This is a genomic window from Pseudoflavonifractor sp. An187, from assembly GCF_002160275.1.
In the GTDB taxonomy this organism is placed as follows: Bacteria; Bacillota; Clostridia; order Oscillospirales; family Oscillospiraceae; genus Enterenecus; species Enterenecus faecium.
The window spans coordinates 1-40,985 of sequence record NZ_NFKG01000020.1 but is presented as its reverse complement, the minus strand read 5'-3'; the positions used below and the strand labels follow the sequence as shown (position 1 = coordinate 40,985).

At 59.4% G+C, this 40,985-nt stretch carries 32 protein-coding genes; 11 read left to right on the top strand and 21 right to left on the bottom strand.

Going from position 1 to position 40,985, the window contains the following annotated elements:
- Positions 1–116: 116 nt before the first annotated feature.
- The 18 genes from B5F22_RS08920 to pyrH all read right to left on the bottom strand — a co-directional run bounded on the left by B5F22_RS08920 (position 117) and on the right by pyrH (position 17,873).
- Positions 117–842: a Bax inhibitor-1/YccA family protein gene (locus B5F22_RS08920; RefSeq protein ID WP_087392296.1), complete on the bottom strand. Its 726-nt coding sequence runs from the start codon at positions 840–842 to the stop codon at positions 117–119.
- Between the two features lies 1 nt (position 843).
- Entirely contained in the window at positions 844–1,170 is a 327-nt protein-coding gene (gene hisE, locus B5F22_RS08915; protein ID WP_087392295.1) for a phosphoribosyl-ATP diphosphatase, read from the bottom strand.
- A gap of 39 nt (positions 1,171–1,209) precedes the next feature.
- Positions 1,210–1,530, bottom strand: coding sequence for a phosphoribosyl-AMP cyclohydrolase (hisI, locus tag B5F22_RS08910; RefSeq protein ID WP_087392294.1), 321 nt, complete (start codon positions 1,528–1,530; stop codon positions 1,210–1,212).
- Positions 1,523–2,299: an imidazole glycerol phosphate synthase subunit HisF gene (hisF, locus tag B5F22_RS08905; protein ID WP_087392293.1), complete on the bottom strand. Its 777-nt coding sequence runs from the start codon at positions 2,297–2,299 to the stop codon at positions 1,523–1,525. The genes hisI and hisF overlap by 8 nt, the downstream gene beginning before the upstream one ends.
- Positions 2,293–3,015 (bottom strand): 1-(5-phosphoribosyl)-5-[(5-phosphoribosylamino)methylideneamino]imidazole-4-carboxamide isomerase, encoded by a 723-nt coding sequence (hisA, locus tag B5F22_RS08900; RefSeq protein ID WP_087392292.1) that lies wholly within the window; start codon positions 3,013–3,015, stop codon positions 2,293–2,295. Before hisA ends, hisF begins: the two co-directional genes overlap by 7 nt.
- Positions 3,012–3,620, bottom strand: coding sequence for an imidazole glycerol phosphate synthase subunit HisH (gene hisH, locus B5F22_RS08895; RefSeq protein ID WP_087392291.1), 609 nt, complete (start codon positions 3,618–3,620; stop codon positions 3,012–3,014). The genes hisA and hisH overlap by 4 nt, the downstream gene beginning before the upstream one ends.
- Before the next feature lie 17 nt (positions 3,621–3,637).
- Positions 3,638–4,213, bottom strand: a complete 576-nt coding sequence (gene hisB, locus B5F22_RS08890; RefSeq protein WP_087371391.1) for an imidazoleglycerol-phosphate dehydratase HisB — start codon at positions 4,211–4,213, stop codon at positions 3,638–3,640.
- 2 nt (positions 4,214–4,215) lie between these two features.
- The gene (gene hisD / locus B5F22_RS08885) at positions 4,216–5,511 is read right to left on the bottom strand and encodes a histidinol dehydrogenase (protein WP_087392290.1); all 1,296 of its coding nucleotides are present in this window, start codon (positions 5,509–5,511) and stop codon (positions 4,216–4,218) included.
- 19 nt (positions 5,512–5,530) lie between these two features.
- Complete coding sequence (gene hisG, locus B5F22_RS08880; protein ID WP_087392289.1) at positions 5,531–6,169, bottom strand: ATP phosphoribosyltransferase; 639 nt, start codon at positions 6,167–6,169, stop codon at positions 5,531–5,533.
- Complete coding sequence (gene hisZ, locus B5F22_RS08875) at positions 6,166–7,332, bottom strand: ATP phosphoribosyltransferase regulatory subunit (protein ID WP_087231782.1); 1,167 nt, start codon at positions 7,330–7,332, stop codon at positions 6,166–6,168. The genes hisG and hisZ overlap by 4 nt, the downstream gene beginning before the upstream one ends.
- 113 nt (positions 7,333–7,445) lie before the next feature.
- Positions 7,446–11,564 carry a PolC-type DNA polymerase III gene (locus tag B5F22_RS08870; RefSeq protein ID WP_087392288.1) on the bottom strand — a complete coding sequence of 1,373 codons (4,119 nt, stop codon included), beginning with the start codon at positions 11,562–11,564 and terminating at the stop codon, positions 7,446–7,448.
- Between the two features lie 15 nt (positions 11,565–11,579).
- The gene (gene ispG / locus B5F22_RS08865) at positions 11,580–12,617 is read right to left on the bottom strand and encodes a flavodoxin-dependent (E)-4-hydroxy-3-methylbut-2-enyl-diphosphate synthase (RefSeq protein ID WP_087392287.1); all 1,038 of its coding nucleotides are present in this window, start codon (positions 12,615–12,617) and stop codon (positions 11,580–11,582) included.
- A gap of 24 nt (positions 12,618–12,641) precedes the next feature.
- Positions 12,642–13,688 carry a M50 family metallopeptidase gene (locus B5F22_RS08860; RefSeq protein WP_242955093.1) on the bottom strand — a complete coding sequence of 349 codons (1,047 nt, stop codon included), beginning with the start codon at positions 13,686–13,688 and terminating at the stop codon, positions 12,642–12,644.
- Between the two features lie 35 nt (positions 13,689–13,723).
- A complete protein-coding gene (locus B5F22_RS08855; protein WP_087392286.1) occupies positions 13,724–14,872 on the bottom strand; it encodes a 1-deoxy-D-xylulose-5-phosphate reductoisomerase in 1,149 nt (382 codons plus the stop codon).
- Positions 14,873–14,909: 37 nt separating this feature from the next.
- Positions 14,910–15,734 carry a phosphatidate cytidylyltransferase gene (locus B5F22_RS08850; RefSeq protein WP_087392285.1) on the bottom strand — a complete coding sequence of 275 codons (825 nt, stop codon included), beginning with the start codon at positions 15,732–15,734 and terminating at the stop codon, positions 14,910–14,912.
- A 3-nt stretch (positions 15,735–15,737) separates the two neighbouring features.
- Positions 15,738–16,481 carry an isoprenyl transferase gene (locus tag B5F22_RS08845; RefSeq protein WP_087392284.1) on the bottom strand — a complete coding sequence of 248 codons (744 nt, stop codon included), beginning with the start codon at positions 16,479–16,481 and terminating at the stop codon, positions 15,738–15,740.
- A 108-nt stretch (positions 16,482–16,589) separates the two neighbouring features.
- A complete protein-coding gene (gene frr / locus B5F22_RS08840) occupies positions 16,590–17,144 on the bottom strand; it encodes a ribosome recycling factor (RefSeq protein WP_087231801.1) in 555 nt (184 codons plus the stop codon).
- Between the two features lie 12 nt (positions 17,145–17,156).
- Positions 17,157–17,873: a UMP kinase gene (gene pyrH, locus B5F22_RS08835; RefSeq protein WP_087231804.1), complete on the bottom strand. Its 717-nt coding sequence runs from the start codon at positions 17,871–17,873 to the stop codon at positions 17,157–17,159.
- 155 nt (positions 17,874–18,028) lie between these two features.
- Here pyrH and B5F22_RS08830 point away from each other — a divergent pair, with 155 nt between their 5' ends.
- From B5F22_RS08830 to B5F22_RS08785, 10 genes are all read left to right on the top strand, one after another.
- Positions 18,029–18,310: a YlmC/YmxH family sporulation protein gene (locus B5F22_RS08830; protein ID WP_087392283.1), complete on the top strand. Its 282-nt coding sequence runs from the start codon at positions 18,029–18,031 to the stop codon at positions 18,308–18,310.
- Positions 18,311–18,480: 170 nt separating this feature from the next.
- On the top strand, positions 18,481–19,212 hold the full coding sequence (gene rpsB / locus B5F22_RS08825) for a 30S ribosomal protein S2 (protein WP_087231810.1): 732 nt from the start codon (positions 18,481–18,483) through the stop codon (positions 19,210–19,212).
- Between the two features lie 74 nt (positions 19,213–19,286).
- Entirely contained in the window at positions 19,287–20,201 is a 915-nt protein-coding gene (gene tsf, locus B5F22_RS08820; RefSeq protein WP_087231813.1) for a translation elongation factor Ts, read from the top strand.
- 131 nt (positions 20,202–20,332) lie between these two features.
- A complete protein-coding gene (locus B5F22_RS08815; protein WP_087392282.1) occupies positions 20,333–21,934 on the top strand; it encodes an MBL fold metallo-hydrolase in 1,602 nt (533 codons plus the stop codon).
- 33 nt (positions 21,935–21,967) lie between these two features.
- On the top strand, positions 21,968–23,308 hold the full coding sequence (locus tag B5F22_RS08810) for a DUF1576 domain-containing protein (RefSeq protein WP_087392281.1): 1,341 nt from the start codon (positions 21,968–21,970) through the stop codon (positions 23,306–23,308).
- A gap of 185 nt (positions 23,309–23,493) precedes the next feature.
- Positions 23,494–25,059 carry an ABC transporter substrate-binding protein gene (locus B5F22_RS08805; RefSeq protein WP_087392280.1) on the top strand — a complete coding sequence of 522 codons (1,566 nt, stop codon included), beginning with the start codon at positions 23,494–23,496 and terminating at the stop codon, positions 25,057–25,059.
- On the top strand, positions 24,996–26,033 hold the full coding sequence (locus B5F22_RS08800) for an ABC transporter permease (protein WP_242955092.1): 1,038 nt from the start codon (positions 24,996–24,998) through the stop codon (positions 26,031–26,033). The genes B5F22_RS08805 and B5F22_RS08800 overlap by 64 nt, the downstream gene beginning before the upstream one ends.
- The gene (locus B5F22_RS08795) at positions 26,030–26,827 is read left to right on the top strand and encodes an ABC transporter permease (protein WP_087392279.1); all 798 of its coding nucleotides are present in this window, start codon (positions 26,030–26,032) and stop codon (positions 26,825–26,827) included. The genes B5F22_RS08800 and B5F22_RS08795 overlap by 4 nt, the downstream gene beginning before the upstream one ends.
- A gap of 10 nt (positions 26,828–26,837) precedes the next feature.
- On the top strand, positions 26,838–28,493 hold the full coding sequence (locus B5F22_RS08790; RefSeq protein ID WP_087392278.1) for an oligopeptide/dipeptide ABC transporter ATP-binding protein: 1,656 nt from the start codon (positions 26,838–26,840) through the stop codon (positions 28,491–28,493).
- Positions 28,486–29,016 (top strand): FmdE family protein, encoded by a 531-nt coding sequence (locus B5F22_RS08785; RefSeq protein ID WP_087392277.1) that lies wholly within the window; start codon positions 28,486–28,488, stop codon positions 29,014–29,016. The genes B5F22_RS08790 and B5F22_RS08785 overlap by 8 nt, the downstream gene beginning before the upstream one ends.
- A 3-nt stretch (positions 29,017–29,019) precedes the next feature.
- Here the strand turns inward: B5F22_RS08785 and B5F22_RS08780 are convergent, their stop codons facing one another.
- The 3 genes from B5F22_RS08780 to B5F22_RS08770 form a co-directional block, all read right to left on the bottom strand.
- Positions 29,020–29,244: a DUF1653 domain-containing protein gene (locus B5F22_RS08780; RefSeq protein ID WP_087392276.1), complete on the bottom strand. Its 225-nt coding sequence runs from the start codon at positions 29,242–29,244 to the stop codon at positions 29,020–29,022.
- 123 nt (positions 29,245–29,367) lie between these two features.
- Positions 29,368–34,299 (bottom strand): discoidin domain-containing protein, encoded by a 4,932-nt coding sequence (locus tag B5F22_RS08775; protein WP_158096669.1) that lies wholly within the window; start codon positions 34,297–34,299, stop codon positions 29,368–29,370.
- A gap of 201 nt (positions 34,300–34,500) precedes the next feature.
- Positions 34,501–39,411, bottom strand: coding sequence for a beta-N-acetylglucosaminidase domain-containing protein (locus B5F22_RS08770; RefSeq protein ID WP_087392274.1), 4,911 nt, complete (start codon positions 39,409–39,411; stop codon positions 34,501–34,503).
- A 472-nt stretch (positions 39,412–39,883) separates the two neighbouring features.
- On the opposite strand from B5F22_RS08770, the gene B5F22_RS08765 reads away from it, so the two are divergent.
- Positions 39,884–40,762, top strand: coding sequence for a LysR family transcriptional regulator (locus B5F22_RS08765; protein ID WP_087392273.1), 879 nt, complete (start codon positions 39,884–39,886; stop codon positions 40,760–40,762).
- Positions 40,763–40,985: the final 223 nt, after the last annotated feature.

The window sequence follows — 40,985 nt, the reverse complement described above, 5'->3', positions numbered from 1 at the left end:
CTGGCTTTTGCATGCCCAAAACGCTGCGGAAGTTCCACATACTGGATTCGTTTTTGCTGTTGAGAGTAAAAAAGGATGTGCCACAAAACTTACGTTTTGCGACACATCCTTTTGAATTACCGTCGGCTTCTGGAACCCAGAAAGCGCAGGAGATACAAAAACAGGTTGATGAAATCCAAATACAGCTGGAGAGCGGAGTAAATCGAGGCCCGCTCCAGCAGCGCCACATCATGGCTGAAATACTCGTAGTTCTTCTTGATCTTCTGGGTGTCATAGGCGGTGGCACACAGGAAAATCACAAGCCCCACCATACACACCAGTCGATCCATCGCACGGATATCAAAGAGCATCAGCACCAAACCGCTGATGACCAGGAAGATCAGCCCGCCGAAAATCAAAGGACGCAGACGAGCTAAGTCCGTGTGGGTGAATCGGCCATACAGGGCAAAGCCGCCGAAAAAGAGGGCGGTCAACCCAAAGACCAAAATCAGCGCCGCCACATCAAAGGCCACAAAATAGACGGAGAATACCACGCCATTGAGGATGGAGTAGATGAAAAACAGGCCTCGGCTCACAAGCACCGACTGCTTATGCAGGCGGGCGGAGAAGACCAAAACCACGGCGATTTCCGCCACCAGCAGTATCATCAAAATGGAGGGCGTGGTCATCAGCAGCCGTATCACCAGGCCGCTGGCAGCCATGTACCAGGCCAGCGCAAAGGTGACCATAAGGCCCAGGAACATCCAGCCAAAGGTGCGGGAAATATAGCGGTTGAGGGTCAGCCCTCCGGCCGCATAGCTGCTGTCAAACTCACTGGGGTTAAAAGAACCATACTGTTGCATATCAGGTCTCCCGATCCACTTGTTTCATGGTTTTCAAATTTCCAATTTTCAAACTGCGGCGGTCCAGCTCGGCCATCACATCCTCCAGAGGGATGTTCTGCTGGGCCATCATCACCATCAGGTGATAGATGAGGTCGGAAATCTCGCCCACGGTGTCCTCTTTCACGCCATTTTTAGCGGCGATGATGGTCTCCGCACACTCCTCCCCCACCTTTTTAAGGATCTTATCCAGCCCCTTGTCAAACAGGTAGCAGGTATAGGAGCCCTCCTGGTGATTGGCCTTGCGGTCCAGAACCACCGAGTACAGGCTCTGCATGGTATCATTCATGGGAATCCTCTCCTTATCGTATTCCATGGTACAGGTTGATTATACTTCGATTTCCCGGAAAAAACAACTGGTGGCCCCGGTGTGACAGGTGGGGCCTTTGGGGGTACACAGATACAACAGGGTATCGGTATCGCAGTCGGTAAAAATCTCGTTGACATAGAGGAAGTGCCCGCTGCTCTCCCCCTTGTTCCACAGCTTCTGGCGGCTGCGGCTCCAGAACCAGGCGGTTTTGGTCTCCAGGGTCTTCTCCACCGCCTCCCGGTTGGTAAAGCCCAGCATCAGCACCTGGCGGGTATCCGAATCCTGGATGATCACCGGGATGAGGTCTGACTTTTGAAAGAGCAAATCCAGATCAAACATGGCCCTCTCCCCTCTCTCGTACCGGGATCTTCTGCTCCCGGAGGTATTCTTTCACCTGGGGAACCGTGAGCTCCCCAAAGTGGAACAGGCTGGCCGCCAGAGCAGCGTCGCACCCAGTCTCCTCAAAGACCTGGGCGAAGTGGCTCAACTCCCCACAGCCCCCCGAGGCAATCACCGGGATGGTCACAGCGCTGGTCACCGCCCGGGTCAACTCCAGGTCAAACCCCGCCTTGGTGCCGTCGGCGTCCATGGAGGTGAGGAGGATTTCTCCCGCCCCCAGCTCCTGGCCCCGCTCGGCCCACTCCACGGCGTCCAGCCCGGTGGGAATCCGGCCACCCGCCACCACCACCTCAAACCAGCCCTCTTCCCGTCGCTTGGCGTCAATGGCCAGCACCACGCACTGAGAGCCGAAGAGCTGGGCGGCGTCGGCTATGAGCTGAGGATTTTTCACCGCCGAGGAGTTGACGGAAATCTTGTCCGCCCCGGCACGCAGCAGGCGGCGGAAATCCTCCACCGTGCGGATGCCGCCTCCCACGGTGAGGGGGACAAACACCTGGCTGGCGGTGCGCTCCACCACGTCCTCCACGGTGTCCCGGGCGTCGCTGGTGGCGGTGATGTCCAGAAAGACAATCTCATCCGCCCCCTGGTCGGAGTAGTATCGGGCCAGCTCCACCGGGTCCCCGGCGTCCCGGATATTGACGAAGTTGACCCCCTTCACCACCCGTCCGTCCCGCACGTCAAGGCAGGGGATGATGCGTTTGGCTAGCATTGGGCTCCACCGTCCTTCACCGCCTGGGCCAGATCGATGGCCCCGGCGTAGTAGGCCTTGCCAATGATGGCCCCGTATACCCCCAGGCGCTCCAGGTCCACGATATCCTGGTTGCAGGACACGCCACCGGAGGCAATGAGCTGGCAAGACACCGCTTTCTGTAGCTGTTGCAGGCGGCCAAAGGATGGGCCAGACAGCATACCATCCGTCTCAATGTCCGTAAAGATGATTCTCTTTACACCAAGTTTCTCCATCTGCTTTGCAAAGTCCAGATAGTCCAGCCCGGAGTCCACCTCCCAGCCGGCGGTCTTCACCTTGCCGTCCCGGGCGTCAATGCCCACGGCGATGCGGTCGGCCCCATAGGTGGCGATGGCCTGGGCCACCAGCTCTGGGTTGGAGACGGCAGCGGACCCAATCACCGCCCGGGTTACCCCCAGGGCAAACACGGCGTCCAGGTCTTCCATGGAGCGGATGCCGCCCCCCAGCTCCACCTGGAGCCCCAGGGCTGCCACCGCCTGCACCAGCTGGCCATTGCGGCGCACGCCGTCCCGGGCCCCGTCCAGGTCAACCATGTGAATCCAGGTTGCCCCGGCCTCCTGAAAGGCCCGGGCCACGGTCACCGGGTCGGTGGCCACCTGGTGCACCGTGTCAAAGCTACCTTTGTAGAGCCGTACCACGGCCCCATCCTTCAAATCAATGGCTGGTAATATGATCATGGGTTCATCGCTCCAAAATTCTTTAGGATTTCCAGGCCCACATCCCCGCTCTTCTCCGGGTGGAACTGGGTGCCGAAAAAGTTGCCGTTTTGCACGGCGGCCACCACCTCCATGCCGTAGTCCGTGGAGGCGATCACCTGGCTGGGATCGGCTGCCCGTCCAGAAAAGGAGTGGACAAAGTACACCCACGCCCCTTCCCTCAGCCCTCGGAACAGGGGCGAGGGGTTGGGAAAGGACAGACTGTTCCAGCCGATGTGGGGCAGCTTGTAGTCGGTTTCCATGCGCTGGACCGTGCCGGGGATGACCCCCAGTCCGGAACAGGTCTCCCCTTCCTCTCCCTGGGCAAAGAGCAGCTGCATGCCCAGGCAGATGCCCAGCACCGGCTTGTCCTGTCCCATGCGGACAATGGCCTGATCCAGACCAGTCTGGCGCAGTTTGCGGGCGGCGTCCGGGAATGCCCCCACGCCGGGAAGCAGAATGGAATTGGCCCGCTCCAGCTCCTGGGGCTCTCCAGTGATGCGGTTGTCAAGACCCACGTAGGTCAGGGCGTTGGAGACGCTTTTCAGGTTCCCCACCCCGTAGTCTACAATGGCGGTATAGCTCATAGCGCTTCCTCGTTTCTTTAGAGTACCCCTTTGGTGGAGGTCACACCGCTGCCCACCACCTGGGCGGCCTCCTTCAGGGCCATGCCCAGGGATTTGTACAAGGCCTCGGTGATGTGGTGGGCGTTGTCCCCGTACTCGCAGGTCTGGTGGAGGGTAATGCCGCCGTGGACGGCGAAGGCCTGCATAAATTCCTTGGTCAAACAGCTGTCATAACCCCCGATCATGGGCTGAGGCATGTTTGCCTGGAACACCAGATAGGGGCGGTTGGAGCAGTCCAGCACCGTGCGGCACAGGGCCTCGTCCATGGGCACATAGGCGGTGCCGAACCGGCGGATGCCCATCTTATCCCCCAGGGCCTGGCGAAAGGCCTGACCCAACACAATGCCCGTGTCCTCCACGGTGTGGTGGCCGTCCACATACAGGTCCCCCTCCACCCGGAGGGTGAGCCCCCACCCGGCGTAAAAGGCCAGGGCAGTGAGCATATGGTCAAAAAATCCGATGCCCGTGGACACGGACACCGCTCCCCCCTCCAGGCAGAGGGAGAGGGAAATATCCGTCTCCTTGGTCTTACGGCTGATTTCTGCGCATCTCATGGTCAGTCCTCCTCTGCAAAGCGCACCTGGATGGAGTTGGCGTGGGCGGTGAGGTGCTCGGACTGGGCCAGGGTGATGATCTCATCCTTCACCCGCTCTAAGTCCTCTCGGCCATACTCCAGTACACTGGTCTTTTTCACAAAAGAGTCCACCGACAAAGGGGAGAAAAACCGGGCGGTGCCACTTGTGGGTAGCACGTGGTCCGGCCCTGCCATGTAATCCCCCAGAGGCTCCGGGGTATTGCCCCCCAGGAAGATAGCTCCAGCGTTGTGTACCAGCTCCAGCACTTGACGGGGATTCTCCGTAACAATCTCCATGTGCTCCGGGGCCACCTGATCGGCCAGTTTTGCACAGGTCTCCAAGTCGGGGCAGACAATGGCGCAGCCGAAGTCCCGCAGGGACTGCTCCATGATCTCCCGGCGGCTTAAATAGCCCAGCTGGCGGGTGATCTCTTTCTGTACCGCCTGGGCCAGCTCCATGCTGTCGGTGAGGAGCACTGCCGAGGCCAGGGGGTCGTGCTCGGCCTGGCTAAGCAGGTCAGCGGCCATGTGGCAGGGGTTGGCGGTCTTGTCGGCAATGACCAGCACCTCGGAGGGACCCGCCACCATGTCAATGTCCAGGTTGCCGTAGGCCATGCGTTTGGCCTCCGCCACAAATGCGTTGCCCGGTCCCACCAGCTTGTCCACCTGAGGGATAAAGCCCGCCCCATAGGTGAGGGCGGCCACGGCCTGGGCGCCGCCCACGGCGATGCAGCGGTCCACCCCCGCCACCCACGCGGCGGCCAGTACCACATCGCTGAGGTTCTCGGTGGGGGGCGTGACCATAATGACCTCTTCCACCCCCGCCACCTTGGCAGGAATCACATTCATGAGCACCGAGCTGGGGTAGGCAGCACGGCCACCGGGGACGTACACCCCCACCCGCTGCAAGGGGCGGACCAGCCGCCCCACCTTGCCCCCGCTGGGGCTGTCCCACAGACGAAGGCCCATCTGCACCTCGCTCAACAGCTCCTGCTGATAGGCCCGGATGTGCTGGGCGCTGCGCTGGAGGGCAGCCAGCAGGTCCGGGGCAATCCGCCCCGCCGCCTGCTCCAGCTCCTCCATGGACACCTCTCGGGGCGGGTTTTGGTCAAATTTCACGGAGTACTCCTCCACCGCTTCGTAGCCCCGGGCCCGCACATCTTCCATGATGGCCGCCACACTGCGCTGAATCTCCGCCCCAGTCTGGGCGGCACGGGAGCGCATGGACGCCAATTTCTCCTGTTCTCGGCCCTCTCCGGCCACCACCAATTCCAACATATCCGTCTCCCCTTTTCTCTCAAGTGCCGGACAGGTTGGCCTGGCACTGCTGGATGAAGTCTAAAATCTCCTGTTTGTGCAGCTTCATGCTGGCGGTATTCACAATAAGCCGGGCAGACACCTGGGCCACATCCTCGATGGGGGTGAGGCCATTCTCTTTCAGGGTGGCCCCCGTCTCCACGATATCCACGATGCCGTCAGCCAGCCCCAAGATGGGAGCCAGCTCCACGCTGCCCTCAATCTTGATAATGTCCACGTCCATTCCCTTGCGCTCAAAGAACGCCCGGGTGACAGCGGGGTACTTGGAGGCCACTCGGCGGGTCTTATAGGTGGCGTAGAAGTCGGTGCCCTCTTTCACGGCCAGGGCAAACCGACACCGCCCAAAGCCCAAATCCAGAACCTCGTAGAAGGCGCCCCCCTTTTCCAGAATGGTGTCCTTGCCCACAATACCCAAATCACACACCCCGTGCTCCACATAGGTGATGACATCGGGGGCCTTGGCCAGCACCGCATCCAAGGGGTAGTTGGGTACCGAGTGGATGAGCCGCCGTCCGGGATGCCGGATGGGGGTGCAGTCCAGCCCTATCTTCTCAAACAGCTCCACCGATTTGTCTTGCAGACGCCCCTTGGTCAGGGCGATTCTCAGTCGCTGACTCATACCTCCAACCACCTCTCTCCGGAATTGTCCAGGCACAGCACTTGCAAGGCACCCTTCTCACTGGCCAAATTCATGGTGCTGGACAGGGTGCGGCAGGGGGACAGCTCACAGGTGCCGGCGGGCAGGCGGTCCATGACCTCCAGCGCCCGTCCCAGCATGCCGCTCTCATAGTGGATGACGGTGCGCAGTTGGGGCACCTCTACCTCCAGGCAGCCGCCCACAGCGTCCACGTCCACGGCAAAGCCCGTGGCCTCTGCCCGTCTGCCGAACAACTCCACCAGGTTGTCATATCGGCCACCGGACAGCACCGGGGCCCCTGCCCCGTTGGCGTAGCCTCGGAACACCACGCCCGTATAGTAGTCAATCTGATGGACCAGACCCAGATCAAATTGCACCCAGTCGCCATACCCCGCCTGGCACAGCTCCCGGTACAAAAGCTCCAGATAGTCCAGGCTGGTACACGCCCCGGCCAGCGTCCGGGCCTCCTCCAGCACCTCTGCCCCGCCGAACAAGTAGGGCAGGCGGCGGAGGGCGGCACAATCGGGTTGGGCGGAATAGGGCTCCAGGAAGTCGTTGAGGACGGCGTAGTTCTTGCCCTCAATGAGCAGCCGCATCCGCTCCTGCTCCTCCTGGGGCATGTTCATGCGGCTGGCCAGGTCCTGATAAAAGCCCACATGGCCCACCTCGATGTGGAATCCGCTGAGGCCACAGGCCCGCAGGGCGTCCACCGCCAGGGTAATCATCTCCAGGTCCGCTTTCATCCCCGTGGCACCCAGCATCTCCACGCCACACTGGGCAATCTCGCTGCTGCCACCCTCGTGGGCATTCCCAGAGCGGAACACGGTCTGATCGTAGTACAGCCGCTGGGGCAGCGGCAAAGTCTTCAGCTTGGTGGCCGCCAGCCGTGCAATGGGGGTGGTGGTGTCCGGGCGCATGACCATGATCTTGCCCGATCGGTCAATGATTTTCAGCATGGTCTCCTGGGGCAACGGACTCCCCGAGTGGACAAACAGGTCATAAAACTCCACCTCGGGAGTGATAACCTCTGCATAGCCCCGGCGGCGGAACAAGTCCACCAGGGCACTCTGCACCTGACGCCGCTCCAGGCACTCGGCAAAGAGCCGGTCCCGGGTCCCCTCTGGGGTATTGAAGTGTATGTTCATGGTGTTTCCAGCCTTTCTTTAGCTCGCTAGTGTAGTGAATATACCACAGAATCGACCGATTGTCAACGGGGGGTATGACAAGGCCCCCTACATAAGGGGGCTTTGTCATAGGATTAAAAGAAAGAAAACTGGCTGCTGTCCGGCAGGTCGCCAAAGGCCCCCGCCTCTTTCAACTGTTGCAGATGGGTGTTGGACACCTTGGTACAGGCCAGGGAGAACTCCTCAATGGAGATGAAGGTCTTCCCCTTTCGCTTCTCCATGATGTCCCAGCCCACGGTTTCACCCAGGCCAGCCACCGAAGTAAAGGGCGGGATGAGGGCGTTGCGCTCCTCGTCCACCAGGAAGTTGATGGCGTGGGAGCGAGAGATATCCATGCGGGCGAAGGTGAGGCCACGGAGATAGAACTCGTAGCACACTTCCAAGGTCACCAGCATGTCCTCTTCCACCGCAGAGGGGCGGTCCGCCTTATCCTTGGCGTTTTTCTTGGCCTGAATCTCCTTCATCTTCTGCTTGACCACCTCAATGCCTCGGCACATGTACTTCTCATCAAAGGCCTTGGCCCGGATGGAGAAGTAGGCGGCGTAGAACGCCAGGGGCCGATGCACCTTATACCAGGCGATGCGGAAGGCCATCATCACGTAGGCCACGGCGTGGGCCTTGGGGAACAGGTAGGCAATCTTCTTACAGGAGTCAATGTACCACTGGGGTACCCCATGCTCCTTCATCTCGTCCTCGGCCCCCTCGGGCAGACCTCTGCCCTTTCGCACCGACTCCATGATCTTAAAGGCCCGGGTGTCTTTGAAGCCCTTGGAGATAAGGAAGATCATAATATCGTCACGACAGCCGATGGCCTCGTTAACCTGGGCAGTGCCCGAAGTGATGAGGTCCTTGGCGTTGCCCAGCCACACGTCGGTGCCGTGGGAGAAGCCAGACAGACGCACCAGAATGTCGAACTGGTTGGGGTGGGTGTCCTCCAGCATGCCACGCACGAAGGAGGTACCGAACTCGGGGATGGCCACCGCTCCGGTGGGGCCCAGGATGGGGTCATCCATGAATCCTAGCTTCTCAGAAGTAGTAAACAGACTCATGGTGTCCGGGTCGTCCAAGGGAATTTTCTGAGGGTCCACCTTGGTGATGTCCTGGAGCATACGAATCATGGAAGGGTCATCGTGGCCCAGCATGTCCAGCTTCAAGAGGTTGGACTCCATGGAGTGATATTCGAAATGGGTGGTAATGATGTCCGAGTCCTTGTCGTCGGCCGGGTGCTGCACCGGGCAGAAGTCGTAGATCTCCTTGTCCTGTGGGATAACCACCATGCCGCCGGGGTGTTGTCCGGTGGTGCGCTTGACCCCCATACATCCACGGGCCAGGCGCAGCACCTCGGCAAAGGGCACGTTGTAGCGGCCCACCCGCTCCAGGTACTTGCGCACGTAGCCAATGGCGGTCTTCTCCGCCACCGTGCCGATGGTGCCGGCTCGGAACACGTGATTGCTGCCGAAGAGCTCAAAGGTGTACTTGTGGGCGCTGGATTGGTATTCACCGGAGAAGTTCAAGTCGATATCCGGCACCTTGTCGCCGCCGAAGCCCAGGAAGGTCTCAAAGGGGATGTTGAAGCCGTCCTTGGCGTAGTCCGCCCCGCACACCGGGCACTTCATGTCCGGCATATCAGCGCCGCAGCCATAGCCGTGCTCTACGGCGTAGTCGAAGTCAGAGTGCTTGCAGTTGGGGCAGCGGTAATGGGCGGGCAGCGAGTTTACCTCGGTGATGCCAGACATGAAGGCCACCAGGGAGGACCCCACCGAACCACGTGAGCCCACCAGGTAGCCGTGCTCCAGGGAGTTCTGCACCAACTTCTGGGCGGACATGTAGATGACGTCGTAGTGACAGCCGATGATATCTTTCAGCTCAGCGTTGATGCGGTCCACCACGATCTGGGGCGGGTTCTCTCCATACAGGGCGTGAGCCTTACCCCACACCAGGTCCTTCAGCTCGCCCTCGGAGTTTTCCAGCTTGGGGGTAAACAGGCCGTCGGGCAGAGGCCGCACGTTGTCGCACCAGGAGGCCACCAGAGCCGGGCTCTCTATAACCACCTCATGGGCGGTCTCTGCCCCCAGATAGGCAAACTCTTTCAGCATCTCGTCAGTGGTGCGGAAATACAGGGGGTTCTCGCTGTCGGCGTCGTCAAACTCCTTGGCAGCCAGAAGGATGTGGCGGTAAATCTCCTCCTCCGGGTCGGTAAAGTGGACGTCGCCCGTGGCGCACACTGGCTTGCCCAGCTTGTGGCCCAGCTCCACGATCTTCCGGTTAAAGTTGCGCAGGTCCTCCAGGGACTGGGCAATGCGCCGCCCCTCCTTGTCCGGCCGGAGCATGTAGGCGTTGTTGGACAGGGGCTGAATCTCCAAATAGTCATACCAGGAGGCAATGCGCTCCAACTCCCGGTCGTCCTTGCCGTCCACCACCGCCCGGAACAGCTCTCCCGCCTCACAGGCAGAGCCCACAATGAGCCCTTCCCGGTTCTCGTTGATGATGGACTTGGGCATGATGGGGAAGCGGTTGAAGTGCTCCAGGTGGGACAGGGACACCAGCTTGTAGAGGTTGCGCAGGCCTGTCTGGTTCTTGGCCAGCAATATGAGGTGGTTGGCGCTGCGGCGGCCCCGTCCGCCCCGCTTCTTCCCAGCCAAGGCTCCGTTGATCTGGGATACCCGCTCCACCCCCAGCTCTTTCAGCATGGGAATCATGGCGGCAAAAATCTGGCCGCAGATGGCGGCGTCGTCGTCTGCCCGGTGGTGGTGGAAGGGAGGCAGTCCCAGGTGGGTGGACACGGTGTCCAGCTTGTGGTTGTTCAGCTGAGGGCACAGGTACTGGGTCAAAATGAGGGTATCAAAATAGAGGGGGTCAAACTCCCGGCCCGCTCTCTGGCAGTAGGCCCGGACAAAGCCGGTATCAAACTCCGCATTGTGGGCCACCAGGGGGGTATCCCCAGCCCAAGCCAGGAAATCCGCCACCGCCTGGGCGGGCTTGGGGGCGCCCCGCACCATCTCGTCGGTGATGCTGGTCAGGGACACCGTCTTGGGGCTCAAGGGGTGGCCGGGGTCTGCAAAGGTGGAGTAGTGCTCCAGAACCTCCGCCCCCCGCATACGCACAGCGCCAATTTCAATGATGGCATCCGTGTTGGGGTCCAGTCCGGTGGTCTCCAGGTCAAAGGCGATAAACTCTCCATCCAGAGGCATGTCCCCGGGGCCGTGCACCGACACCCGCTCGTCCACGTCGTTTTGATAGTAGGCCTCCACGCCGTAGAGCACCTTAATTTTCTCCCCTCGGCCCGAGGCGTTGTAGGCATCGGGGAAGGACTGCACCACTCCGTGGTCGGTGATGGCGATGGCGGGATGTCCCCACTCGATGGCCCGCTTGACAATGGCTTTGCCGTCACACAGAGCGTCCATCATGGACATCTTGGTGTGGAGGTGGAGCTCGATGCGCTTCTCCTCGGCGGTGTCCTTGCGCCCCTCGGGCATGGGCACCTCATTGATGCCGTAGGGCTCCAGCACCATGTCGTTTTCAAAGCGGCTCACGTTCAGCCGCCCCTGGACCTGGACCCGCTGGCCCTTTTTGATGCCCTTGACGATGGGGTTGGCCACCTCTCCCTCCAGGAACTGATTGACCCGGATGGAGCCGGTGTTGTCGGTGATGTCAAAGCAGATCACCCACGCCTTGCGCTTGGGCAGTTCCCGGTGCTCTACGTTGAACACGGTGCCCTCCACCAGCACGCTGCCCATATCCAATTGCAGCTCTCCCAAGGGCACCGGCTTTTTCTTGCCATTGATCTTGCCGTAGAGCTGCTTGACCTTGGGCTTGCCGTGTCCGCCGCCGGGTATGCTCTGATTGAGCACCTTGCGGCGCATGGCCTCCAGCTGGGCGTACAGGTCCCCACCAGGGGCGGGCTGAGATGCCGCTGGGGGCGTCTCCACCGCCACCGGGGCAGGCTGAGCCTCTGCCTGGGCGGCATGGAACTCCACCGACGCCTGGTGCAGGTGGAACGCCCGGGCCAGGCTCTGCTGGACCTGATCCACCAGGTTGGGGGCCAATTGCTCCCCCTCCAGCTCCACCGTCATGGTGCGGGCCTGGCGATTCACCTTCACCCGGGTGGGGTAGGCTGCAAAAGAAGTCAATACCCCTTCGGGGAAGGGGTATTGACCAAAGGTCTCTTGAAATGTCACTTGCTTGTCTGACATGAAATGTACTCCTTGTCACAGGGTATCAATAAGGGCCATGAGACGGGGAATGAGCTGGTCCTCCGGGACCTTGTCCACAATCTCCCCATGGAGGAAGAGCACGCCCTCCCCCTTGCCTCCGGCGATGCCCACGTCGGCGTGGCGGGCCTCTCCAGGTCCGTTGACCACACACCCCATCACAGCCACGGTGATGGGCTTGTCCACGCCCTTCAAAAGCTCCTCCACCTTGTGGGCCATGGGGATAAGATCGATCTGGGTCCGGCCACAGGTAGGACAGGAGATGAGCTCCGGGCCGTCCTTACGCAGGCCCACCGCCTTGAGAATCTTCTTGGCCAACACGATCTCCTCCACCGGGTCGGCGGTGAGGGTGACCCGGAAGGTGTCACCGATGCCCAGGCCCAACAGGCCGCCGATGCCAGCGGCGGACTTGATGGAGCCAATCTCGGCAGTGCCCGCCTCGGTGACGCCCAGGTGCAGGGGGAAGTCATACTTCTGGGCCATGAGCTGATAGGCCCGCATGGTGGTGGGCACCGAGGAGGACTTCATGGAGATGCAGATGTCCTCAAAGCCGTACTTCTCCAGCAGGGCCACGTGGCCCAGGGCACTCTCCACCAGGGCCTCTGGGGTGGGGCCGCCGTACTTCTCCAACAGGGGTTTCTCCAGAGAGCCGCCGTTGACGCCGATGCGGATGGGGATGCCCCGCTCCTTGCAGGCTTTGGCCACCGCTTCCACCCGGTCCTCCGAGCCAATGTTGCCGGGGTTGATGCGGATTTTATCAATGCCCCCCTCCACAGCGGTGAGGGCCAGCCGATAGTCGAAGTGGATGTCCGCCACCAGGGGCAGCGGGCTGCCCGCCTTCAAAGCGGCCACCGCCTGGGCGGCCCGCTCATCGGGGACGGCCACCCGGACGATCTCACAGCCAGCTGCCGCCAGGGCCCGAATCTGGGCCAGGGTGGCCTCCACGTCATGGGTGGGGGTGTTGGTCATGGATTGGATGGAGACGGGGGCGCCGCCTCCGATGGCGACGTTCCCCACATGAATTTGTCGCGTCATGCAAGGTCACTTCCTTTACAGTATTTACACCACAATTTTCCACACATCCTGGAAGGCGATGAGAAGCATCACCACCAGCAGCAGCACCAGGGCCACAGCATGGATATACCCCTCCAGCCGCTGGGGGATATGTCGCCGGAAGAAGAGGTACGAAATGGCGTTGAGCAGCACAAACAGCACTCGCCCGCCGTCCAGAGCGGGAATGGGCAGCATGTTCATCACAGCCAGGTTGACCGCAATGAGCGCCATGATATAGAACACATTCTGGACGCCCACCAAAACGGAGTCGGACTGGGTGCCCACCTCAGACACCACGTCCACCACGCCGATGACGCCGGACATCTGGTCCACGCCCACGCGGCCGGTGACCAAGTCGCCCAGGCTCATCCAGACGATGCGCACAAAGTCAAAGGTCTGGGCGGTGGCCAGTTTCACCCTGCCCCAGATGGACAGATCGTCTACCTGCTCAAAGATCAGGCCAAACCCATAGGCGTCTTGACCGTCATACTGGTATTCAAAGCGCTCCATGGGCAGGTCACGGAGTACCACTTTCTCCCCGTCTCGCCGTACCGTCAGGTCAATGCCATTGCCATCGTTGCGGGAGAGGAACGTGAGCACATCCTCATAGACCCAGATACCGTGGCCATCCACGGAGAGGATTTCATCCCCCACCATGAGCCCCGACTCCCCTTCCAGCTGGAAGCCGTCGGCCAGCTGGGTGATCACCGGCACCCGCACTTGGGTCACTCCCATATACAGCACCAGGACGATGACCAGGCCCATGAGAAAGTTCATGAACGAGCCCGCACACAGGACGATGATTTTTTTCCAGGCGGGCTGGATGCTGAAGGCCCGCTCGTCCCCGGTGGCCTCGTCCTCCCCTTCCATGGCGCAGTAGCCGCCGACGGGGAAGGCCCGCAGGGAGTACTGGGTCTCGCCACGGGTACGGCTCCACAGCGCCGGACCCATACCGATGGCAAATTCATTCACTCGGATTCCCAACAGCTTGGCAGTGATGAAGTGCCCGAACTCGTGAATGGCAATCATCACGCCGAAGATGAGAATTGCCAAGAGAATAAAGAAGATTCGCTCCAAAGATATTCACCTCAAATTAACAAGTCACGGACTGCCTGCCGGGCGGCACGGTCTGCCTCCAGCACGTCCTCCAGGGTGTCGGCGGGTTTGGACGCCACCCGCTCCAACGCGCCCTCTACCAGCCGGGCAATGTCCAGGAAGGAGATCTTCTCCTCCAGGAACAGCTCCACTGCCACCTCGTTGGCCCCGTTGAGAATGGCCGTGGAGGTGCCGCCCTTCTGGGCGCACTCCAGAGCCAATCCCAGGCACCGGAAGGTGTCCGGGTCGGGCTTGGCGAAGGTCAGGGGCGGACAGGTAAGCAGGTCCAGCGGGGTGGCAGGGCCGGGGGTGCGCTCCGGCCAGGTCAAAGCGTACTGGATGGGCACCCGCATGTCTGCTGTGCCCAGCTGGGCCAGAATAGCACCGTCGTTGAACTCCACCAGAGAGTGGATGATGCTCTCCCGATGCACCACCACCTGAATCTGCTGGGGTGGCATGTGGTAGAGCCGCATGGCCTCGATAAACTCCAGGCCCTTGTTCATCAACGTGGCGGAGTCGATGGTGATTTTGGCTCCCATGGCCCAGTTGGGGTGGCGCAGCGCCTGGGCCCGGGTCACATGCTCCAGTTCCTCTCGTGTTTTTCCAAAGAAGGGGCCGCCGGAAGCGGTGATGATGAGGCGCTTCACCTCGCCCCGGTCCTTGCAGCCCTGGAGGCACTGGAAGATGGCGGAGTGCTCCGAGTCCACGGGGACGATCTCCGCCCCCTTCTCCTCTGCCCGGCGCATCACCAGGTCCCCGGCGCACACCAAGGTCTCCTTATTGGCCAGGGCAATGCGTTTGCCCTGGTCAATGGCGGCCAAGGTGGGCTCCAGTCCGGCAATCCCCACCACGGCGGTGACCACGGTGTCCGCCTGGGGCAGCGTGGCGGCCTCCATCAGGCCCTCCCGGCCTCCTACCACCCGGATGGAAGTGTCAGCAAGGCGCTGTTTCAGATCCTGAGCGGCGGATTCATCCACCGCCACCACCAGCTGGGGTTGGAACTGCCGGGCCTGCTGCTCGGCCAGCTCCACGCTGCGATTCACCGTCAGGGCCGCCACCTGGTGGCCGCAGACCTGGGCCACGTCCAGGGTCTGCCGACCGATGGAGCCGGTGGAGCCTAAAATGGATAAGGTTCGTTTCATGTTATCCCTCGATTTCTATATCTGGTCCAGGCCATGGTCACAACACGGGGATGGCCTGGAGGATGAAGAGCACCACAGGGGCACAGAAAATCATACTGTCAAACCGGTCCAGCATTCCCCCATGTCCAGGGAGCAGGTGCCCATAGTCCTTGACCCCGAATTCCCGTTTGATGAAGGAGAAGGACAGGTCGCCCAGCTCGGTGGCCAGAGCGCCCACCAGTCCAGAGAGCACCAAGGGCAGGAAGTTGACCGGATTGTGGCTGATGGCCTGAATGACACCGCCATAGGCCAGAGCATAGAGCACGCCAAAGACGAAACCGCCGATGTAGCCCTCCAGACTCTTGTTGGGGCTGACCTTGGTGATGCCCCGGTGTTTGCCAAAAAACACGCCCACAAAGTAGGCCCCTGCGTCGGTGACAAAGGCCATGAGCACCGCAAAGAGCACCCAATACTCTCCATGGTCCATCATTTTCAGCAAGACCAGAGCGGACAGGCCCAGAGGAATGAGGACACCGGAGAACAGGGTGAGCATCACATGGTAAAAGCCAATGGGTGCCGTTCCCTCGTCATAGGCCCGAATGGCGCACCAAAAGGACACGGCCATCACCACAAAGGTACACACGCTTACCGTGGTGGTTCCCTTTCCCATCCAGCAACCCAGGGGGATCAGAGCGGCAGAGAGCACCGCAACACAGGTCATCCAGGGGGAGACTTTATCCTCCCCGGCCGCCCGCAGCAGCTCAAAGGAAGCAGCGGCGGCAATGGCTGCCACCACAATGGACCAAATCAGGGGCGAGCTGGGCAGCATGGCCAGCAACAGCAGAGGGACAAACACCACTGCAACCGCAATTCGTACCAGCATCCCTTACACCCCTCCAAATCGCCGGGAGCGATTCTGAAAATCGGCAATTGCCCGCAGCAACTCCTCTTTGGTGAAGTCGGGCCACAGCACGTCGGTGAAGTAGAACTCCGAGTAGGCGGACTGCCACAGCAGGAAGTTGGAAATGCGCACCTCACCGCTGGGACGAATCACCAGGTCCGGGTCGGGCACGCCGGCGGAGTAGAGCAGATCGCCCAGAGCATCCTCAGTGAGATCCTCAGGATTCGCCTGCCCCTGCTGGCACCGACGGGCAAACTCCGTCGCCGCCCGGATGATCTCCGCCCGGCCGCCGTAGTTGAAGCAGATGTTCACCTGGCAGCCGTCATAGCCCTTGGAAATCTCCTCCGTCTGATGACACAGCTCTTGGAGTTTCGGACTCAGCGGGGACAGGTCTCCGAAAAAGGCCATTTTCACCTTGTCCTTGGCCATGGTCTCAATGGCCTCTTTGAGATACCGCTCCAACAGGCCCATGATGGAGGACACCTCATCCTCCGGCCGCTTCCAGTTCTCCGTGGAAAAGGCATACACCGTCAGGTACTCCAGCCCCAGCTCCTTGGCATAGGTGGCAATGGTGCGGAAGGTCTCCGCCCCGGCGGCGTGTCCCGCCTTGCGGGGCAGGCCCCGCTTTTTGGCCCAACGGCCGTTGCCGTCCATGATGATGGCAATATGCCTGGGCAAACGGCTCATATCTACCTGGGGCGCCTGGGTTTTACGATTAAATAACGCCATATTCACGCATCCTAATCTATTTCAAAGTATGGACATTCCATCCCAAAAATACAACACAAGCGGGGCGTACCTTCGCCCCGCTGGTATTGTATGGTACAACGGTGTGGATTACACCGCCATGAGCTCCTTTTCCTTCTCCGCAGTGAGGGCGTCGATCTCCTTGCACCGCTTGTCGGTGATGGTCTGAATCTCATCCTCGTAGTCCTTGTACTGGTCCTCGGTGATCTCAGACTTCTTCTTCAAATCCTTGAAGTGCTCCATGGCATCCCGGCGGATGTTGCGGATGGCAACCTTGCCGCTCTCACCATACTTGCGCACCTGGCGGGTCAGCTCCATACGGCGCTCCTCGGTGAGCTGGGGGAAGGACAGGCGGATGACACGGCCGTCGTTTTGGGGGTTGATGCCCAGATCGGAGCACAGAATGGCCCGCTCAATCTCCTTAAGCAGGGAGCCGTCCCAGGGCTGGATGGCTAGGGTGCGGGGGTCGGGGGTGGAAATGCTGGCCACCTGCTGAATGGGGGTGGGAGTACCATAGTATTCCACCTGAATGCGGTCCAGAACACCCGCGTTGGCACGGCCAGCGCGGACACCGGCGAAATCGCTCTTGACCACCTCAATGGTCTTGACCATCTTTCCGTCAAAGGGCTTGCACAGTTCCGTCATGGTTCTTCCTCCTTAATCCTTTACAATGGTACCAATCTTCTCACCACGGGCCACGCGGAGAATGTTCTCCGGGTCCTTCAGGGCAAACAGGACCACGGGGATCTTGTTGTCCATGGACAGAGAGGTGGCTGTGGAGTCCATCACCTGCAGGTGCTGGGCCAAAATATCATCATAGGTAATGGTGTCGTACTTCACGGCGTTGGGGTCCAGATTGGGGTCGGCGGAGTACACGCCGTCCACGTTCTTGGCCAGCAGGATGACGTCGGCGTCAATTTCAGCGGCCCGCAGCACAGCGGCGGTGTCGGTGGAGAAGAAGGGGTTGCCGGTACCACAGCCGAAAATCACCACGCGGCCCTTCTCCAGGTGCCGGATGGCACGGGAGCGGATGTAGGGCTCGGCCATGGCCCGCATCTCAATGGCGGTCTGCACCCGCACGTCCACGCCCTTCTGCTCCAGGATATCAGCCAGGGCCAGACAATTAATGGTGGTGGCCAGCATACCCATGTGGTCGGCACGGGTGCGCTCCCGCATGCCCTTGCCGTCCTTCAGGCCGCGCCAGAAGTTGCCGCCGCCCACCACGACGCCGATCTCAATCCCAGCCTTGTTGCACCGGGCGATGGCATCGCACACGCTGTCAATCACATCAAAATCCAGCCCACGGCCAGCATCCCCGGCCAGAGCTTCACCACTGACCTTCAGCAGGACTCGTTTATACTTCCATTCATTCATGGGGTGATACCTCCGAATTTTGTTATCAGCCCTATTTTAATACAGAATCTCCTTCTTGCCTAGTGGGAAAATTAATTTTTTCCCAAATCTCCTGGTCTCTCCCCTGCATACCGCAAAACCCGTGGGGATACATATAGAATATAGGAGGGAATACTATGATCTGCAACATTTCGGACCTACAATATAAGGAAGTCATTGATATTGCCGACGGGACGCGGTACGGATACATCGGGGATGTGGAGATCGACGCCCAAAACGGCACAATCGAAAGCGTCATCATCTCGGGAAAACCCCGGTGGTTCGGCCTGCTGGGCCGGGAACCGGACACCGTGTTTCCCTGGTCCTCCATCACCCGATTCGGCGAGGACCTCATTTTGGTGGACGGTCGGCAGCGGCGTCAGGAGGCAAACCCCGACGCCAAGTCCCGGCATCCATAATTTTATCGCAAAAAGAAGAAAAAACCACTTGCATATCCCGGGATTCTATGGTAGAATTTCAGGGCATTCCGCACGGGGGCGGATTTTTCGTCATGTGCTTTCCTTTGGAAGGTTGGCGCAAGAGATGAGGCTCCCGGAGGTAGTAACTAAATTTTAGGAGGAACTAAACAATGGCAGTCGTATCTATGAAGCAGCTGCTGGAGGCCGGCGTGCACTTCGGCCACCAGACCCGTCGGTGGAACCCCAAGATGGCCACCTACATCTACACCGAGCGCAATGGTATCTATATCATTGACCTGCAGAAGACCGTGAAGAAGCTGGAGGAGGCCTACTCCTTCGTGCGTGACATCGCCGCCAACGGCCAGTCCCTGCTCTTCGTGGGCACCAAGAAGCAGGCTCAGGAGGCCATCAAGGAAGAGGCTTCCCGCTGCGGTATGTACTACGTCAACGCCCGTTGGCTGGGCGGCATGATGACCAACTTCAAGACCATGCGCACCCGCGTGGACCGTCTGAACCAGCTCAAGAAGATGCAGGAGGACGGCACCTTCGACATGCTCCCCAAGAAGGAAGTCATGAAGCTGCTGGGCGAGATCGAGAAGCTGGAGAAGTACCTGGGCGGCGTCGTGGAGATGAAGAAGCTCCCCGGTGCTCTGTTCGTGGTTGACCCCCGCAAGGAGCGCAACGCCATCAACGAGGCCCGCAAGCTGAACATCCCCATCGTGGCTATCGTGGACACCAACTGCGATCCCGACGAGATCGACTACGTGATTCCCGGCAACGATGACGCTATCCGCGCCATCAAGCTCATCTCCTCTGTCATGGCCAACGCCGTGCAGGAGGGCCGCCAGGGTGTGGACGCTGCTCCCGCCGCTGAGGCTGCTGAGGCTCCCGCTGCTGAGTAATCAGTGATTGGTTGGCGCCCGTCCCGTCGGGCGGGCGCCAATTCGTTTATTTACAAATTTGGAGGGAATATACTATGGGTATTACCGCTAAGGACGTACAGAAGCTGCGCGAAATGACCGGCGTCGGCATGATGGACTGCAAGAAGGCTCTCACCGAGGCCGAGGGCGACATGGACAAGGCCATCGAGATCCTGCGTGAGAAGGGTCTGGCTGCTTCCGCCAAGAAGGCTGGCCGTATTGCCGCCGAGGGTATGGCTTACGCCGCTGTCATCGACGGCGTGGGCGTGGTGGTCGAGGTCAACGCCGAGACCGACTTCGTGGGCAAGAACGAGAAGTTCGTCAACTTCGTCAAGGGCGTGGCCGCCACTGTGGCTGCCTGCAACCCCGCCGACCTGGACGCTCTGATGGCCTGCAAGTACGACGGCACCGACCTGACCGTCCAGGAGCAGCAGCAGGAGATGGTTCTGGTCATCGGTGAGAACATCAAGGTCCGCCGCTTTGCCCGCTTCGCTGAGGGCTTCTGCGTGCCCTACATCCACGCTGGCGGCAAGATCGGCGTGCTGGTCTCCCTGAACGTGGAGGGCGACATCGACGCCACCGAGATCGGCAAGGACGTGGCCATGCAGATCGCTGCTCTGAACCCCCGCTTCTGGGACAAGAGCCAGGTCACCGAGGACGTGCTGGCCGAGGAGAAGAAGATCATGCTGGTGCAGATGGCCAACGATCCCAAGATGGCCAACAAGCCCGACCAGGTCAAGGAGAAGATCGTGGACGGCAAGCTCAACAAGTTCTACTCCGAGAACTGCCTGCTCCAGCAGGAGTTCGTCAAGGACGGCGACATGACCGTGGAGAAGTATATCGCTTCCGCTGCCAAGGCTCTGGGCGGCACTGTCACCTTCCGTGACGCCGTGCGCTTCGAGAAGGGCGAGGGCATCGAGAAGAAGCAGGAGAACTTCGCTGAGGAGATCGCCAAGCAGCTGGCTAAGTAATTTTATTTGCCAACCTTTTTCGGGGATGCAGGTTTCACCGCCTGCATCCCCTTTTCTTTTGTGCACTTCTTTACAAACCAGCGGGAATGGATTACAATGCTCTTAGAAGTATTGCATAGGAGGTGCTCTGGATGAAGCTCACATTTTTCGGTGCAGCCAAAGCCGTCACCGGCAGCTGCCACTGTGTGGAGTGCAACGGATACAAGGTGCTCATTGACTGCGGCTTGCAGCAGGGGCGGGATGAGATCGACAACACTCAGCTGGACTTCATGCCCAGCTACATTCAGGATGTCATTGTCACCCACGCCCACATTGACCACTCCGGCCGCATTCCCCTGCTCATCAAGCAGGGATTTGGCGGCAACATCTACTGCACCCGACTCACCGCCCAACTTCTGGACATTATGCTGCGGGATTCCGCCCACATCCAAGAAAGTGATGCCAAGTGGGAAAACCAGAAGGGCCAGCGGGCCGGACGTCCCCCGGTGGAGCCCCTGTACACGCTGGCCGATGTGGAGCGCACCCTCCGCCACCTGGTGGTGTGCGAATACGGCCAGGAGATTCAAGTCAATGACGACATCAAGCTCCGCTTCACCGACGCTGGGCACCTGCTGGGCTCGGCCAGTGCCGAACTGTGGCTGACCGAGAACGGCGAGACCAAAAAGATCGTCTTCTCGGGGGACATTGGCAACCGGGAGCAGCCCATCATCCGGGACCCCCAGTTCATCTCTGAGGCGGACTATGTGGTCACGGAGAGCACCTACGGGGACCGTCTCCACGACATGGACGTGGACCCGGACTACACCGGAGATTTGGCCGCTCTCATTGACGAAACCCTCTCCAAAGGCGGAAATGTCATCATCCCCTCCTTTGCGGTGGGCCGCACCCAGGAGCTTCTGTACTTCATGCGTGAGATGAAGGAGCAGGGCCTGGTGCGCAGCGTCCCCGATTTTCAGGTGTATGTGGACTCCCCCCTGGCTGGCGCCGCCACCCGGATTTTCTCCGGCGATCTCCACGGCTATCTGGACGAAGAGGCCATTGAGGCCCTGAAGGGCGGCGCTCTGTTCCAATTTCCCGGCCTCAACATCACCGAGTCCACTCAGGAGTCCATGGCCCTGAACTCGAACCCCAACTCCAAGGTCATCATCTCTGCCTCGGGCATGTGTGATGCCGGGCGTATCCGCCACCACCTCAAGCACAACCTGTGGCGGGAGGAGTGCGCTGTGGTGTTTGTGGGCTATCAGGCTGAGGGCAGCTTAGGCCGGCGGCTTCTGGACGGGGTAACACACGTCAAGCTCTTCGGTGAGGAGATCTCGGTGCGGGCCCGCATCGTCAACTTCCCCGGCCTCTCCTCCCACGCCGATAAAAACGGCCTCATCGCCTGGATTCAGGCCTATCACCCCATGCCCCAGCACGTCTTTGTGGTCCACGGTGAGAGCAGTGTCACCGAGCACTACGCCCAGACCCTCCGGGACCTGGGCTTCCAGGCCCACTCCCCCAACTACGAGGAGGTCTACGACCTGCTCCAGAACCGAATGCTGGCCCCCGGTGTCATACTGGAGCGAAAGCCCGCCACGGCACTGCCTGCCCCCGGCTCTCCCGCCTACCGCCGTCTGGAGGATGTGGGCAAGCGGCTGATGGAGGTCATCGCCCACAACAAGGGCGGCTCCAACAAGGATTTGGGCAAGTTCGCCGACCAGATTCGGGCCCTCATCGACAAATGGGATCGTTGATGCACTCCCAGATGTAAGGAGACGAAACACTCTATGCACGTACCCCACGTACACCGCCGAAACGCCGCCCTGCTCCCAGCTGCCGCTGGGTTCGGCGCACTTCTGCTGGTGTTTGGTTTATTTCTTTCGCAAAATCTTTTCCAGGGTCTATGGACCATGCTCAGCCATGAGGACGTACTCATCACCGACTATGTGGCCCTGTGCGGGACCGGCCCTGCGTTTGTCAACGCAGGGCTGGTCACCCTCATCGCCGTGGCCATCTTCTATTTGGTGGGCGAGACGCCCAACGGCTCCACCCTGGTCACCATCAGCCTCATGGCGGGCTTTTCCCTGTTTGGAAAAAACATTCTCAACATCTGGCCCATTCTCTTTGGCACGGCCCTCTACGCCCTCTGGCGGAAAGAACCCTTTTCCAAGTATGTCAACGTGGCCATGTTGGGCACTTCCCTGGCCCCCATGGTCAGCTTCATGGGCTGTGACATATCCCCCTGGCTGGGGGCCGTGGTGGGCTTGCTCATCGGCTTTCTCATTGCCCCGGTATCCGAGTACGCCTTCCGCATCCAAAATGGCATGAATCTGTACTCCACCGGCTTTGCCTGCGGACTGGTGGCCATGATCTTTGTTCCCATCTTCAAATCCTTGGGTCTGAATCCCGCCTCCCACCTGATCTGGTCCACGGGGAACAATCTCACCTTCGGCATCTTTCTAGCTGTGGTGTGTATCACCCTGATTGTGGCCGGGCTCATCCCCACCCCCAGCGCCACCTTGCGGGGCTACTGGCGGCTGCTCCAGACCTCTGGCCGTGCCCCCAGCGACTACCTGCGTGTGTTCGGCCACGGGCCCGTTCTGGTGAACATCGGCGTCAATGGACTGTTTGCCATGGTATACATTCTGGTCACGGGCGGAGACTTGAACGGACCCACCCTAGGCGGAATTTTCACCATCATGGGCTTTTCCGCCTACGGAAAGCACCTGCGCAACATCGCCCCGGTGATGATTGGAGTACTGCTGGGCAGCACCTTCCTCCACGTCTCTGCCAGCCACGAGTCGCTCCAGCTGGCCTCCCTGTTTGGCACCGCCCTGGCCCCCTTCTCCGGGGTGTTCGGCTGGCCCTTTGGGGTGGTGGCCGGACTCATCCACTCGGCGGTGGTGCTCCAGGCCGGGCTGCCCCTGGAAGGCATGAACCTGTATAACAACGGCTTTTCTGCAGGCTTGGTGGCCCTGGTGCTCTATCCGGTGATCACCTCCCTGTTCCGCCACCGCCGTCCCACCCTCCAGGACGAGGACCTGTTTGAAATTTACGAGGACGACACGCCCCAATCCCAGGAGCTGCTGGCCGCCCATGCCCATGACGGCATGGAAGACCCTCTGTGACGTTGACATGGGACGCCCAATCTGATAAAATAATCCTCAGATTGTCGAAGCAATCCTCTGGGCTGTCAGAAGATGGCCATTTCCATAACCCCCGCCACACCACAAAATCGGATGAATGAGAAGTTCATCAGGAGCACCAGGAGGTGCTCTTGATGAACTTTTTTATTGTTCTAGGAGGACCAACCATGCACACAAAACCCATCATCGCTCTCACCTGTGCCGCCGCCTTAGCCCTGTGCGCCGGATGCACCGCCTCTCCCCCCTCTTCCACGCCTACCAACTCCCAGTATTCCGTGTCCACCCTCAAGTTGGAGGGAGGTACCGACTGGGGCGCTCCCAATCCGTTCCTCTGCCAGTCTCGAGGCCCCGGCACCGCTAAAATGAAGCTGGTATACGGCAGCCTGCTGGAAAAAGACGAGGAGGGGGACGTGTCCTGGCTGGCCGAGAGCTGGACGGTGGACGGCAGCGACTACACCTTCACCCTCTTTGAAACCGCCACCTTCCAGGATGGGGAGCCCCTCACCGCCCAGGACGTGGCCTTTACCCTGGACTACTACCGGGAGCATCCCCCAGTCTCCAATCCCCTGGGCGTGGGCGAAGACTTCCTGGTGGACCACTACACGGTGGTGGACGACCACACCATTACCCTGACGGTGGACGAGCCCGACGCCGACACCCTGTCCAATCTGGGCAGCTTTGTCATCCTCCCCCAGCACATCTGGTCCGAAGTAGAAGACCCCTACTCCTACACCGGGGAGGGCTATCTGGTGGGCAGCGGAGCCTTCTCCTGTACCCAATACGACGGAGCCACCGGGCTCTATGAGTTCACCGCCTACGAGGGGTGGTGCAACGGATCACAGGGAGCGGAGAAAATCCAGTTTATCCCCGTCAGCGACCCCCTGCTGGCCTTTGACGCCGGGGAACTGGACATCACCTCCCTGCCCGCCGACTTGAAAGACAGCTACCTCAGTGACCCCAACATCTCGCTGGTGGACAAGGCCAACGACATGGGGTACAAGTTGCTCATTAACTACGTGAAGTGCCCGCAGTTTTTAGACCTCACCTACCGCCAAGCGGTATACGCCGCCATCGACCGGCAGAGTGTCGTGGACAATGTGTTCCGAGGGGCGGGTACCGTGGGCAGCGCGGGCTATGTCCCCCAGGGAAGTATCTTCTACAACGAACATGTGGTGCAGTACGACTATGACCCCCAAAAGGCCCAGGAGGTGCTGGGCGGTCAAAATCTGTCTGTCACCCTTCTCTGTGGCAACAGCGCTGACGACCTGGCCATAGCCGAGATCATCAAAAACGGCCTCACCCAGGCGGGAATGACCGTGTCCGTCACCGCCTATGACTCCGCTACCCGGGATGATACCATCAACCAGGGCGCCTATGAGTTCGCCCTGGTGGGCAACGGCGGCTGGGGCAACAATCCCCCCACCTACATGCGCACCCTCTTCTCCGATGTCTCCAAGTTCTCCGGCACCAATCCCCACTCCATGGGGGCCATCGGCTACTCCAATGAGGAGATGACCCATCTGGCCGAGGGGCAGCAGTATGAGACCGACTTTGACCAGCGCTTGGCCATGTTCCAGGAGCTAGAGCTGCTGGTGAGCCAGGAGATTCCCATCCTTGTCATCGCCAACCAATCCACCTATTCCATGTATCGAAAGGACTACTACGACGGATGGATGAAAACCTACGCCTATCAGCAGGCCGAACAAAACCGACTCTCCTACATGGAGCGCTGACGGCCTCCATAGCCCGCCGCATCCTGCTGCTCCTGCTCTCCTGTGCGGCCATCTACCTGCTCAACTTCTTCATCCCCCGGCTCATGCCGGGAGACCCCTTTGACTACACCGCCTCTGGGTCCGGGGAGGATGTAGCCGTGGTCTACACCCAGGAGCAGAAGCAGCTGCTGCGGGAATACTATGGCCTGGACAAGCCTTGGCCTCAGCAACTGGTGGACTCCATGGTGCGCAATCTCCACGGGGATCTGGGCCAGAGCATCCACTACAAACGCCCGGTGGCGGACATCCTCCTGGAGCGTCTGCCCTGGAGCCTGTGGATGATGGGGGCTTCCCTGCTGTTAAGCCTCATTCTGGGGGTTGGGCTGGCCCTGGTATGTGTGGGCACCCGGCATGGGCACCGCATTTTGGCTCCCGTCCTCTCTGCTCTAGCGGAACTCCCGCCCTTTCTCACAGGCGTGCTCCTGCTGTTTCTGGTGGCGGCCCGGGTAGCCTGGATTCCTCTGTCAGGAGCGGTGACTCCCTTCGCCCAGTACACCTCTCTTTGGCAGCAGCTGGGTGATATTCTGCTCCACAGCCTCATGCCCATTGCCGCCCTGACTCTGGTGACCTGCCCCAAGCTCTTTTTCACCGCCTGGGCCAGCTTCTCCTCCGTGCTTGAGCAGCCATACATGATAAACGCGAAGGCCAAAGGACTGCGAAAACGGCGGGTGTGGCCCTTCTACCTCCTGGCCAACAGCATCACCCCCATTGTAGCCCGGCTCTTTCTCTCGGTGGGCTCTACCGTGGGAGGTACCATTCTGGTGGAAAACGTCTTTGCCTATCCGGGCCTGGGCACCATCTTACGGGAGGCAGTGACCTACCGGGACTACCCCATGATTCAGGGGGTATTTCTCCTCTCTGCCCTGCTGGTACTGGTAAGTCTCACCCTGGCAGACCTGTGCAACCACGCCGTGGAGCGGGAGGTACAGCCATGAAAAAAAGCCTGCTCATCCCTCTCATACTCTTCCTCGTGCTGACCCTGGTCTTTCTCTGGGGCGTCACCTTCTACCCCTGGGACGCCGCTCTCCCCTCTGGGAACTCCCTCCAGCCCCCCTCTGCCTCTCACTGGCTGGGCACTGACAACCTAGGGGTGGATGTATTCGCCCAAATCTCCGCCGGATTTTTCCGAAGTATGGGCATTGGTGTCATGACCGCCCTTTGTACCTTCCTGCTGGGAGGCGGATTGGGCACGGCGGCGGGACTGCTGGGCGGCTGGGTGGATCACACCATAGGGCTGCTCATTCAGATCTTTCTCTCCATTCCCCAACTGCCGGTAATGATCGTGCTGGGGGCCTTTCTGGGCCAGAACACCTGGAATATCATCTGGATTCTCTGCCTGTTCTCCTGGGCCCCGGTGGCCAAGGTGATGCGGGCGAAAACCCGTTCGGTGTGTCACCGCCCATATGTGGCCATGGCCAAGGTATACGGCGGCGGGCTCTGGTACCTCATCCGCACCCACTTAGCGGGGGACCTGCTCCCCCTGTTGTCGGTGAACGCCCTGGGGGTGGTGGGGAAGTCCATCCTCCAGGAGTCCTCCCTGGCCTTTCTGGGCCTGTCCGACCCCCTGGCCCGTTCCTGGGGGCTGATGATTGCCCGGGCCACCCAGTTTCCCGGAATTTACCGCACCTCGTTCTGGCTCTGGTGGCTGATGGCCCCAGTGCTGGCTATGGTGCTGTCCACTCTACTGCTGCGCCTGATGGTACAGGCCATTCAATTACCCAAATCCTAGGAGGGGTACCGTGCTGCTTCAAGTTCAAGAACTCTCTGTGTCCTACCCACAATTTCACCTACACCCACTCAGCTTCCAGCTGGACCGAGGAGAAATTCTCTCCGTCATCGGGGAGTCCGGCAGCGGGAAGACCTCGATGGTCCAGGCCATCTCCTGCTTGCTCCCCTCAGAGGGTAAGGTAGGAGGCCAGGTGCTCCTCCACGGGGCGGATTTTCTCACCATGCGGGAGGCTCAGCGCCGCAAACTACGCATGAAGACCCTCTCTGTGGCTTTTCAGAACTCGGTGGAGTGGCTCAATCCCAAGCTGACCCTGGCCCAGCACCTCCACGAGGTGCTGGCTCAGGCCTATTCCCCAGAGGAATGTACCAAAAAAGCCCATGCTCTCATGGAACTGGTGGGGCTGTCGCCGGACGACCTGTCCCTCCGTCCCCACCAGCTGTCCGGGGGCATGGTGCAGAAATTTTTATTGGCCAACGCCGTGGCCCTGGACCCGGAGCTGGTACTTCTGGATGAGCCCACCGCCAGTCTGGACCCAGAGTCCTGTGTTACCGTACGCTCTGCCATTGAGACGCTGCGGGACACCCTGGGCACCGCCTTTCTGGTGGTCACCCACGACATGGGGCTGGCCCAGGCCCTGGGAGGGCGCACCATGGTGCTCTACCAGGGCCATGTAGAGGAGACAGGGCAAACGGGAGACATTCTGGACAACCCCTGGCACCCCTACACCCGGGGCCTGCTCCAGTCCGCCGTCACTCTCAATCCTCTTCGGGACCTGTGGGGCATCCGCCCCAACACTGCCCAGGAACAGCCGGGCCACCACTGCTGTCCCTTTTACGGGCAGTGCACCCAGAGCATTCCGCTGTGCGGTGAGAGGGCTCCAAACCTGGAAATCCAGCCAGATGGGCGGGCTCTGGCCTGCCACCGGGGCGGCATTGTGCCCCTGCTCTCCTGCCATGACCTATCCCACGCCTATGGAGCCACTCCGGTACTGAACCACGTAGACCTCACCCTATACGCCGGGGAGATCGTGTCACTGGTGGGCCGCTCCGGGGCGGGCAAAACCACTTTGGCACATCTGCTGTCCGGTCTGCTCCCCTGCCCCGCCCACAGCTCCATCCGTTTTCAGGGGCAGGAACAGGACCTTCTCCCTCTCCATCGGCGGCTGGGCGGTATCCAGATGGTGCTCCAGGACAGCCAAGCCGCCCTCAACCCTCACCTGACGGTGGAGGAGGCGGTGTCCGAACCCATGCGCCTGGCCAAGGTCTATGACCCCCAGAGACTTTCTCAGGCCTTGGAGGATGTGGGCCTGTACACCTGTGACAGCTTCTACCGCCGCAAGGTGGGCGCACTATCTGGGGGCCAGAAACAGCGTCTGGCCCTGGCCCGAGCCCTCACCATGGAGCCTGCGGTGCTGCTGGCAGATGAGCCCACCTCCATGCTGGACCCCTCCGCCAAGGCCAACCTGCTGCGTATGCTCAAGGGCCTGCAATACCGCCGGGGCTTCTCCATGCTGATGATCACCCACGACCTGTACAGCGCCTGTAAGATCTCCGACCACATCTATCTGCTGGATGGCGGTACCCTGTACCCAGTGAACCCCGATCAGGTTCTACACACGGATTTCACATCCATCTTCACCCACAAGGAGGAACACACCTATGAATGAACAAACACTTTGGGAGGACTGCGTGGCCTTCCACGGCCACGCCTGCGGCGGCCTCACCATTGGCTACAAAGCCGCCCTCTACGCCATGGAGCTGCTGGGCCTGTCCCGCTCCAAGGACGAGTCCGTAGTGTGTATCACGGAAAACGACGCCTGCGGCGTGGACGCCATTCAGGTCATTCTGGGGTGCAGCATCGGCAAGGGAAACCTGTTGTTCCACCTGCGGGGCAAGCAGGCCTTCTCCTTCTATGAGCGCAACAGCGGGAAATCTGTGCGCCTGGTGCTCCGACCCACCCCGGACACCCTCACGAAAGAGGAAAAGTTCCACTATCTACAGAGCAAAGCCCCGGCGGAGCTGTTCGACGTAAAAGAGACGGTGCTCTCCCTGCCGGAGCGCGCCCGTCTCTTTACCTCAAAACCTTGTAGTTGTTGCGGGGAACTCACCGCCGAGTCCATGCTGCGGCTGGAACATGGGCAGCTGGTGTGCCTGGACTGCGCACACCCCTACCACCGCTTTGACATGTGAGGGTCACTCCTCCCCGATGTAGCGAAACCGGGGCACTTGCTGGCCTGACACCTCCACCAGTTCGCTCCACATCTTCGCCGGGCGCACCCACAGCCCGTATTCCCCGTACAGAGCCCGGTACACCACCATGGGCTCCAGGGTCTCCGAGTGGGTAGCCAGGCCCAGAACCTCATAATCGTTGCCCTTGTAGTGGCGGTATTTGCCCGGACGGATGTCGTACTGATTCATATCTATTTCCCCCTTCCATAAAAATCACTGGGCATAAAGTATACCACACTCCAAGTATCTTTTCCATGCGCATATCAAAAACGGAGCCAGGCTTTCCCCTGGCTCCGTTTTTTGTGGAGAGTTTTACTTCTCTTCCAACTTGTTCTTTCGATACACGAGACAAGCCATGCCCACCAGAGAAATGGCACCCGCCATGCTCCACAGCATCAGGGCGGCGTTGTCCCCGGTCTGAGGTACCTTGTTCCCAGGCTTCTGGGTGGCCTCAGGCTTCTGAGAAGTCTCGGGCTTGTCCGTTGCCTCAGGCTTGTCGGTGGTCTCGGGAGCGCCACCGGCGGTGAGGCCGTCCATAGCGGCGGTGAGCTGAGCCACAGCCTCGTCCACCACAGCCTGGTCGTCCTCAGAGAGTGCGTTATCCGCCATCACGGCCTGGGCATTGGCCAGAGCAGTGCGGAAGGTGGCCACAGAAGCGGCGGTATAGCCGGACAGATCCATGCTCTCGGCCTTGTTGATCAGGTCTTCCAGGATGGACTTGTCCGCCTTGAAGCGCTGAGCCAGGATGGCATTCAGCAGAGCCTCAGCGGCGGGCTGGATGTCCTCTTCCATAGCGTCGCCGTCAGCGTCCACTTTCTTGGCCTGACCCAGAGCATCCACCAGCATCTGCCAGTTATCCTGGACGTACTTGTCCTGGTCGGCAATCATGCTCTCAGCCTTGGCAATCAGCTGCTCCAGCATGGTCTTGTCGCCCTGGGTGAGGCCCAGACCCCAGATGCCCTTCAGCAGGGCGTCCCAGGCGCTGTTGACCTCTTCCTGGGTGGCCTTCTGGTTGTCCAGAACCACCTTGGCATTGGCCAGAGCCTTCTCGAAGGCGGCCTTGGCGGTGTCGGTGACACCCTCGGTGGAGAGGGTCAGAGCGTACTCATAGGTCTTTTGCAGCAGGGTCTTGTTGGCGGGCTTGGTGTCCTCCGTCTTGGACAGCAGCACAAAGGCGGTGTCATCACCGTTGGCGTGATTGCTGGTCCAGCAGGCCATGCCATTGTTCACGGTGAAGGTCACTTCCTCATAGGTGCCATCCTGACGGAACTCATACAGGGCCAGGGTATCCTGGTCCATCTCGCCCACGGGCATGGAGATCATGATCTCCCCGTTGGGAGTCACAGCCTCTTCCCCGCTGGTCAGGCGGATGGACTGGGCGTTGATGGAGGAGCCCTTGAGGATGGACTCGGCCATCTCCAGGAACTTCTCGTTGCTGGACTGGTCGGTCACCTGGATCACGGTGTCAGAGGGCAGCACGCCCACGTCGCCGTGGACACGCACGCCGCTGGCCTCGTCATACAGATCCACAGACAGGTTGCCCACCTGGTCGGCGGTGGCGGCAAAGTCGTACAGTCTCAGGCTGTCGATCTGGCCCTGGAAGGCCTTGGTCTGGCTACCGATGCGCATGAGAGGAGTGACCAGAGAAGCCCACTTGTTGCCGCCTTCCTCGGTGCGCTCCAGCGTCTGGATCTTCTCGCCATTGACGTACAAGGTAGTCTTGGTGAACTCCATCACCATGGTGATGTGCACCCACTCGCCCTTGGGCAGAGCATAGTTGAAGGAGTAGTCTCTGGCCTCACGGGAGAAGCCCAGGTTTCCGGTCTCCTTCTGCACGGCCTTGATCTGACCAATCTCGGACTCAAACAGGATCTGCTCATCATCGCCGCTGTTGGCGTCCCGCTTGACCCAGAAGTCCAGAGTGGTATTCAGGCCCTTATCCTCCAGAGGAGTCTCCACATAACTGGAGCCGCCCTTCAGAGTCAGAGCAGTACCATCATGGCCCTCTTCATAGGCCACGTTCTCACCCTCGGATACCAGGTCATAGTCGTTCATGGAGTTGTCCTGAGTCTTGGCGTCCTCATCAAAGTCGTAGGAGAGGACGGTGTCGTTCTTGGTCTCCACCTCATAGGTGGGGTTAGTGTTGGGGGCGTAGCCAGTCTCGTCCACAATGGCCTCCAGCTCGGACAGGGTGTTATCCTTGCCGTCGCCCCAAGTCTTGGCCGCCACAACGGGCAGAGCGTCAAAGAGGCGGTCCAGGGTCTCCATGTCGGCGGTTCCGTTATCGCTGCCGCCAGTCTTATCATTCCACAGTGCGTAGGAGCCGCCCAGGATCTGGGGATCGCCTGCGGGAACCTTGAAGGAACGATAGATGTTGCTGGGATCAAAGTTGTTGTAGATGTGACCCTTGTTCAGGTAGTCGTAGTAGTAGCCAGCACCGGGCACGATGTAGGTGTCGCCGTCGTTGATGTTGATCATCTGGTAGCCCAGATCATACATCTCCTTGGCATTGGCGTAGCCGGTGTACCACATGTACAGCTGCACGCCTTCCACCTGCACGGGGGTAGTGCCGTGGTTCTCGGTCTGGGAACCCCAGGCACGAGGCGTGTGGCCCTTCTCCAGGATGTACTTGAGCATGGTATCCTGATAGGCGCGGAAGGCTTCCTTCTCCTCCTGGCCGCCGCCCTTGTACTCGTCGGTACCGATATTGATGACAGCATCCTCCAGGAATACGGGGTCCTCGCCGTCCAGATACTCGTCAAAGACGCTCTGAACGAAGGGAGCGGTTTCGGGGTTCTGAACGTCCAGATACTCCTTCTTGTTGGGACGGGCCAGGTCGGGGCGGGCCTCGGTGAAGGGCAGAGAGTGTCCGGGAGTGTCGAACTCAGGCACCACCATCACACCCTGCTCCTTGGCATCCACCTGGAACTGACGGAACTCGTCCTTGGTGTAGTACATACCCTCGGGGTTGGTGAGGTTGGGCACATCAGACTCCAGGGGGAAGCCGCCAAAGGAGAGGTCAAAGGTGTTGTCGCTCATATGCGCATTGAAGTCGTTCATCTTGTACCAGGACATCTGGGAAACCCAGTCCTCCAGGAAGTACAAAGGCACATAGCGGCGTGCAATGTCCATGCTCAGGCCACGGACCTTGTACTTGGGATAGTCACGCACATCGCCCTGAGGGATGGTATCCCCGGTCTGCTTGAGGATCTGGAGGATGGACCGGGTAGACCAGAAAGCTCCGGTCTGGTGGCTGGCCTCGATGGTGATGTATTCCCCAATGTGCAGATCATAGGTCTCCTCATCGAAGGGGATATCGCTGGAGACAAAGTAGAAGTCACCAGCCGTGGGATTGTTGCCACGCTCCACGGCAATCGTCTTACCCACGATGTCCTCATAGTCGTCAGCAAAGCGGTTGGCCATGGTGATGTACTCTTCACTCAGAGCGGGGTCCACCAGGATGCGGGCGCCGTCCCGAATGGTAAAGTCACCGGTGGTACCGAACCACTGCTGCAGCTCGGGGATGACCTTGGGCTTCTCGTTCTGAGACTCATCGGCGCTGTGCAAGCCAGGAACCTCCACACTCACCTCATAGAGCTGGTAGTTGTCGGGCTGGTTCTTGCTCTCCAGCCGGAAGCCCACCGCCACCGTGGTGTCCACAATGGGACGGATGATGTTGCGGTCGGCGTCAATGACCTGCTCGTAGTCAGTGCCCAGATAGGTCACAGCAATGGACTGGGGGAACTTCTCAGGCAGTGTCAGGCTGGTGTCATCCTCGTCGATGGTAATACCGTCCAGCAGCTGCTTGGCCTGGTCAAAGACGTTGACAAAGTCCAGATCCTGATGGAGGGAGAACTCCTTGACTGCGCCGTCCCCGTCCAGGGTCACCCGGACATAGCGCTGGTTGTAGGCCAGGTCCAGGGTCACTTCCGTAGCGGCCTCCGGGGCCTCGCTGGTGGTATACACACCTTCCCAGTTCTTGCCGTCGCTGGAGACCTCCACATGGTAGGCAGCTGCGGTGGCCCACTGGATCTGATAGCGGTTGTACTTCAGGGAGGCACCCAGGTCCACGGTGAAGGAGTCGCCGCTGGCACCCTGCCACACGGTCTCCAGATTATCGTCGGTGACCACAGAGGCGTCTGTCCCGTTGGACACGCTGATGTCCTTATTGGTGGTCTTGTCAGTACCGCTCACGTCAGGGGTATAAATTTCCACCTCGTACAGGGACAAGCTGGGATAAGCCCCCTCCTTGAGCTTGTCAATGGCCACCTTCACATATCGGGCAGTCACAGGGGCGTCCAGAGTGACCCGATCAGACACCGGATACCCTTCCGTGTTCTTCTCTGCGGTGTAGACCGTAGTCCAGTCGGAACCGTTATCGGAAACCTCAATGTGGTAGTCCTCCACCACGGGCTGCTCCCACTCCAGATTGATGATCTGGAACTCCTGAGGCTGACGCAGGTCGATCTGCACCCAGCCGGGAGCGCCTGCCTCGCTGGACCATCTGGATTGGTCGCCCTTGGAAGCAGTGCGGTTGATGATGCCATCTGTCATCTTGTCCGGTCCCCAATAGGAGATGGGAGAAGCGTAGGCACTGGCTGTCTTGCCCAGGGCCAGGTTGGCAGGGTCTTTGTTGAGCAGTTCCTGCACCACTTCGCCCTCTTCGCCAAACACCCGGAACTCATAGACGCCAATGCAGGGATAGCCTCCGCCCTGCTTATTGGCCCACATACGGGCATAGCGCATACCCTCCAGAGGCTGATCCAGCGTATAGGTCAAGGTGTGAGGATCAAACCGCTGTCCGCCGTTGACGTCCTTGGTATGCTCGGTATGCTCGTCCACGTTTACACCGTCATCATCCACATACGCATCCACCCAGTCGGTGCCGTTGGCACTAAACTGAATCTTGTACGGATTGGCGTGGGGCTCCACCCACACCACCTGGAAGCTGTGAATGGTGGCGTAGTTCTCCAAGTCCACCATCAGCCAGGTCTCGCCTGAACTCATGGCACTGGACCAACGGGAATTGGCGTTGTCACCCGTACAAGAGCCGTCTACGGCGTTGGACGCCACCAAGCCATAGCCCTCGTCATTCTTGGACGTAGCGGGCTTGCTCAGCGCCAGGTTGGGGTATTCCGAATCACCCGCTGCCCGAGCATTTGGCATCAACCCCACATTTGCCACACTGCTTACCATCATTGCGCCTGCCAGCATCAGGGCAGGCCAACGACCATGCTTTTTCATGTTCTTACCTCCCATGTCATAAGAAAATAAAGCATCTTCTCAAAATCTTTCCTTTGCCTATCACCTTCCATTCTTACGCTGCATCGGATGCCCGACTCAGGGCGGTACACCCCACACACAAACCCTTGACCAATTTCTGTGGGGGTGTGTACCGCCCATATTCCACTGCTTTTTACAGAAAGCGTCTTACTGCTGACGCATTTACTGTCTTTTCTTTTTAAACAAAACACTTACTGCTCCGCCCAGAGAGGCCAATCCAGCCGTCAGCCACAGCATCAAACCGCTGTTGTCCCCGGTCTGAGGCACGTTGTTCTCCGGCTTCTGGGTGGTTTCAGGCTTCTGAGAGGTCTCAGGTTTGTCGGTGGCATCGGGAGCACCGCCGGCGGTGAGACCGTCCATGGCACGGGTGAGTTTCTCCACAGCGGCATCCACGGTCTCCTGATCATCCTCGGAAAGGCTATTGTCCGCCATGACGGCCTGAGCCTCAGCCAGAGCAGAGCGGAACACAGCCACGCTCTCAGCGGTACAACTGGAGAGATCCATGCCCTCGGCCTTGTTCACCAGGTCTTCCAGAATGGACTTGTCCGCCTTGAAGCGCTGCGCCAGAATGGCGTTGAGCAGTGCCTCGGCCACGGGCTGGATGTCCTCTTCCATGGCGTCGCCGTCCGCCATCACGTCCTTGGCAGCGGCCAGAGCGTCCACCAGCTCCTTCCAGTGGTCGGCTATGTACTTGTCCTCATTGGGAATCATGCCTTCCGCCTTGTTGATGAGCTGTTCCAGCATGGTCTTGTCGCCTTGCACCAGGCCCAGACCCCAGATGCCCTCCAGCAGATTGTCCCAAGCGGCGTTCACCTCAGTCTGGGTGGCGTTGGCGTCGGCCATGACAGCCTCGGCCTCACGGAGCGCCTTCTCAAAGGCAGCCTTGGCAGAGTCGGTGACACCGGTGGTGTCCAGGCCCTTGGCATAGGCGATGGTCTTCTCCAGCAGGGTCTTGTTCACCTGCTCCGGCGTCTGATCTACCTTGTAGGCCCCAATCTCATGGAGTGTCAGTCCGGAGTTCTCCTTCCAGGTAAACTTAAACGCAGAAGCATGGGCATCTTCGCCCAGATCAATATCTCCGTAGGCGTCTGTGACGGTGGTCACTTCCTTCCAAGTGCCGTCCTCCTGCTCTGCCCACAGCGTGACAACGGCACCGCTGTTTTTCACCACTACCAGGTTGGTGATGTCCAGCCCGGCATTGTTCCAGACCACTTCGCCAGCCTCCTGGCCCGCAGATACCGAGGTAAACAGATTGCTGTCCACCAGCCGATCCACATCGCCGACGCTGCCGCTGACCCGCAGCACGTCCTCGGGCACGGTGGTGTTCACCTCGATCTCCCCTACCTGAATCCACTTAGAGGGGATGTTATCGGTGATTTCAATGTACCGGGCCTCCACTGCCCCGCACTCCACCAAGTTCTCCAGGCCTGCGCCAGAGAAGGAGATGGGTTCGCTCCAGGTGGTGCCGTCGCTGCTCAGCCGAATCTGACCGTTGGACAGAGCGTCCTTCACACAGTGGATCTTCACGTCATAAATGGGCACGGCCTTGCCCAAATCCAGGATAAATGTGCGGTTCTCACTGGGCTTGAGCCACAAGGTGGTATCCCGATTCCCGTCCACCATGTTGGCGGCAGAACCGGACCAGGTGACGATGTTCTTGGCCTCTGCCGTCATCTCAGGATGGACGCCGCCCAGACGCACCTCCAGCTTCTCCAGGTCAAAGGTGCGGGCCTCATCACTGGTGTTGCACATACGGACATACAGGGCGGTCATGCAGTCGGAGGAGGCCCAGTCCATGGGCTTCCACTCTTCTCCGTCCAGAGAATACTCTGCACTCAGGTCCCGCAACGCCTCATCCACCACCACAGAGTGGGCATTTTTCAGGGTGTTGAACCGGAAGCCAATGTACTCTCCGGGTTGGAGAGTCACGCCGGATACGTTCTCCAGGCTCACCCGGCCGCTCTCGTAATTCACCGCAGCGTCCAGATCCTCCACATTGGTGTACAGGGTGGCGCTGGTGGGTTCATTGACCACAAACTCCTGGATACCCAGCATGCCGTTGGGAGAGCCAGTGTTCTCATCCACAAATTCCTCGGTGGCCCGGTAGCGGATGAATTGTGCCTTGACATCCAGCCCCTCCAGATGTACGGTGCTGCCGTCAAAGGTGCCCAGCTCGGTCCAAGTCTTGTTGTCGGTGGAGACCTCCACCACGCCCTTCTTGAAGTAGGCGTCCTCTGCCATATAGATGGTCAGGTTATCAAGGTCGGTGACGCGGCCCAGGTTCACTCCGAAGTAGGCTCCCACATTCACCGGGAAATAGCTTCCGGTGGCGGTAGAGGAAGCGCGGTCACCGTCTACAATCTTGGTATAGTCCAGCATATCCATGGAGCCATAGCCCTGCGGGGCGGGGTCCAGGTGGATGTTCGCCATCAGCCGAGCTTCCAGAGAGGCCAACAGGTTGTCGCCGAAGGGAATGAGTACCTGAGAGGCCACGGTGCCCGAGGCGTTCTTGGCCTGCTGGAAGGCGGTACGGTTGCGCTCAATGACCTCCATGGCCTTCTCCACCGAGGCGGGGTCATCGGGAGAGGCGGGATCACTGGTGGCTGCATCTATCACCATCTGCTTGAGGGCCACAGCCACTTTCTGGAGCTTGTCCGTCCAACGGGAGATCTCCCCAGAGATGTTTCCGGTGCCCTTATAGGCCTTCAGGGTGTCCACGGCAGCAATGATCTCATCAAAATCCGCCTCCAGGTCTGCCGCGGCCTGGGTCAGGTCCTCGCCATTCATCAGGGCATTCTGGAAGGCATCCAGATGCTCTCTCATGTACACGGACTCCTGCACCCCAAAGGGATTGTTGCCCGCAGAGGAGTGGGCGGAGAAGATTCTCAGGGCTTCTGCAGCCTCCGGGTCGTCCCGAATCACACGGGTAAAGGAAGCCTGCCAGCTCTCCTGGCTGTCATAGTCCTCGGTGTTCCAGGTGTAGTCGGCCACGCTGAACAGAGAGATCTTAGAGGCCTGGGCCTGGTTCATGGGATTGGAGGTAAAGCCGGAGATGTTGGTCACCCCGGGATACAGACCCTGAGAGGGACCCATATGGACGTAGCTGGCCCGGCCCAGGTCATTCACCGGGTAGTTCCACCAGATGTACACCGGGCGCTCAATGTACTGGGTGACCCAGTCCACCGTGCTCTGCTTGATGGCAGACACCACGTTGTCGCCAGTCCACATGATCTGGACGTCCTCGGGGAACTGGCTGATCTGCTTTAAGTAGTTGATGGTGCTCTGACTGCCGCTGTCCTTGCGGTAATACTGAGGACAGAAGATGATGGGGGCCACGTCTCCCTTAGCCTTGATGTACTCCTTGTCCAGCCGGGTGACGAAGTTCACCAAGTCTGTGTTGTTGGTGGCGGAGTCATCAAAGAACAGAGCGAACTGCCGCACGCCAATGTCGTACATCTGGTCAAACTTGTCGCACAGGGCCTGGAAGTCCTCCTCAGACGCCAGGTCGATCTTACCGCCAATGTGGGCGGCCCACACGAATTGCACTTTGGTCTCATGGCCCTTTTCCACCAGCTCCTGCAGCTCAGCCAGCTTGTCCGCCGGATAGGGGTCCCGCCACTGTCCGGCGTGGTAGGGGTCATTCTTGGGACCGTATAGGTAGGAGTTCATCTTGAAGTCCCCGCCGAACTCCATGAGACTCATGCGGTTTTCATGGGACCAGGGAGTGCCGTAGAAGCCCTCGATAAACCCACGGAACTGGACTTCGGCATAGTCCTCAATGAGGACGTCTCGAATGCTGTCCGCCTGGGTCTGCTCCAAAATCTGGTCCAGGGTGGTCACGCCGTAGAACGCGGCGTTGCTGTCCCGGCCCATGATGGCAATGGTGTCGGTGGCATCATCCACGGCCAGAGCATACCCGTCGTTGTTGTCGGTGGACAGGGTGGGGTCATACTTTCCATCAAACCATTCATTGTCTACGCCAGCATCGTTATCAATGCCCACCAGAACATTGGTCTTCCCTTCCACCACGTCCTGGGAGACGGACACCTGAATGCCGTCCTCCTCCAGCACCTTCTGGGCCTTGGCCCGGGTGGCCTCGTCCAGGCCCTCCTCCAGCACCAGATTCACCTCGTCGGTCATGGACAGAGCGGTATCCTGATAGGTGGCACGGTGTACGATGGGATAGATGTCATATGCGCCTTCCACCTGCTGGTCGGCAGGCACCACCACGGTGTAGTCCCGGGTGTCGGTGACGTCGCCCTTGGTGAAGGTGGCGGTGAGGGTCACACTCTGGTCTACGGTGTCCCGCTTCACCACAGCTGTGCCGCCCTTTATGGTAATCCACTCACTATTGGATGCCCAGGTGATGGAGGTGCCGTTGTCGTGGGTCAGCGGCAGCGTAAAGTCCCGCTTGGCTCGCTGAGGCAAGGTGGTATCCTCCTTGGCCTGGGCCACACACTCGTCGTCCGGGGCGGGGGCCTGGTACACCCGGAACTCATAGAGGGAATACCCCCACACATTGATGGAGCCGTCTGCATTGTGGCGGGGCTCCACGCCTTGGAACTTTACATACCGGGCAGTCAGGGGCTGGTCAAACACCAGAGTATCCGGCTGGCCCTTGGGCAAGGTAGCACTGTCCTCGTGGACGACTTCCTCCACCACCTGCCAGTCCTGGCCGTTGTCGGATACCTCCACCCGGTACTTCTGTGGGGTATTCTCGAAGGCCAGCTCAATTTTATTGTATCGGACCGGCTCCTCTCCCAGGTCAACATAAAACCAACTGTTATATACATCCTCATTATTACCTGAAGGAGAGGCCCACCGGGTTCCGGTGCTGCCGTCTGTCAGGTTGGATGCGGGCATTCCGCTGTATGCGCCACTGGCGGTGACAGGCCGTCCTTCCGCCAGGTTGATATTGGTGGTCTCCACCCCACTGCGGTCCTCTCCAGACATCACCAGGGTCTGTCCTACGCCCTCTGACGATAATGCAACTGCCCTGAGAGACATGGGCGCAAAGCTCAACAGCATAGCTCCGGTCAGCAGCAGGGATGCAAATTGCTTACCTTTTTTCACCGTTTACTCCTCCTGTTCTGTGTGTCAGCGTACTGGCAAAAAAGGCAACAACATTCCCGGGACACATGCTTCCCGAAAAAGCCATTGCCTGTTTGTATCATTGTGCATCGTTCCTGTTGCCAGCCGTACCAACGTATTTCTTATTTAGTATGTCACGATTACTTTACATTGTAAAACAGAGTTTTCTTGGGTTTGGACAATATTTTTTTGTGATATAGAATTATACCCTGTCCCTTTGGTGAAAACAGCTGAATTTGTCCCTCTTCCCTGCAGTATTCACCGAGATTTTCAGCACAATATACAGAATTCTCCAAAATTTTTCGTCATCCATACCACGCTTCTCCCAAAGCAAATTTGACGGTCTGTCTAGCTCCAGTCTCAGCTACAAAAAATTTTTCAAAAGATATCAACTTTTCCTTGCCCCCACTCGTCTAACATATATACCATTCAGATAGAGCGAGAGGTGACAGCTATGACCATTAAGAAAATTTATTATTTTTGCGAAATATGTAAGGATCTTAATTTGTCTCACACAGCCAAACGGCTCTACGTAACCCAGCAGAGTCTGAGCTATGTCATTCGCACGTTAGAACAGGATCTGAAATGCACCCTCTTTCTCCGCACGGCCAACGGTCTGCGGCTCACCGAACAGGGCAACTACTTTTACGCTCGATGTACCCACATTCTGGAGGAGTTGGACGAGACTTGCTCCGCTCTTCGCCACGTCTCCCAGTCCTCCCAAAGCAATCTCCGCATCTCCATGGATGCCTGTGTCTACAGCATGATGATGCACATGCTCCCCAACCGATGCAACGATTGTGACGTGGAATACAGCTATTACGGGGTGGAGGCCTGCTTGGACCATGTCCAAACTGGGACGTTTGATGGGGCCATACTCCCCCAGAAATTCAATGCCCCAGAACTGCAATTTACACTGCTGTGGCGAGACCCCGCCTGTGTCGTCTTACCAAAACACCACCCGTTGGCCCAGAACGCCGCCGTTTCCGTCTTCCAAATTGCCAATGAGCAGCTGCTGGTACCACAAATCTACCAGGCCATCTACCCGCCTCTGTTTCAGTCCTGTGCAGAGCTGGGGATCACCTTCCAGAACATTGTCTCCACCCCCTCCCCTCTGGTGGCCATACACCGATGTGCCCAAGGGCAGGGCGTGTTACTGTTGGACCAACAATCCATGAAAAATTGCATCATTACCTCTTCCGATATTTGCATTCTCCCGGTGGTGGAACCCCTTTTCATTGATCTATACTGCGCTTATCCCCGCAAGCACAGCTCTCCCGCCCTCAGCGCCTTTATCCAGAACATGCAGACTTCTGCTCAATGTCAAGTTTGACAATCGTCTAGGTATAAAAGAGGGGCCTGTTGCAAAATAGGCCAGAACAACAAAACGAGAGGCTAACCTTTTTGGGGGTTGGCCTCTCGTTTCATTTGCTTTATAATTTGTTTGTGCAGACAAATTATAACAAGCAAGATCAGTGTACCGTATATGAGTGCCACGGTCAACTGGTATTTGCATTGAACTCACAAAAAATATTACCGGAGAACGCACCCGTCCG

Excerpts from the sequence above, each read along its gene's own strand:
- rpsB (WP_087231810.1), top strand. The coding sequence starts at position 18,481 with ATGGCAGTCGTATCTATGAAGCAGCTGCTGGAGGCCGGCGTGCACTTC.
- ispG (WP_087392287.1), bottom strand. The coding sequence starts at position 12,617 with ATGACGCGACAAATTCATGTGGGGAACGTCGCCATCGGAGGCGGCGCC.
- hisZ (WP_087231782.1), bottom strand. The coding sequence starts at position 7,332 with ATGAACATACACTTCAATACCCCAGAGGGGACCCGGGACCGGCTCTTT.
- B5F22_RS08810 (WP_087392281.1), top strand. The coding sequence starts at position 21,968 with ATGCACGTACCCCACGTACACCGCCGAAACGCCGCCCTGCTCCCAGCT.
- hisD (WP_087392290.1), bottom strand. The coding sequence starts at position 5,511 with ATGTTGGAATTGGTGGTGGCCGGAGAGGGCCGAGAACAGGAGAAATTG.
- B5F22_RS08830 (WP_087392283.1), top strand. The coding sequence starts at position 18,029 with ATGATCTGCAACATTTCGGACCTACAATATAAGGAAGTCATTGATATT.
- tsf (WP_087231813.1), top strand. The coding sequence starts at position 19,287 with ATGGGTATTACCGCTAAGGACGTACAGAAGCTGCGCGAAATGACCGGC.
- B5F22_RS08870 (WP_087392288.1), bottom strand. The coding sequence starts at position 11,564 with ATGTCAGACAAGCAAGTGACATTTCAAGAGACCTTTGGTCAATACCCC.
- B5F22_RS08855 (WP_087392286.1), bottom strand. The coding sequence starts at position 14,872 with ATGAAACGAACCTTATCCATTTTAGGCTCCACCGGCTCCATCGGTCGG.
- hisE (WP_087392295.1), bottom strand. The coding sequence starts at position 1,170 with ATGAATGATACCATGCAGAGCCTGTACTCGGTGGTTCTGGACCGCAAG.
- B5F22_RS08845 (WP_087392284.1), bottom strand. The coding sequence starts at position 16,481 with ATGGCGTTATTTAATCGTAAAACCCAGGCGCCCCAGGTAGATATGAGC.
- B5F22_RS08800 (WP_242955092.1), top strand. The coding sequence starts at position 24,996 with ATGGATGAAAACCTACGCCTATCAGCAGGCCGAACAAAACCGACTCTC.
- hisB (WP_087371391.1), bottom strand. The coding sequence starts at position 4,213 with ATGAGATGCGCAGAAATCAGCCGTAAGACCAAGGAGACGGATATTTCC.
- B5F22_RS08785 (WP_087392277.1), top strand. The coding sequence starts at position 28,486 with ATGAATGAACAAACACTTTGGGAGGACTGCGTGGCCTTCCACGGCCAC.
- B5F22_RS08765 (WP_087392273.1), top strand. The coding sequence starts at position 39,884 with ATGACCATTAAGAAAATTTATTATTTTTGCGAAATATGTAAGGATCTT.
- hisF (WP_087392293.1), bottom strand. The coding sequence starts at position 2,299 with ATGCTAGCCAAACGCATCATCCCCTGCCTTGACGTGCGGGACGGACGG.
- B5F22_RS08805 (WP_087392280.1), top strand. The coding sequence starts at position 23,494 with ATGCACACAAAACCCATCATCGCTCTCACCTGTGCCGCCGCCTTAGCC.
- B5F22_RS08780 (WP_087392276.1), bottom strand. The coding sequence starts at position 29,244 with ATGAATCAGTACGACATCCGTCCGGGCAAATACCGCCACTACAAGGGC.
- hisI (WP_087392294.1), bottom strand. The coding sequence starts at position 1,530 with ATGTTTGATCTGGATTTGCTCTTTCAAAAGTCAGACCTCATCCCGGTG.
- hisH (WP_087392291.1), bottom strand. The coding sequence starts at position 3,620 with ATGAGCTATACCGCCATTGTAGACTACGGGGTGGGGAACCTGAAAAGC.
- B5F22_RS08850 (WP_087392285.1), bottom strand. The coding sequence starts at position 15,734 with ATGCTGGTACGAATTGCGGTTGCAGTGGTGTTTGTCCCTCTGCTGTTG.
- hisA (WP_087392292.1), bottom strand. The coding sequence starts at position 3,015 with ATGATCATATTACCAGCCATTGATTTGAAGGATGGGGCCGTGGTACGG.
- hisG (WP_087392289.1), bottom strand. The coding sequence starts at position 6,169 with ATGAGTCAGCGACTGAGAATCGCCCTGACCAAGGGGCGTCTGCAAGAC.
- pyrH (WP_087231804.1), bottom strand. The coding sequence starts at position 17,873 with ATGAATGAATGGAAGTATAAACGAGTCCTGCTGAAGGTCAGTGGTGAA.
- B5F22_RS08815 (WP_087392282.1), top strand. The coding sequence starts at position 20,333 with ATGAAGCTCACATTTTTCGGTGCAGCCAAAGCCGTCACCGGCAGCTGC.
- B5F22_RS08795 (WP_087392279.1), top strand. The coding sequence starts at position 26,030 with ATGAAAAAAAGCCTGCTCATCCCTCTCATACTCTTCCTCGTGCTGACC.
- frr (WP_087231801.1), bottom strand. The coding sequence starts at position 17,144 with ATGACGGAACTGTGCAAGCCCTTTGACGGAAAGATGGTCAAGACCATT.
- B5F22_RS08920 (WP_087392296.1), bottom strand. The coding sequence starts at position 842 with ATGCAACAGTATGGTTCTTTTAACCCCAGTGAGTTTGACAGCAGCTAT.
- B5F22_RS08775 (WP_158096669.1), bottom strand. The coding sequence starts at position 34,299 with ATGAAAAAGCATGGTCGTTGGCCTGCCCTGATGCTGGCAGGCGCAATG.